This window comes from Pedobacter borealis DSM 19626 (genome assembly GCF_000708285.2).
Taxonomy (GTDB): Bacteria; Bacteroidota; Bacteroidia; order Sphingobacteriales; family Sphingobacteriaceae; genus Pedobacter; species Pedobacter borealis.
In genome coordinates, this window is the sequence record NZ_JAUG01000038.1 from 1 (window position 1) to 42,270 (window position 42,270).

Genomic DNA, 42,270 nt, shown 5'->3' on the forward strand with positions numbered 1-42,270 from the left:
CTGAAAATTATATCTTATTTACGCCTAATCCCGCTTTATCGTCCTGCTGAATTTATTTCAGCATCTTTTTAGCGTGAAAGACCCTGAAATAAATTCAGGGTGACGACCGTCTTAACAGAAAACTTGATTAAAACGCCACAAAATGAGATTTAATAATCGAACTCAGGTTGGAAAAAATTAATGAGAATGAGTTTTTGCTCCCTTTTAGGGGTTTGCTTTGACAAAAGTAATTAGATTAAAATAATTATTTTGCTGTAAATCAGTATTTATAAGGTAGGGACTATATGGTAATAAAGTTATTTTTGATGCCATATACCACTAATCCGGTGCGCGATTTAATATTCAGCTTCGCAAAAAGAGATTCCCGGTAGTTATCTACTGTGCGTGGACTAACATTCATGAGGTCTGCAATTTCCTTATAAGTAAGTTCGGTACTGCAATATTGTAAAAATGTAAGTTCTCTTGCAGAGAATACTGGTTTTTGATCGCTGTCTTTTAGTGCCACCAAAAGCCTACCAGATACCAGTTCATTTACATAAAAACCTTTATCTACGATTACTTTAATTGCAGTTAGCAGATCGGATGGGGTTGATTCTTTAAGCATATACCCTCCGGCACCGGCTTTAAGCATCCCGATAATCGCTTTTTCATCTTCGAGCATACTTAATGCAAGCACATGTACGTTCGGATGATTCGTTTTAACCCATTTAGTTGCTGCAAAGCCATCCATTACCGGCATATTAATATCCATTAGTACCAGTTGAACGTGTTTGTGGCTGTTTATTTTAGACTGGAGATCTAATCCGTTTACAGCCTCAAACGTGACATTTATTTCGTCAAATTCTTCCAATAGGCTGGCCAATCCGGAACGGAAAAGCGTGTGGTCATCAACAATAGCGATAGAGATACTTTGTTCTTGCATACAATTAAGGGTATGGAACTTCTATTGAAATGGAAGTGCCTTCGCCTGGAGTCGAATTTAATATTAATTTTCCATTGATCATCTCAATTCTTTTATAAATAGAATTTAGTCCCATTCCCGATTTTTTTGATTTAGGTTCTTCAGGGTTAAAACCAATCCCATTTTCGGCAACCCTTAAATGTAAAATATGGTCTGCCAGATGCGAATCGATTTGAATATAGGTTGCCTGGGCATGCTTTATGATGTTATTGATGATTTCCTGCAATAAACGAAGAATGATTAAATCTTTGTTCGGCGATGTAATTTGCAGATCGATTAATTGGTTGTTGACTTTTAGTTTGTAAGAACCAGCCTTATTCAGCCAGTTAATTTCTTGATCTATAGCGTGGCCAATGCCATTTTCTACCAGTTGCTCGCCATGTAATAGTTTTGCCAGCTCCCTTAATTCTTTAATGGATTTGTTAACCAATGCTAATGAATTGTCGATTTTATTCCTGGCTTTTTCTCCATCGTTTAAATTTACAGAATTTAAGGTAAGTGTGGTAAGACTGAGCAACTGGCCAACATTATCATGTAATTCTGTGGCTATACTTTGCATCGTTTGATCTTGTACTTCAACACGGGTTTGAAGCATTTCGGATTCAAATTTCTGTTTTATAGCTGTCTTTTCGAGAATGTGATTTTTTCTATACTTTATACTAATCTTAATATAGAATATCAAAAACACGGGCATCAATAAAAAAATCAAAGTAGATATTCCTACTAAGATTGCAATTTGCGTTGTTTGGCTCTGCATATAAAAGAGTAAGCCCAAAGGCCATATAAAATCCAGTTTAACAGTATGTAGATAGCGTATGTTAGTGGGTAAGGACCAATTTTGATAGATTTAAATAAGCCAAAGAACAAATTACTGGTGGTACTGCCAAAATAGAAGAACAAAACAGCGGTTAGCCACCAAAATTCTGAGTGATATGTGATATCTAATAGGTGCTCGTCCCTAAGTAGTAAGTAATAATAGTAAAGGCAGTACAGCACAAAAATAACCGACATTACACTTACAGTAATCGAATTGAAAGCAAAAACCCCATTTTTTATAAAAACAGCAAAATATGTGGTGTAGATAATAATGCTGCTAATTAAAAAAATGGGTTTAGGGTTAATGTATTTTTTAAAACAATTATACAATCCATAAGAGATAAAACCTGCCTCAAAAAAAACAAATACATTATATACCCAAAGATTGTTTTTGTATTTAGCACCAATATACTGGCCGAAATACTCTGTACAACATACAAATGCAAGATACGCCAAGGTTATAGTCCAAAAACTTTGTTTATCCTTGCTTAGAAAAAATATAGCAATTATTAAACATACAAGTTCAACTGAGGTTACAGGATCTATAATCTTGATCATTCTTTATATTATAGACAAGTTCCATTACATACTTCAGGGCACATTTCTCCCCTGTTTTCGATATCATCCAGGTCATCTCTGTGTTCGTCATCATTGCTTATACTTGGCAGTGTAGGCACTAATAGTAAGGTATTTCGGCCTTCGTATGTTTTTGGCAAACCTTCAAGTGAGTCGGGGGTGTATTGTCCAAAATAAATTCTCAATCCATCATATTTCCCTTCGCTCATTGATTTTGCCATTTCTAAAATCTGTTCTGCCGGAAACCATACGGCTTTCGTGTAAGATTTTGGAAATTTCCTGGCTTCTTCTGTGTAGGCATTAACCATTGCCTGCGCAACCTTCTTATCGATAGGTTCCGAATTAAATTTTTTGATCATAAAAGTTAAAAGTTTGATTTTCTCTAAAAATCGATAATAATAAGGGTTTCGGCAAGAGCTATTTGCAATTAAAATACCGTAAAAATACCCTTTCATTTAAGGCGTTTTGCGCTAGCGCCGAATTGCGACGTACCACTACTTTTGGTATACAATAACAGCTGAATAATTTGTGATTGTAAAAAGATGAATGCCCTGGGCCTATTGAAACAAATATTTTGAACTTATTTTAAAATAAGTCTAATTTTTTAATAAAGCTTGATTATAGAAACATTAACCCTTTAATTCTTTCAAAAATGACAAATAATATCCTGCTACGGGAAAATCACAGTTCGATCAGCGAAAGGGAAGTTGAAATTGTACACCTGTTATCGATGGGTTACAACAGTAAAGAAATTGGCGAAATGCTTTTTATTAGCGAGCATACCGTTAATACGCACCGAAGAAATATGGTAAGAAAGCTCGATCTTAAAAATTCTTATCAATTAATTGTTTGGGCCTTTAAAGAAAGAATATTATCCTTTTAAGGATTAAAATACGCATAACCTCTCATTTCTAAACAGCAAAGCTTGCTATTTGATACTAAAGTCAAATCAGCAGGCTTTTGTTTTAGTGTCTTTTATGAAGTCGCACTAGCTATTTTATGCTCTTTTTGGTTACAATAAAATAGCCAATAATGAAAAGAACCAAAGCATAAATCAAGCTTGTCCATATTTCCTGCGTAAAAACCGGAAAATCCAGCGGATCGCCTCCTTTTTTTACCTTGGTCATCTTTAAAGACAGAGCAGGTAATGAATAAGGGATCAGGTAAGCATATTTCCACCCTACATTTGCGGTAATAATGCCCATAATGGTTCCAATAAAGCCAATGCCCATCGGCTTAAGAAAATCACTCCATAGCAAGCTTAATATGAACTGTAGCGATAAAATGCCTAAAGATGATAAGAATAATTTGCCGTAAGAGTTAACCAGGATATTTAGCGGGTTGTACTGATTAAAATTAAGCTTAGGCACCAATACCTGTAATAAGTGGCCAAAGGCGTAGGTAAGTGTAGCAAATAAGAATAAGCAGATAAATATTAACAACACAGCATACAGGTATTTTGCCGCATAAATCGAAAATTTATTTAAGGGTTGGGCAAATAACATTTTCCAGGTATCGTTCTTATGTTCGATGTTATTGACCGAAAAGGCCATGAATATAACATAGAAGGGCATTATTAAGAATCCCATTACGCCAAGTGCTGCACCACTGTAATGTGCCCATAATACCATTGGAGGATAATGGTTGGCGATGATTTTCTCAGCGTCGGAATAAAAACCAAAGCTGATCAACCCGCATATAATAACGGGTAATAATATAGCTGCCCAGAAAGCTAAGGTTTTTCTGGATTTGTAAAATTCTGATACTAAAGAAATATAAAGAGCGTACATGTTAGTTTGTTTTGGTAATATCAAGGAATAAATTTTCGAGGTCTTTTCTTTGCTGGTAAAGACTGCTCACCGTAAAGCCATTTTGGATAAGTAATGTATTTAGTTCTCCACTTTTTTGTGATGAAGTAAATGGTATAGTAATTATCTTTTCGGTTTTTGCTATAATTTCATAACCCGACTTTGTTAAAAGGGAACTTGCACTTTCGATCTTGTCGACTTCAATTTCGAGCACAGGTTTGCTCAGTAAATGAAGTTCGTTAATCGTACCCTGAAATAATAATTGACCTTTATTTATAATGCCAACATGGGTTGCTGTTCTTTCTATTTCTGCCAATAGGTGGCTTGAAACCAATATTGTTTTTTGGTGTTTTGTAGCTAAATCGATCATGAGGTTCCGGACCTCAATAATGCCATTTGGATCTAAGCCATTTGTAGGCTCATCCAGCAGGAGTAATTCGGGGTCTGAAATTAGTGCTTGCGCAATGCCTAGCCGTTGTTTCATACCTAACGAATATTTACTGGCTTTTTTATTTGCAGCTTCTGTCAAACCTACTAGCGACAGCATTTCATCAGCTTTCGTTTTTTTTATGCCTAACAGAATACAGCGGTTAATGAGGTTTTCTTTCCCTGTTAAATGGCCATAAATGGCTGGTTGTTCTACCAGGGCACCTATGCGTTTAAGGGTAGCTATGCGATTACTGTTTATTTCTTTACCGAATATAAAAACCTGATCGGATGGCGATTTGAGCAGGTTAAGCAAAATTTTTATAGTGGTTGTTTTTCCCGCTCCATTTGGACCTAAGAAGCCGTAAATACTGCCTTTTGGTACTTGTAATGAAAGATCTTTTACAATAACCTGGTTGCCGAAGTTAAAGTTTAAACCTACAGTTTCGATAGCGTAATTACCCATGTTTCTATTTGAAAATAGCAGTTACTTGTTTCACAATAGAACCGGATGTTTTTGTAGGTTTTACAACTATTTCTGCATCATTCTGATTGGTGCTAACGGTAAGTGTTAAAATAATCATCATAAATACAGGTAATAATAAAAGTAAAAATGGTGATGTGTTTGCTAACTTTTTCATGATCGATAGTTTTATTTGAGCGGTTGCGAAAATACCATCAGTAATTACTGTTTGATTTTTTAAGTTGATTGCTGATGATGTTTTCATTTTGTTTTCGTTTTGATGATTCAAAGAAACTCAAGAAAAACAACCTGCTAAAATCTATTATACCAAGTGTTCAAGATTCTAGATCAACAGACATTTTTGGCGTTTGTCGATAAAATTTGCCTATTGGGCCGTTGGTAGAAAAAAAATGCCCGTTGGTAGATTGTGTAAGTAAATCGATAAAACTTTATTTATTTTGGATGCATGAAGTTAATATGTGTCTATTAAACGGATATCAGCTTTCATAACCATTTAATATATTTCTAATGAAACAAAGTAAGGGGCCTTTAATATTACATGCTATTTTTTGGACAATTATTGTAATGCTAATTGTTGGGATGAATATTTTTGATACTTCAATACATACAGCTAAAGATTATTTTATCAGCTATGTGGTATATGGAATAATCAATATTTCAATTTTCTACATTAATTATATTTTCTTAATTCCTGAACTGATCAAGAAGAGGAAGAAATATTTTATATACGTATTAGCATTTCTATTATTAATTGCGGTATCTGTTGTTGCTAAAACAGCCATAGCGGTATTGTATCCGGATGATGTGTTAACTGCAGTAAATGCCAAAGGAAAACGTATGGACATACCTGTTCATAATTTTGTGATCATGGTTACTTTCCTTTCAGGTTTTTTCTTAATCTGCAGCTGTATTATCAAATTTACGATCGATTGGTTTGCAAGCGAAAGGATCCAACGTAACCTAGAAAGCGAACGCCGCGAAATGGAGCTTCAGTTTTTAAAATCGCAGTTAAACCCACACTTTCTTTTTAATTCGCTTAATAATATCTATTCATTGGCCTATCAAAAATCGGATAAAACAGCCGATGCCATTATGAAGCTTTCGGAAATTATGCGTTACATGATTTATGAGAGCAATACACCAACAGTAGCGCTTAGTAAGGAAGTAGATTATTTAACCAGTTATATCGAACTGCAAAAAATAAGGTTTAAAGATGGCGCCTATATCGAGCTTACTTTAAACGGTGAAATTGACAATCAAAAAATTGTTCCTTTAATGTTGATTTCATTTGTAGAAAATGCATTTAAACATGGTGTAGTAACCGATCCGGCCGAACCGGTAAAAATTAACATCATTGCCAACCAGAAGATTTTGCATTTTAGTGTAGTGAATAAAAAGAACCAACAGAATAAAGATGCGCAGGGAGGAGTTGGTTTAACCAATGTAGAACGACGGTTACAATTGGTTTACCCTGACAGATATAAATTAAATGTTGTAAATTCGGCTACTCATTATACCTGTGAACTGATGATTGACATATAATCCGATACCAAACATAAACCGGATAAAAATCATTAATTAAAATAATAACCTAAAATGAACTTAAACTGTATTGTTGTTGATGATGAGCCTTTAGCGCTTGATATTTTACAGGATTATATTTCGAAAGTGCCTTTTTTAACTATGGTTAAAAGGTGCGAAAACCCTATTGAAGCTTTGCAGATTGTTCAGGGCGGAGGGATTGATCTTGTGTTTTTAGATATTCAAATGCCTGAGCTGACCGGAATCCAGTTTTTAAAAATTGCTGGGAATAAATGCCACTACATATTAACTACCGCTTACCCACAATATGCTTTAGAAAGTTATGACCTAAATGTTTCGGATTACCTGTTAAAGCCAATTGCATTCGACCGTTTTTATAAAGCGGTAGAAAAAGTACATAATCAGGTAAAACCGGTTGAAGCTCCTGCAAGTGTAGCGCAGCCCATTGTTACGCCTGCACCGTTTTCTGGTTCGGCAAATCCTGTGCAAGATTATATTTTCGTTAAAACAGAACATAAGATTCAAAAAATCTATTTGCACAATATTTTATTCATCGAAGGCTTAAAAGATTATATCTCGATTTTTACAAAAGATGAGCGTGTAATTACGCTACAGAGTATGAAGAAGATGGAAGAAGCTTTGCCTCAAGGTCAGTTTATCAGGGTGCACAAATCTTATATTGTGGCTGTTGATAAAATTGAAAGTATTGAGCGTAGCCGCATTACCATTAATCAAAAGATTATCCCTGTTGGCGATACTTACCGCGATGAATTTTTCAGGGTGATCGGAAATAAGAACATTTAGAGCGTTAGGCGCTTAATCAGTTCAAACAATTAACCTTTTAATTGCCACGGAAGCACAGAAACCACGGAATGATCCTGCCGCGATTGTCATCCTGAGCGGAGTCGAAGGATCTTTAAAGAGGGGGTTGAGGTGAATAATGTTGTACAGCTTAATGGAGACTACACAGCAGGCTGCGCCATTGGCTGGCCTAAAACTTTCCTGATTTCGTTTTCTACTTCTAGCGTGATATCATTTGGCGTTTTTATGCCTGGTTCTATCGGTTTTAAAACGGTCCATTTTAGCGCATTGCCAGTGGTTAATGGAAACATGCCAAAGCGAACAATTTTCCACGAATTTTCTATAGCCACCGGAACGACCAAAGCATTGGGTACTACTTTTAATATGGTAGCAATACCTCCAAATTGGAATGTTTTCAGCTGACCATCTTTCGCCCGGGTTCCCTCCGGGAAAATAACAGTACTCCAGTTGTTTTCTTTCATTCTACGGCCAAGTTTAATGATTTCGGAAATGGCCTGTTTGTTATCTTTTCGGTTGATGTTTGCCCCACCGCCTAAACGCAGGTTAATGGATATGGATGGAATACCTTTGGTAAGCTCAATTTTAGAGATAAATTTTGCACTGTGTTTTCTTAAAAACCAAATTAACGATGGGATATCGTACATGCTTTGGTGGTTTGCGGCAAAAATAATTGGTCTATCTGTAGGTAAATCGTATTCATTCTTAAAACTGATTGAATTGAATAGAAAGATCTGGCAGTAGGTTAGGAAAAAGTTAAGGATATCTACCGAAACTTTATGCGCTTTATAACCAAAAAGCTTAAAGCAAATCCACTGTATAGGATGGAAGATACAAAGTGTTAATCCAAAGAAAATATAAAAAATAGGGCTTAAAATATATCCGAAAAGCTTGCTCATCTGGTTGATTTAATAGATGGCAAAGATAATAATAAATTATTTTGGTTCTTTGAAGATGTATTTTTCTTCGTATACAATCTCAAACATTTTTAAGAAACTGGCATACTCCTGTAAAAAGGTCTCCTTTTTATGGTGCTGTTCCTGGTTTTGAATGTATTGAATAACTTGTTGAACATGGCTTTTTGAATAAGAGAATGCGCCATAACCTTCTTGCCAGGCAAATTTAACTTTACAAAATCTCTGATCGTTAATCCATTTTGAACTTTCTGTTTTTACATTCTGGATCAGGCTGGAAATGGATTGGTGTGGCCGCATACCAATAAAGATGTGAATATGATCTGGCATACAATTGATCTGGATCATTTTATGGTTATTTGCCTGAAATATCCCTGTGATATATTTCAAAAGCCTTTCCTTCCAATCTTTATGAATTAATGAGGCCCGAAATTTAACGGCAAAAACAAATTGAATATGCAATTGGGTATAGGTATTCGGCATGGCATTTTAAATTTAAATCAACATTAAACGTTTCTACGGAACGAAAATCGCAAACCGCGATTTTTCCCACCGAGGACTTGTCCGATAAGGGACGTTAATAATTTTGGGATGATTTAATATTTAAGAATTGCTAGGCAATTTAAAACAAAAATCTTATTAAATAAGGGTTGATGCATTGTTTTGCAATCTTAAATTAGGTACAATTTTTTGAATTATAAAAAGATGTACAATTTTTATTGGCCACGAAACGTTCCTACGGAACGAAAATTGCAATTTGCATTATTTCTACCTAGGATTTGTTCCTACGGAACAGCTTATGGATTTAGAATAAAGGTGTACCATTTTTTTTTAAAAAGATTTTATAATTCACCAGATTGCCCTAATGTCCCATTGGGGCATATGCTGGGCAGGAAAAAATATGCAATATTTTTTATTGTATTATTTCTACCAGGATTTGTTCCTATGGAACAGCTTATGGATTTATTGACAAAATAATAAGCACTTGGAGTAAATAGAGGTGTGCCATTTTTTTAAAAAAATTTTATAATTCGCCAGGTTGCCCTAATGTCCCGTTGGGACATATGCTGGGCAGGAAAAAATATGCAATATTTTTTATTGTATATTTCTACCAGGATTTGTTCCTATGGAACAGCTTATGGATTTATTGACAAAATAATAAGCACTTGGAGTAAATAGAGGTGTGCCATTTTTTTAAAAAAATTTTATAATTCGCCAGGTTGCCCTAATGTCCCGTTGGGACATATGCTGGGTAGCAAAAAAATATGCAATATTTTTTATGTTCCGTTAGGAACATTTGGTGGTTGTCCGAGCTACAATTCGCCATTCATTATCATCAGCTTTGCTCTTAAAATTGCGGCAACGCTTATCGAATCGGTAATCTCTCCATTCAAAACCATTTGACAAGCCTCATCAAAGGGCAATTTTTTTACCACGAGCTGTTCCGTTTCTTCTGGCATCGCGATACCTTGAATTAAACCGGTGGCAACATAGATTATGCTCAGTTCATCGCTCACAGAGTTAGATAAATGTATTCTTTGGATCTCTTTCCAGTTTCTGGCGCTCATGCCCGTTTCTTCCAATAATTCCCTTCTGGCGCTTTCTAGCGATGCTTCGTGAAATGGGCCACCACCTTCGGGAATTTCCCAGCTGTAGGCGTTTAGGGCATACCGATATTGACCAACCAACCAGGTATTGTAATTTTCATCTAGTGGGAGGATTCCGATCGCCAGGTTTTTAAAATGAACGGTACCATATATTCCTTTTCCGCCAGAGGGGTTAATCACCTGATGTTCGGTTAAGCGGATCCAGTTGTTATCGTACTTTACCTCGCTCTCTAGTGTTTTCCAAGGGTTGATCTCTTCCATGATGCAAGATAAGCAATATGATTTTATCTTACTGTGGTTTTGCAGGCAGCGGCGGTGGTGGAATTTTATTTACGGTAATTTTAGTGAAACGATAATTTAGGCTAAAAGTGAAATTCTGCGTGTTATTGGTTGAATAATTCTCCAGCCTGAAATTCTGGCCTTCATTGTAAAAGGTATTGGTTCTGTTTCCTAAAATATCATTTATTGTTATGCGAAGGTTTAACCGGTTACCAAAAAAAACTTTTCTGGCCGAGAAATTAGAAGTAATGGAACCTTTGCTCCGGCCTTGTGCATTAGTATTGTTGGCATAATTTAAGTTCGATTCGAAAGCCGTTTTAAGCGGTAACTGCATCGATAGGCCAATTGCTCCTCTAAAACTCAAACCATCTCGGTTCAGCGAACTGTTTAATTGCGATTTATAATTACTTTGGATCACACTGAAATTTCCATTGGCCGATATCTTATTGGTAGGGCGATAATTTCCGATTAGGATAAGCGATAGCGAATTATTGGTGCCCACATTATCGTAAGTGCTTTCAGATCTGGCTGTATTGGAGCCTGGAATTAATGTTACCGTACGGTAGCGTTCTATAACTCCTTGACTGGTAGAATAAGAGAGCCGCGGGTTGAATGACCATTTCTGGCCAAAAGCCCCAAAATTAATATCAAACTGGTGGGTGTAAGCTGGCGATAGATTAGGATTCCCGTAGGAGATATTAAGTGTATCAACATTATTAACCTGTGGGTTCAAGGTATTTTCTCTTGGCCGGTTTACACGGATGCCATAGGTAGCACCAATATTGTACCGTTTGCGGTAAAATCGATTTAAAGATAAATTAGGAAAAACGCTCAAATAAGGTTTTACATTATAATTCTGCCCGGTAGATAAATCGAAAGCTACATCGGTAAGTTCGGCCCTAACTCCTGTTTTAACGCCCCAGCCAACCTTCCGGTAGTTGTAAGAGGCATAAGCAGCAGCTATGTTTTCATTGTATAAAAACTGGTTCGATAATTTGTTGTTACGCACAAACTGTTGAGCTGCAAAATTAAAATTTTCGATTAACAAGTCGTTATCGTTCTTTCTGTAGTTAAAAGCTAGCCCGGCTTCAATGCGGTCGCGTTTATTGAATATTGGTTTTTCGTAATCTAAGGTTACGTTTAGTCCCCTGTTTCCGGTGTTGTTATTATTTTGCTGTAAAGTTGGGGATGATGTATTGGGTTGGGCATAAGTGGTACTATAATCCCTAAAATCGATGCTCTTATTGGTGTTGAAATTTAAGCCTAAAGATATTTTACCTCCGCTGGTATCGGTCTGAAGATCGTAATCGGCATTAAAAACAAAGTTATTGCTATTGCCTTTACCCGTATTATGCTGGTTGCGGAGACGGTTTTCTATCCGTTCTTCGCTTAAGTAATGAAGATCGGTTGTCGCATTTGAATTTGAATTATTGAGGTTGTAATTGGTTGATAAGCGCAAACTTTGCTTTGGACTAATGGTCCAATCTAAACCTATTCTAAAATTTCCACCGTTGTTGTGGTTTCGATTGGCGCCATATTGGTCATAATAAAAAGTAGTATCAGGAAAAAAGTTTTCGCGGAAATTATGGCTGTCGCTTTTCCCAACATTATAACGATAAGCTGCGCTTCCATTTATAGCATAAGATTTTCCGCGGTAAGATGCATTGGCATTGGTATTACCATTACCTTGCAAACCACTCGAAATGCCTACATTGCCATTGAAACCAACCTTGAAGCCCTTTTTCATTACAATGTTGATGATGCCTTCGCCGTCTCCGCTATATTTAGATGGCGGATTGGTCAGCACTTCTATTTTATCAATGGCATCAGAAGGAAGTACATTTAGCAGGTCAGCGATGTTGGAGGTCATATAGTCTGAGGGCTTACCATCAATAAAAATCCTGGTATTTCTTTTCCCAGCTATGGTCGCATTACCATCAATATCTACCTGTACCATCGGTACGTTTTTTAATACATCTGTTGCGGTACTGCCTTCAGCCAGTAGTGTTGAGCCAACATTGTAAGTCACGCCATCTGCACCAAATTCGATAGGCGGCTTTTGGACAGTAATGGTTACCTCCTGTAAAGAATTTTGATCAGAAGTTAGTTTTAATGCGCCCAGGTTTTTATCAAAATCTTTTTCTGTTATGGCTATTCCATTTACTTTTAATGGGGCATAGCCAACAAAACTTACCCTAATGCTATAATTTCCTGTTTTTAGATTTTTAATATTAAAATGGCCATCCTCATCTGTGGCAGATGTAACTATGGGCTGTTCAGATCCATCGATATAAACAGATATTACTGCTGATGGAATAGATAATCCACCAACTTCTTCAATCACTTTTCCACTGATTAAACCTTTCTCTACAGCAAGCGCAGCAAAGGCGTTGAGTAAAATCAATAGGGTAAAGCAAAGCTTAGGTAAAAGTTTTCCCAATATCTGATTAGTAAAAAAGGTGCTTAGAAAAATTTTTCTAAGCACCTTAGGTTATTAAAATGATCCTTCATCAGGACGGTTGTCCTGCTGATCGTCTTTCTTCTTTTTGGCGCCCGTAAATGTTGTTTTTCCAAATCGGTAAGAGAACGTTAAGTTACCCATTGTTCCCTGCATTTGTCGTTCAAAATCAACAATTGTTGCTTTATCTTCGGTTGTCATGCTCCATCTTCTGGTGTTAAATACATCTCGAACATTGAAGCTTAAAGATGCTTTTTTGTTCGGGAAATCATATTTGGCTCCACCGTCAATTCCGTACATGGCATTACGTTTTCCCTGTGCCATCACTTCCGGTGCTCTGTAATCGCCGCGTATCTGTAACGATACATTTTTTGCAACAGTTAAATTTCCCGTTAGGTTGGCATTCCAACTAAATCCACTGCTCGATGGAATGTCAAATCGTGCATCTCCAGCAAACTTTGCTTGATATAAGTTTACGTTGGTGGTGAAGTTTAAAACTTTGATCAGATCGAAACGACCAATTAATTCTAAACCACTATTGATTTGATTCGTTAAATTTTGAGGGGTTGAAGTAATGATCCCATTAACTGGTGTACTCCTTACCCGTTGAATTACATCATTGGTTTGGCGGAAATATAAACTCGTGGTTAAGGTTACTTTTTTCCAGTATTTACTATATCCCAATTCAAAAGAGTGTGCATCTTCTGGCAATAAATTCGGGTTACCACCTCTATAGTTTAAAGGATCCGAAACATCCAAAAATGGATTGGTATCCCAAGGGCGAGGGCGGTTTACACGACGGGTATAACTCAATTGGAGCTGGTTGTCGCCTTTAAATTTTTGAGTTAAGAAAACACTAGGATAAATTCTTTTGTAGTGGATATTTCCTTCGGCCGTGGTTAATACATTACCCGTGTAACCTTCTAAATGCGTATTTAAACGCGCATCTTCTCCTCTTAATCCAATTTGGTAACCAAAATCTTTAATCTGGTTCTGGTAATTGAAATAAAGTGCGTGCACCTGATCTTTACTATCGAAACCGTTAATTAACTTATTATTGCTGACATAAATATTTGTATTTGTAGGGATCGAATCTGCGTATTGATCATTGTTTCCTAAGCGGATCTGGCTACGGTAACCAACCTCAATTTTACCAGCTTTACCTACAGGTAATGCATAATCAGTCTGGATGTTGTAGTTGGTATTGTTGCCGGTATTAAAAACACGTTGTAAACTTAAGGTTTCATCAATCGGGACACCATTGCGGTTAGTGGTGTTGGTACTGTAAGTTTGGTCGTTATTGTTTGTTCCGTTCGAATAACCAAAGTTGAAAGTTAATTCTTCTTTTGGCTTATTGAATTTCTGCACATAATCTAAATTCAGGTCATAACTTTTGCCATAGCCATCATTTTTATTGGTTCTGTTGCTCAATAAAACAGGCGACTGGTTTGAACTTAATTGTCTGATATCAAGCAATTCATTTCGCTCATTTTCTCTTGAGTTAAAACCACCTGATAAGCTGATTACGCTTTTTGGTGCCAGATAATAATCTAAACCAGCTTTAGCATTGTGCCCTCTATCGGAAGAATTAGAAACGGTATTCTGATTTGCGAAAGCTGTTGAACTGGTTGGTGTTTTGTAGGTAATGTCCTGAAAACCACCACCAAAACGGTTACCGTAGCGATAGCCATAGTTTCCATAAAGGTTTACTTTGCTGTTCTGAAAACTTAAGTTGGTGTTGGCATTATAGTTATCACGGTTACCTGCAGTTAATGCAACTGAACCGTTAAAGCCTAGTTTTGTGTTTTTCTTCAGTACAATGTTGATGATGCCTGATTGACCTTCTGCATCATATTTAGCCGATGGGTTGGTAATTACCTCAACGCTTTCGATTGAGCTTGCCGGGATTGATTGAAGAATCTGCGCTACATTACCGCCGGCAATTAAAGATGGTTTTCCATCAATTAATACTTTAACGCCTGTAGAACCACGTAAACTCACATTGCCATCCATATCAGTAGAAACAGAAGGAACATTCTGCAATAAATCGCCTGCTGAGCCGCCTTCGCTGATTACGCTCTGATCTACAGCAAAAATCTTTTTGTCGATCCCCATCTGCATGCCTTGTTTTTGGCCTGTTACGGTAATTTCGCTCAGCATATTTCCTTTTGAAGGATTCATTTTAATGTCGCCAAAGTTTAATGTACCCGTGGCGGCAGTAATTACCACGTTATCTCTAACCATGGTTTGGTAACCCACAAAACTTATTTTAAAGGTAAAAGTTCCGGCAGGGATATCGGTCATTACAAAAGCACCATTTACATCAGTTTGCACAATTTTTGCGTTTTTGGCCGTAGCCTTATCAATTAAAATAGCTGTAGCAAATGGAATGGTTTCCTGTGTTTTTGCATCTTTAAGTATTCCGGTAATTTTTGCTTTTCCGCTTGTTTGTGCGAAAAGACTAAATGATAAGCTTAAAAGTAAAAGGGTAATCTGTATTGTTCTCGATTGTAAAAGTCTCATTAAAAAATAAAATTTCGTGTGTTTTTATAAAGGGAGACAAAGTAACGGCAACTAAGTTTAATTAAGGAGCCGTAACTATTTTATTACAGCCATTTTATAGTAATATTTTTGTGGGTTAATCCATAGTAGACAGGTAACAATCAGCAGTTTTCAGTTTTGCTAAAACAATGACAGAATATTACAATCGAACAATTTGCAAAATGTTACTTTTGTTCATTATGAATAAGATATTAATTGTTGATGATTTACACCCTGCGTTTAAAGAGCAGGCTATTGCCATGGGCTATGAGGTTGATGATGAACCACAGATTACCCGTCAACAAACACTAGATAAAATAAAGGATTATATAGGCATAGCTGTTCGGACAAAATTTAGGATCGATGCTGAGATTTTTGCTGCTGCCCCAAATTTAAAATTTGTAGCCAGGGCAGGGGCAGGGTTGGATAATATTGATGATAAGATCGCTTTTGAAAGAAATATCGAACTGATTAATGCGCCCGAAGGCAATTGCGATGCTGTTGGCGAACATGCTACGGGTTTGCTGTTATCATTGATGAACAACTTCCGCAGGGCCGATATTGAGATTAGAAACGGGGTGTGGGATAGGGAAGGTAACCGTGGTTACGAATTGAAAGGCAAAAAGGTGGGAATTATTGGTTATGGCTTTATGGGGCAGAGTTTTGCGAAGAAACTGGCGGGTTTCGAGGTAGATGTAATGGCCTATGACAAATATAAAACTGGATTTTCGGATGCTTTTGCCCGCGAGGTAAGCATGGAAGAAATTGTGAAACACAGTGATGTACTGAGCTTGCATATTCCCCTAACTGCCGAAACCAGACAGATGGTTGATGATGAGTATTTCTTTCATTTTAAAAAGCCTATTTTCTTCATCAATACGGCAAGGGGTGAAATTGTTAACACGCAGGCAGTGCTGAATGCCATTAAAAGCGGAAAGATTTTAGGTGCCGGATTGGACGTGCTGCAGACGGAAAAATTCCCGGATTTGGGTGAACAGGTGTGGTATGAGGAACTTAAAAATAACGACAAAGTGATTTTAACGCCGCATGTTGGCGGCTGGACGTTTGATTCGTACCGTAAAATTTCGGAGGTTTTGGCTGAGAAGTTAAGCGGGCTTAGTTTCTAGTGAGCATAATCCTAACTTATTTAGGCTTTGGAAAGCAAGGGTACTGCTATTAGCTGAGGTTCTGCCCTGCTTTCCATTACAAGTCCTCGCTACGCTGCGGTCTTTCCATTCCAATCAGGTTTGTTTTTGAGGGCTTGTACAAAATACGCGGTTTTTATGATCTAATAGGCTTAAAAGCTGTAAATCTCAATTTTATTTTCTTAAATTGGCTATACAATCTAACCAATTTTATCATGCCGAAAGATCATTTATATTCAACTACAGTTACCTGGACGGGCAATAAAGGCTCAGGTACAATGGATTACCGTTCGTACGATCGCGATTATGTAATTTCAGTAAAAGGCAAAGCCGATATTTCAGGATCGTCTGATTCTGCTTTTTTGGGCGATAAATCTAAATATAATCCCGAAGATCTATTATTGGCATCTGTATCAAGTTGCCATATGCTTTGGTATTTACATTTATGCTCTAAAAACGAAATTGTAGTGATTGATTATAAGGATGAGGCCGTAGGGACTATGGAAGAATCGGCCGATGGTAGTGGTAGGTTTAAAGAAGTTACCCTGCACCCCCTGGTTTTAATAGCCGATAAGGCGCATTATGAGCTTGCAGCATCGCTACATCACGAAGCCAATAAAATGTGTTTTATTGCTAACTCATTAAATTTTCCGGTAAAGCATGAGCCTGTTTGTAAGGCAGAGAACGGTTAACAGTTTTCAGTTTGCAATTTTCAGTTGGCAGTTAACCACAAACTGTTACCTATCATCGTCCTCGTTTGTAACGAGGATGTAGGAGATAGGCGATTTTATCGCCATTTGTTTATTCCGCATTACAAATGCGGATCTCGATAATCCTCGTTACAAACGAGGACTATTTGACTTCTATAAATTTCAGTTGGCAGCTATTAACCGCCAACTGAAAATTGCCAACTGAAAACTACTTGTTTTCCCAAACATTATCTTTCGGCGTAGCATCCATGTAAATGCTGTTATCTAAACCAATCGATTTTACTTTTTTAGTAGTGTTAAGCACGATGTTCACCTCTTTTTGATTCGTTTTCCAAACCGCAGGTGTTTTGTGGATGGTGTCTGCTTTTCCATCGGTATAAGTAACCACCACATTAAATGGAATGGCGAAACCACCTACATTTTTAATGGTTACCGTCGATTTTCCTTTTGCAGGCGTTACTTTAGTAATGGCTAAATCAAGATAGTTGTTAGTGAAAAACCAGTTTTGGAAAAACCAGTTTAAATTTTGTCCTGATCCCGCATTCATCGAGTTAAAATAATCCCATGGAATAGGGTGTTTGCCATTCCAGTTGCCCATATAGGTATGCAACGCTTTTTTAAATAACTCATCACCAAGCATATCTTTTAACGCCAGGTAAGATAATGAAGCCTTTCCGTAGGAGTTATTCCCATAACCCGAACCCGAAACTTGATCGGACATGGAAATTACAGGCTGGTCTTCTTCTGTCGATTTATCATTAATATATTTATTTACCCGAAAGTTTTTGTAAAACTTATCAGCCGCCTCTTTGCCGTGTTCTGCAATACCGATTAAATATTCGAATGTTGTAGCCCAGCCTTCGTCCATATAGGCATAACGGGTTTCGTTAATGCCCATGTAAAAGGGGAAGTAAGTGTGTGCTACTTCATGGTCCTGAACCAATTGTGCAAAAACAGGATCGCCAAATTGAGAATCGTTAACCATCATCGGGTACTCCATATCGGCAAAACCTTGAAAAGCAATGGTTTTAGCATAGGGATAGGGGATGCCCGGCCAATTGTTAGAGAACCAATCTAAAGCATTAAGGTTGTATTTAACCGAGTTAGTAAAATCTGTTCCGGTAGTTGGATTGTAAGCCGCCTGTGCACTTGCACGGCGATTCGTCTTTTTATCTACAATTACACTTGCGCCATCCCATACATAATGATTGCTCAGGGCAAAAGTAACATCGGTAATGTGCTTTACCGCAAATTTCCAGGTGTTCCAATCTTTTTGCTGGGTTACTTTGCCGTCTTTCATTTCCTGTTCGGTAGCAATATGGATGACCTCATCTCCATTGTATGATTTTTTTAAACGTGCAGAAATTTCTGGTTGTAACACTTCATCAGGATTCAGGAAATCGCCGGTTGCATAAACCACGTAATTTTTTGGCGCTTTGATTGCGAATTCGTAATCATTAAAGTCGTTGTAAAACTCAGCTCTATCGGTATGTGGAATGCGGTCCCAGCCGTTATAATCATCAAATACAGAGATACGAGGATAGCTATAAGCCACAAAAAATGAGTTTGGATCAATCTGTCCCTCACGACCGCTTTCCTTTGATAATGGATAATCCCACTCTATTTTAACTGTAATTTTCGATTTTGGAAGCAACGGTTTGTTCAGTTTTACATTGCCAACTGTTCCCCAGTTTTTACTGTCTACTTTATACGTTTCGCCATCAACAGAGAAAGAACTGATATTTAAGCCTGTGCTCAAAAAATCTTCGCTCACGGCACCACCTCTCGGTGAGGTTGGTTTATGCAAGTTGTTTACAAAGCGAATGGCTAAAGTTTTTAAAGTATCAGTACTGTTGTTACTATACAAAATTTCTTCTTTACCGCTTACCACTTTGGTTTCGGCATCTACCTTAATATCCATGTTGTATTTTCCATGGTTTTGCCAATAATTTGGACCAGGTTTTCCGTTCATAGCACGTGTGCCCTTAGCATATGCTGCTTTAATGTTTCGGGGCATGTAAAGTTCCTGGGCAGAAACAGTATAGCCACCCAAACAAATGAGCAGGGCAATAGATAATAACTTTTTCATTTTTATGAATAATTTTAGCTAAAAATATGACTTATGATTGAATTTTGGATAAGTGTATAAATGAATGTTACCATTGTGGTGATTCTGGCATATAATAAGGAACGAAAGAGTTCGTCTTTATTTTAAGGTGTAAATACTGTTTCAAATTGACCTTGAGCGTCATAAAAGGTTAAAATATTGGTCACTTCTTAATTTTTTATTTGCTTTTGTAATTTCCACATTTTATCTTCGTTATAATTGAAGCAAGACTATGTAGGAAACCAACTATGTAGTCTTGTTTGTTTTTTATAGCGTTTGAATAAAATTAATAGAGCAATGACAGAGGTAACATACTACACCCAAGAGGGGTTAGATAAATTAAAAGAGGAAGTTCATTATTTAACAACCACCGGTCGTCAGCTAATATCTAAAGCAATTGCAGAGGCAAGGGATAAAGGTGATTTATCGGAGAATGCAGAATATGATGCTGCTAAAGAAGCGCAAGGTTTGCATGAAGCAAAAATTTCAAAATTAAAGAATACGTTGGCAAACGCACGTTTAATTGATGAGTCTAAATTAGACTTATCGAAAGTACTTGCTTTATCGATTGTTAAAATAAAGAATGTTAAAAACGGTGCTACCATGACTTACCAGTTGGTAGCTGAAACAGAAGCCGATTTAAAAACAGGAAAAATTTCTGTTAAATCGCCAATTGCACAAGGTTTGTTAGGTAAATCGGTAGGCGAATTCGCCGAAATCGAAGTGCCGGCAGGTAAAATGCAGTTCGAAGTGCTGGAAATATCGAGATAAGCGGATAGCGTTTGGCGATAAGCGTTTAATCGCCTCCCGCCAAACGCTTTGACCCTAACCGCCCAGCCCTTACACCTTTAACCATACACCTTAATGACTGTTTTTTCAAAAATTGTTGCAGGCGAAATCAGTGCACATGTTGTTGCTGAAACTGTAGAATATTTAGCATTTTTAGATGTTCAGCCTTTAACGGCGGGGCATGTTTTGGTTATTCCGAAAATTGAAACCGATTATATCTTCGATATGGAGGAAGATCTGTATGTTGGCCTTTGGATGTTTGCTAAAATTGTAGCGAAAGGCGTAAAAATAGCTTTCCCTTGCAAAAAAGTAGGCGTTTCGGTTATCGGCTTGGAAGTTCCGCATGCACATATTCATTTAATTCCGATGAATAATGTGAGCGATATGAATTTTAGCAAAGAAAAATTGAAACCAACCAGTGAAGAATTAGCTGAGGCAGCTGAAAAAATTAAACAAGCCTTATTAGAAGTATAAAAAAGGCCGGCTGTGAAAACACCAGCCGACCATTCTACCCGCCTAACCCAAATTATTTATGGTGCCGGAGCAACAGTTGCATTTAGCTGTAATACCGGCCAAGTTAAACCTGGTCCCTTTCCGATTACTATGCCATTGTTATCGCCTCTTTTTAGATCTGATACCCAGTAATACAAAGGCCATCCCTTATAGGTTAATTGTTTTTTGTTGATGGTGGCTACTGTAATTACACTAACATCAGCTTTTGCAACAGCCGAGGGCACATTAAGCACTTCAGATTCGTAAACCGGCCAAATACCTTCTTGTGTAGCGCTTTTTGTATAGGTATTTACACCATTTTTGTCTGGCGCAAAAGCATACAAAGTACGTCCTTTGCTATCGGTCAAGTAAATGGTTTTGCCATCGCCAACAGCATAGGTACTGGTGTAATTAATATTGTTCGCGGTCAGTTGTGCATTGGCCAGCATCAATGAATAATCGGGTTTAGCCACAAACCATATTCCACCAACACCATCGCCTTTAATATCTCCTTTTGTAACGTCGTTAGCAAAGTAATAAAGTGGATAACCACGGTAAGTGCTTTGTTTACGGCCATCAGCACGGGTAACCTCCCCAACTTCTGCTTTGTTCAGGTTTAAATCGGTACTGGCATCGGCTGAGAAGTAAAGTGGCCAGGTGGTTTCGCAACCGCCGATGCAGGTTGGCGTACCTGCGGCATCTGATGCAAAAAAGTATAAAGTTTTACCGTCTTTATCAGTTAATACCGTCCCGAACTTGGCATCTGTTGCCAATTGAATCCCCTTTTTGTTAGATTCAGGCGGAGTTGTAGGTTCGTCCGAACTACTTTTTTTACAGGCACTAAATACCACGGCTATATACAATACAGCCAATAGGTTTCTTTTTAAGTAGATTAGCATAAGATTTTTGTTTTTAGTTTTAACTTTAATCATTAATATGCTGCTATTACGCCGTCAGCTTGTAAATGGTTGCTTGTTGAAAAGAGAATTTTAGCATAACCGAACGAATGATAATTATTTTATAGAAAATGCTTTTTTGAGGCAACCTTTTGTAATTTCTTACCGTAATGTATTTTGAAAGGAGAACCTGTGACCGCCAGCCGCGATAGTGAAGATATTATACAAAAGTATATTCAAGGGTGCATTAGAAATGAAAGGGATAGTCAAAAAGCGCTATACAAACATTTCTATAGCTTTGCTATGGGGATTTGTTTGCGTTATGCAAACAATCGGCTGGATGCTGCAGGAATACTGAATGATGGCTTTTTTAAAGCCTTTAAGAACATAACTAAATATGAGCCCAGCAAGGCTTTTTTACCCTGGCTTGGTCGTATCATAACCAATACAGCTATCGATTATTATCGTGCTAATCTAAAATTTGCTGATCACGTAGATATTCTGGATCATGAAAATATTGCGCAGGTAAGTTCTGTCTATGATAAGTTGGCTTACCACGATTTATTAGCATTGGTTCAAAACCTAAGTCCGGCCTATCGAACGGTTTTTAACCTTTTCGCTATAGATGGCTATAGCCATGAGGAAATTGCCGAAATGCTGGGAATATCGATAGGAACATCAAAGTCGAACCTGTTTAAGGCACGACAGAAATTACAGGAAATGCTAAAAGCTACAGATGCGAAAACTTACCAGGTAAGGAGTTCGGAGGTAGATAGAAACCTTTTACAGGTAAGGTTAAATACAAACATGCAATGAGAGAGGGAAAAGATATAGATAAATTATTTAAGGATGGATTGGAAAATCCCGATCTTCCTTTTAATGATTTAGATTGGGATAATCTGGAGGAGAGATTGCATCCAACGCCTAAAAGGAGGATAGTGCCGTTAATTTGGTTAACTGCTGTGGCTGCAGTAGCCGCAATGTTGCTGGTGGTTTTTTTATTGGTTAGGCCGAATGGTGATCAGTCAAAAAACAATTCATTGGTGAAAACAGATTCAAATGCGCACAAAAAAGAGAACAACAAGCCTCTAGATAATAAGGCAGATTTAATCGAAAAGCCAACAGCGCAAAACCCTTCGACCGAGAATAGTGAAAAAAGTTTATTGGTTGGGAATAACGAGAATAATAAAGCTACAGATGATCATAAAGCGGTTATAACAAGCTCATTTAATAAAGATTTTCCTAAAGTTTTAGCGCGCGATTATATTAATCACAACCTTATAAATAATGTACTGTCTAATCCGCAAATAAGTGTAAAACCTAAACTTGTAGAATTTGAACAACCAGATTATGTTGCTACACTTGCCTCAAGAAAAACAGAGAAAATTCAACCTCCGGTTTTTAAGAAAAAATCAAGATTTGTTTTAAGTATTCTGGCTGCACCCGATTTAACCAGTGTGCAGAAATCAGGCAAAAGTAGTTTAAGTGGTGGTTTTGGGGTAGAGGCTACGCTTTTCTTAACAAAGAAATTGAGTGTTACTACCGGGGCAGGTTATGCTAAGAAAATCTACGACTCAGATTTTAGCCAATACAACCCTAACAGCAATTATGTTTTTAAGGTAAATCCAGCAAATATTCACGCCAATTGCGATGTAATTGATATTCCAATTAATGTGAACTATAAGGTTTTTGATGGGCGTAGAAATTCGATTTCAGTAAGTACAGGTTTATCTAGTTATTTAATGTTGAAAGAGAAATACAGCTATTCTTATAATGGAGCTTATCAAGGCCCTCAAAGCTACGAAGTCAGAAACCAGAATCAGCATTATTTAGGTATAGCCAATGTTGGTGTCGAGTTTCAGCACAAAATAAATAATAATTTAAGCATCAGCGCTAAACCATTTATGAAAATCCCATTAACCAATATTGGTTACGGAAATTCTAAATTATCATCAACAGGCGTGGCCGTTTCAGTAAATATGAATTTGTTTAAGAAAGGAAATTAAGTTTCTAATCTTAATTGATCCAAGGATTACTTTTTGCTGAGCGGATGCTGATCAGGCAAAGGCACGAAACCTGTTTCACCAGGAACGGGTTTAAAGCTTTGATCTAACCATTTTTGTTTGGCTTTTTCAATCAGTTCTTTGTCAGATGCAACAAAGTTCCAGTAAATAAAACGTTCTTCGGGAAAGGGTTCACCTCCGAAAATATAAACCGTGGTATTTTCGTGCATGGTAAATTCGCATAGTTTGGCGTCGTTGGCAATTAAAATTAAACGCGGCTCAAAAATATTCCCCTCACTTTCAATTGCACCCTCTAAAATATAAAGTGCACTTTCTCCAAACAGGTAATCGCCAATGTTTAGCTTTTGCTGCTTGGTACTTTTCAATTCTAAAAAATATAATGGACTATACACCGGAACTGGAGATTTGTAGCCAAAAGCTTCTCCAGCGATTAATTTAAAACTTACACCATCTTCTGTCCAGCTTGGAATGTCTGCTCCTTCTACATGGCAAAACTCAGGTTCCATTTGTTCTAAATCCTTAGGTAAGGCCACCCAGATCTGTAAGCCGTGGAGCATTTTATCGGTATGCCGAAGATATTCCGGGGTTCTTTCCGAATGTACAATGCCGCTGCCCGAGGTCATCCAGTTTACCTGCCCGGGTTTAATTACAATATCCGAACCCAAACTGTCTTTATGTGTAATTTCACCTTCGAACAAAAAAGTTAAGGTAGATAAACCGATATGTGGATGAGGTGGAACGTCGAGATTTTCATGATCGCTCATTGCAGCAGGGCCCATATGGTCGATAAAAGAAAAAGGCCCAACCATCCGTTTCTCTCTGAAAGGCAGTAACCTACCAACCATAAAATTTCCAATATTTGCTGGTCTTTCTTCGATAATGAGTTTAATATTCGACATGGATAATCAATTTTTTGATGACGTGAATTTAAGGAAAAATATCGCCAATGGCAGATTGGTTTGGTAATATCTGGTGCCATGAAAAGAGCTTAGTTTGTTTTTTGGAAAGCAATAACAGAAGCTTTTAGGTTGTTGTAGTCCCGCTCCCGCTTCTGCCAATTTTGAAGGAAATTTATGTGCAGTCAGATGTTACCATCTGACTGGCATAAACAGTTCATAAATACGATTAAAGACTGATTAGTAATTGAGATAAGTGTCAGATGGTAACATCTGACACCACAAAAATCAGGATTAAGCAAAGGGCGGGGCTGGAGCAGCCGAAGTATTGCCGGTATTGCTTTCCTAATCCTGTATGTGCAGTCAGATGTTACCATCTGACTGATTAATGGCATTTCGAAAGAAGGATTCTTTAAGAATTTAATTATGCTTGTATGTGCATCATATGATAACATCTGATTCCACATGAACAGGCATTGCTTTCCTTAAATTTATCGAAGAATTTTTTAGTGCCTTCTTTTAAAATCATTAATTCCCCAATAGATGTCAGATGGTAACATCTGACATCACTAGAAACATCTGACATCACAAGAAACAAAAAAAGCATCCCTTTCGAGATGCCTTTTTAAACTTAAAAAGAAAAAATATGGTTTTTATACCAATTCCATTAAAGCTTCTTTGCTAAAGCCTTTCAATTCTTCTGTAAGGTTGTTTTTAATTTTCTCTACCCAGTTCGGATCTGCTAAAAGCGGACGGCCAACTGCTACTAAATCGAAATCGCCGCGGTCCATTCTGCGTACCAGTTCATCTAGCGAGCTAGGTTGTGAACTTTGGCCTGCGAAAGCACCAAAGAAATCGCCATCCAAACCAACTGAGCCCACTGAGATCGTAGCTTTTCCGGTTACTTTTTTAGCCCAACCTGCAAAATTTAAGTCAGAACCTTCAAATTCAGGCTCCCAGAATCGGCGTTGCGAACAATGAAAAATATCAATTCCGGCTTCGGCCAATGGTGTTAACCACTGTTCCATTTCCTGCTCGTTTTTGGCCAGTTTAAAATCGTAGGCAGCAGGTTTAAATTGTGATAAGCGGATAATTAGTGCGAAATCTTCCCCAACCCTTTTACGTACTTCTTTAATTACCTCAACACCAAAACGGGTACGTTCAGCCAAGGTTTTACCGCCATAAATATCGGTACGGTTGTTTGTACCGTTCCAAAAAAACTGATCGATCAGGTATTGGTGCGCGCCATGTATTTCAACAGTATCAAAACCCAGCGCTTTGGCATCTGCTGCCGCCTGGCCAAAAGCCGCAATGGTATCTGCAATGGCTGCATCAGTCATCGGTACGCCGTTTTCGAAACCTGGCTTGTTTAAGCTTGATGGACCTTCGAAGGGTGTGCTTGGTAACCAGCCTGATGCATGGTTATCCATAATGCCCTGGTGCCAGATCTGTGGTCCCATTTTACCACCGGCCTGGTGTACACTTTTAATTACGTTCTCCCAACCTGCCAAAGCTTCTGTACCGTAAAAATGTGGAATGTTAGGATCGGCAGAAGAAGAAGGACGGTTAATTACGGTTCCTTCTGATAAAATTAAACCCACTTCGCCAGCGGCTCTTTTTGCGTAATAGCTAGCAACATCGGCTGTTGGCACGCCGCCGGGAGAAAAGGACCGCGTCATCGGCGCCATTACTATTCTATTTTTGATATTTAATGTTTTAAGGCTAAACGGCCTGAATAAACTATCTGTGTTCATATGTTTCTAAATTATAATTCGGTATTGATGATTTCGCTTAATTTTTCTAAGCCTTCTTTATTGCGTTTGTAATAAGTCCATTGGCCTAAGCGCGTTGAACTGATTAAATCGGCTCGCTGTAAAATAGAGAGGTATTCGGAAATGGTACTTTGTGATAAACCACTTTTAAGCTGAATCTGCCCAACGCAAACACCTACATTTTCAAAATCGGCATTGGGCTGTTCCGGAAAATGTAGCTCAGGCGCTTTTAACCAACCTAAAATCTGTAAACGTGTTTTGTTCGAAAGGGCTTTGAATATTTCTACCTGATCCATGGTACAAATGTATATCGACTTTTCCCGATATTCCAATTAAAAGAACAAAGTTTACAATTGGATGTAAATCATTGCTATTGTGGTGGAGGAAAGCGATCGATATTTATTGCAAATCTTGTGATAACGAATGATACATTTCAAAGTTGGCCGTCATTGCGAGAAGGAACGACGAAGCAATCTTTCCCATTTGCAAAGTTTGCAATAGAGATTGCTTCGGCCGATGAAAAATCATTCTCGCAATGACGATCTGGTAGGGATTTCGAGGTTGTTATGTATGCAAGGCTAATTCTAAGATTCTTCGCTTTGCTCAGAATGACAAAGATATATGCAAGGGCAAAAAACGGTCAAAAAAGAACGGGGATAAATCATACCGACCTATCCCCGTCATCTAAATTAACGCTCTCATATATATAAACAACCAAAAAGGTGATTTATTATATTTGATGTAAAATATTTTTTTATTTTTTTGCTGCTGCTTTTGCTTTCTTTTCAGTTACTGGAGCCTCTTCAACTGCTTCCGCTTTTTTCTTTGCAGGCGCCTTCGCTTTTTTAACTTCCACAGTTGGTTCTTCAATTGCTTCAGCTTTCTTTTTAGCAGGTACTTTTGCTTTTTTAACCTCAGCAGGTACTTCTTCAGCTACAGCTTCTTTCTTCTTAGCTGGGGCCTTCGCTTTTTTAACTTCGGTAACTGGTGCTTCAACAACAGGTTCTTCTTTAACCTCTACTGCTTTCGGCGCATGATCTTGTTGAAGATAGTTGGCCAGGATCTGTCGTAAATATACCTCTGGTTTCGGCATGTTGATGATGGTTCCAGGTTCTTTATCCTGAGATTGTTTAATATAAGCTGATTTAATTTTGCCCCAATCTTTAGAGTAAAGTCTGATAAACATCTCTACAAATTGTTCGTCTGTATATTTTTTAGGCAACCTACCCAGCACTGCCTGAATTTTTTCTTCTTTTTTATGTAATACCGCCATCGATTTTATTTTGTACAAAGATAGCCGAATTTTATCATTATCAGTTTTTTGCTTTTTTGAGCAAAATGAATGGTCTAGCAAATCAAATTTGGCGGCCTAAAGTGAGGTCGCCATTTATGCTTCAACCAATTCGCTTTTTCTGTTTTTAACCAACCGTTCGCGATGTTTTAATCCCCAATCCCTCAGTTCATCAATAACTCTTTCCAGCGATTCACTATAAGGGGTAAGCTCGTAAGTTACGGTAACCGGAGTGGTAGAAAATACTTTCCGGATCACAAATTCATTTAATTCTAAATCTTTAAGTTCTTTCGACAGTATTTTGGGTGTAATTTCTCCAAGTGATTTTTGGATCTCATTAAAACGCAGTGGTCCTTCTTGCAGAGAAATAATCAGCGGAAGCTTCCACTTCCCATTTAACACATAGAGCGCGTCTTTACCGCATTTAAACTTGCCGTACAGGTTTCTATATTACGGTGTTCTTTTCTTGGTCCCATAATACAAAGGTATAAGCTTTCGTAAAGGATAGCACTATCCTTTGGGATACTAGTGTCTTTTAGATAGTAAAGCTACATAAGTTTGCATCAAAAAAATATGAAAACAAAAACAATCAAAATTATTTACTGGATATCAACCGCTTTAGTTTAATGACGGCTTTCTTGGCCTATTCTTATCTCACATCAAAGATTGGTATTTAATTTATGCTGCTTTCAAAATATAAAAGCCCTGCTAAATGCGGGGCTTTAAAAAAAATAGTTATTAAACCTTTTTTGGAGGAAGATCGAAGGCTACTGCCTCATGCTCAAAATGGCCGCTATGTGAGCCATCGCAAAAAGGCTTGTTTTTTGATAAACCACAACGGCAGATCGAAAGTACTTCTCTGCCCTGTAAGCCATAAGTGTTTCCGTTTCTATCTACAATTTCGAAATCGCCCTCAATTTTAACAGAGCCGTTATTGTTAATGGTAAGTTTTGTTTTAGACATGTGTGTGTTAGTTATAGCGCAAAACTAAAGCATTGAAGTGGTAATTTCTGAACGGTTTTCTATTTAGAAACATTCTCTTCTTGGTCTAAGCCTCTTTTTTAATGACGTAGGCAATCATGTCTGTCCTGATCTCGAAACCCAATTTATGATAAAGTTTAATGGCGCCTTCATTATCATTTCTAACATGTAAAAATGGTATTTCCGAACGGTGCAATATTCTTTTGATCTGTTCTTGTAAAATCTTAAAAGCATAACCTTTGCCTAAATGATCGGGATGGGTGCAAACTGCACTTACTTCACGATAAGGGTTGGGATGGAACCGGTGTCCGGCCATAGCTGCCAATTTCCCATCAACAAATATGCCTGTGTAATTACTAAGCTCGATGGTTTTGGCTATAAAAGGCCCCGGTTTAGTTAATTCCACAAGATCGGTCATTTCTGTAACGTGTTCCAGATTAAGGTCTGTTATTCCAGTTGCCTCTGCAGTTGGTGTTTCTTTGCCGCGAAAAACAAATTGAAACATATCGATATGCGTTAACAACTTCCACTTCTGAGGTATTTCGACAGGTGTTTTTGAGAAAAATACAAAAAGGCTTTTCGTAGGGCTGATTTGATAAAGCGTGTCTAGATTCTCCTGCGAATTATCTTTTAAGCCGGCAAATGCTGTAATATCTCCGATATAATATTTTACCTCTTCAAGGCCTTTTGCAATATGGCTATGTCCGGACGTTAAAGCATAATAAATTGGATTATCCAATACGTGTTCCATCCGGCAAAGATATTAAATGCTAAATCAGGGGAGGGTGAATTTTATGTGGATTAAATCAATGGACTCATAGCTATTGGTTTAAAAAAGTTTCCACCAGGTGTGCAGTAATCTCAATTGTTTTGTCGCTAATATCCGGATTAAGGTTTTCGCCGATCATAGCGCCATGCACACCAGGTAAAATAACCAGTTGTGTATTTGCAATCAATCTCGACATTTTAACCACATGTTCTGGCTTGATCACATCTTTATCTGCCACCATTAAAAGCGTATCGGAAGTAATTCCCCTCAGATCTTCATCGCTGAGGTCGACAAAATCGAGCATGCGCTGTTTATCTTTTTCGAACATCGTTTGCAGCGCGTTTTGATCTGGGTTTACTGCTAAAAAAGCTGTTTTAAGCGGCTCGGGCATATGGTCGATGGTTGCATCTCCAAAGCCATTATAAAAGCCATCAATTAAACCTTCCCGCTGGTAATTGGCCGAAATGACAATGATTTTATTCACCACAGCCGGATGTTGTGCCGCAATATGCAAGGTTGTTGTTCCGCCGTTGCTGAAACCTAGAAAATTGGCTTTCGTAATTTTTAGCTGATTTAATAAAGTGGTCACATCCTTTGCATCCTGCTCAAAAGATTCTGCCTGGTCACGGTCGCTGGTACGTCCGTGGGCCTGAAGCTCAACAGCTATAACTCTGTAGGATTTTGCCAAAAGGGGAATGAATTTCCCGAATGTAGATTGAATGGTAGAACCGCCGCCATGTATCAATACCAGCGGAATTTCTCCTTCCCCATAACTTTCATAATACATGTTAATGCCATTTACCTTTTCATGTCCTGCTTTTTTATATGTTTCCATCGGTCTCGGTTTAAATTTGCTATACAAATCTAAATAAGCTATCGGAAAATAAGGTGCCAATAACAGACAAATTTAGGGTGGTTTGCGCCATTCGGAATATATTTGTCCTAGCCGAACAGGCCTTTTTCTTTTGGCACCAAAAGAAACAAAAGTGTCGGCTGAAAATTTTTGTATTGAAGTTTCTACATAGGCCTGGCCTGTGGATTCCCAAAAATTTGTTAGGCCGATTTAAGTAGAACGGGGATACGGTGCTGTGGCCTAGCTAGGTGGAAATTCGAAAGTCGTTAAAATGTTGATTTGCAAGATAACGTCAATGGTAGAGGTTAGAATTTTTCAAATACATCGGAGTGTTGATGACAGGTTTTGGCAGTTCGTCATTCCCAACTCGATTGGGAACCACGGAGTGCTCATGAATACCTCTGAAAAAAGGAAAACTTATGAATAATCGTAATGCAAGCGCTTTAAGATTCCCGCCTGCGCGGGAAAGACGACCACTCTTTTAATCTGTCATTGATAGCGGAGTCGATTGCTTTTAATGTATCGAAAAACGGGTCTTCGACTACGCTCTCCACAGGAGTCCTTTGGACAGACTGACATACTAATAACTTATAATAAAATTAAACAGGCTCTTACTTTTTAAGCTTTTTGACTTTTTTGATATAGGCGCCCAGAAATTGATCGATACCTGTTGCTGCATATCCTAATAACCTGGAGTTTTCGCCCAGCTCAGAAGAAACTATTGTTGTTTTTTCTCTAATTTGGGTCATACAATAGGTGTTTATTGCCTGTTGCATGGGTAATGTGATGTATTGTTTGGCTCCGGCAATTTTGCCGCTTAAAATAATCAGCTCGGGGTTGAATAACTGGATCAGAACAGCTATTCCTTTGCCCATATGAGTGCCAACATTGGAGAGCAGTTGAATAGCGTATTGATCACCTTTATTTGCTGCCTTAATAATCAAAGCAGGTTCAATTCTTTCCAGCTCTTCGTTCGAGAGGTTGGTAAGCATGGAGTTTTTGCCCAATAAAATACCTTCTTTTGCCATTTCTGACAGCGCGTTTCCAGATGCAACGGTTTCGAGGCAGCCGTGCTTTCCGCAGTAACAGAGTGCCCCATTCTCTACAAAAGGCATATGGCCCAATTCACCAGAGAAACCGCAGGTGCCTTGCCTCAATTTTCCGTCCATTATAATGCCTAAACCCACACCCCAATCCATTAACAATACGAGTACATTCTTTTTGCCCTTAGCCATTCCGTGGGTAAATTCTGCCATTGATGAACCATTCACATCGTTTTGGATCACTACAGGTATATTTAGCATTTTTTCAAATGCGGCGGTTAAAGGAATATTTTCATCATCGCTTAAGAAATAACTGTAATTTTCTCCCTTTTCAGCATCAATTAAGCCAGGCATGCCAACACTACAGCCAATAAACTGCCTATGCTGAATACCTGCCGATTTTAAGATATCCTGAAGGTGTGTACGTAAAATATTGAAAAAATCAGTCCTGCTTTTTGAAATGGGTACCATAACCGTTTTAATATCCAACACAAAATTATAATTGTTGTCAATAATGGCTATTCGGGTATGAAATAACTCGATGTCTATACAGAGAATCAGAATCTTTTTATCCTTTAAACGATAAAGGTCGGGTTTTCGCCCCCCAATAGATAAACCATAGCCCTTCTTTTCTATCCAGCCTTCATCAATCAGGCCAAGCAGAAGCTTCAGAATGCTCGGCGTACTCATTTCCATAATTTCACATAAAGTAGAAACTGAAGATGCCCCTAAATTAAAAAGGTATTTTATGAGCTTGTGTTTTTGGATCGACTGCTTATCGTTAATATCTGACGTTAGGTTATTTAATAGACTAAGATTCATGTTGTTAATTGCACTATTTCGATAAATATAGATAACTTCTATTAAAAATTTATCAAAGTTTTTTTAATACGTAAAGAAATCAACGATGTTTTGTCTTTACAATAATTTCTTATTAACATTAACCTTGTAATTTTAATCTAACCAGATTGGTAAACACTATGTTCCAGCACCCTAATGCTTTTGGAACCAAACTATCATATAAGTTTTTACAACACCAAGAAACAAATGAAAACTAAAGAAGAACCACAAAATGAACAAAACACCAGACGCGATTTTATCAAAAAATCTGCAATTGGCCTGGCAGCATTTACCATTGTCCCAAGATATGTATTGGGCGGACAAGGATATCTTGCCCCAAGCGACAAGTTAACCAAAGCCGTAATCGGTGTTGGAGGAATGGGCAGAGGCCATTTTGGCTACGAAGGTACCCAGGTAGTCGCCATATGTGATGTTGATCAAAACCACCTTAAACAAGCAGCATCAATGTTAGATAAAGGTGTAAAAACATTTAGTGATTATAGAGAACTTATACAATTACCTGAAGTAGATATTGTACACATTGCTACCCCGCCACACTGGCATGGTATAATGGCTGTAGATGCTGCCAATGCAGGAAAAGATATTTGGTGTGAAAAACCAATGACACATACCATAGGCGAGGGCAAAAGAGTGGTCGAAGCGGTAAAACAGCATGGTAGAATGTTTAGGCTAAATACCTGGTTTAGGTTTAAGGATACTTTTTACGGAATGGGTACAACTGTAAAACCCATTAAAAAACTGGTAGATAGCGGAATGTTGGGCTGGCCATTAAAAGTAACCGTAAGTAAACATACCGGTTACGACTGGAAATTTTACTGGGTGGGCAAAGATCATTTAGAGCCTCAGCCCGTACCGCCAGAATTAGATTATAATGCATGGTTAGGCCCTGCACCATATAAGCCTTACAATGCACACCGCGTTCACCAAACTTTTAGAGGTTATTGGGACTATGATGGTGGCGGATTAAGTGATATGGGACAACATTATATCGACCCGATTCAATACTTTTTAGGAAAGGATGATACCAACCCAATTTCTGTAGAGGTTGATGCTCCACAACAACATACTGATGCAGTAGGCATTTGGCGCAGGATTACTTATACCTACGCCGATGGCTGCCAGATTATTTTGGATGGTGAAGGTAAAGATACCAATGTACCTTATATAGAAGGTCCAAAAGGTAAACTGTATCCGGGTTTTAAATCTGATATTCCTGATCTGGAACGTAAACTGGCGCAATTCCCTGATCCTGATCCTGAAATTGTAGAATTTTCGGAATCGGTACGGACGAGGAAAAAATTCGCTTTAAATGAAGAGAACGGACACCGTTCATGCAACATTGTAAATATTGGTTTGGCTGCCTTAAGATTGGGAAGATCGTTAAAATTCGACCCAGTTAAGCAAGAATTCGTAGATGATGAGGCGGCTAACAGATTAATTAATCCCGTAATGCGTGCACCATTTTCTATTTAAAATATCCCAAAATACAAACCATCATGAACAAAAAAATATTATTGGTGCTGTTAGCCATTCTAATGCTTTCCAATGCATTATTTATGGTTAGAGCCCTGGCTCAAGATAAAAAAGACGAAAGAACCACAACCACACGTATTGCCGACCTGTTGGCACAATTACCTGCTAGAGATGCTGCGCAATTAGAACGCAATATGAAAGAAGTGGCCGATTTAGGTGAAGAAGGTTATGTAACCTTAATTAGTGGTTTAACCGCTTCTGAAAAAGGAAACAACGCCCTTATTGAGTATGCAGTAGGTGGTTTTACTGCTTATGCTACCAAAACTGGCCAACAGAATTTAAGGAGTATGGCCATTAGTGCCTATTGCAAAGCGTTGGCTAAACTAACCGATAAACAGAACAAAGCATTTATCATTAGTCAGTTCGATTTAGTAGGAAATGATGCTGCGGTATCTTGTTTAACAGATTACCTTACTGACGAACAATTGGCTGATGAAGCATCGAGAGCACTGGCCAAAATTGGTACTGCCTCTGCTACAAATGCATTGGTTAGTGGCTTGAGTAAAGCAAACGGCAAAGCAAAAATTGCCATTGTGGAAGCATTGGGCCATACTAACGCTAAAGCAGCAGCTACAGCTATTGCGCCTTTGGCTACTGGAACAGATAAAGCATTAACCAAGGTAAGTTTGTATGCCTTAGCCAATATTGGCGATGCATCTGCTAAAGAAATTTTGGTAAAAGCTGCTGAACAAGCAGGTTATAAATACGACCAAACCAATGCCGTTGCCGCTTTGTTGGTGTATGCGCAAAAAAACGTAGCAACAGATAAAGCTGGAGTAGAAACAATAGCGAAAACAATATTAGAAAAAGCAACAGCTGATGATCAGGTAAACGAACGTACTGCGGCCTTAAAATTACTCTCGGCAACACAAACCGATCAACAGGCCTTGTTAGCTGCCATGACCGATAAACAGTTCGAATTTCGAGCAGCTGCGGTTAAATTTGCTGCTGCAGGTGTAAATGATACCAATAGTGCAGCTTGGGTAAACCAGTTAAAAAAGGTTGATGCCCCAACTCAGGTTTCTATTTTAGACATGCTGGGTAATAGCAAAGCAAAATCTGCATTGCCAGCCGTACTCAAATTAATTAAAAGCGACGATGAGCAGGTAAAACTGGCGGCAATTAACACCGCTGTAAAACTTGGACAGGAAGCGGTTATAGACGACCTGTTGAAGTTAATGGGCAAAGGAAATACAGCAGATATTGCCGGCATTTCTAATGGTATTTTAAGAATAAAAGGCGAAAGTGTAGCCACTAAAGTTGGCGCTTATCTTCCGAAAGCTAAACCAGAAGTACAGGTTGCCTTGATTAATATTTTAGCTGCCCGCGCTGCAACAAGCCAAACGGAAGTTATTTATGCTGCATTAAACAGTAAAAAAGCTGAAGTACGAAAAGCAGCATTTCTTTCATTACAAGATGTTGCTGTAGCCGAAAATAAAGCGCAACTATTTGATCTTTTAAATAAAACCACCGATGCCGGCGAACTTACTGCTGTACAAGATGCCATTATTGCTTCGCTACAAGGAACAGCAGATAAAGAAGCTCAAACCAACGCTATTCTTCAGCAAATGGCTAATACACCTGCTGATAAGAAAGTGCTGTTTTATAAGGTGCTGGGCAGCATAGGTGGCCAGCAATCGTTAAAATCGGTATCAGAAGCGTATGCCACAGGCGATGATGCCACTAAGAAAGCAGCAATTGAAGCACTTTCTTCATGGTCGGATGCAGGCTCAACAGATGCATTGATCAGCATTGCGCGTACCACCACCAATCCAGACTTTTTGAACCAGGCGATTGCGGGTTACTTAACTTTAGTGAGAAATACAAAGTATCCGGCTGAGCAACGTTTATTACTATTGCGCAATGCGATGGCAGTGGCTAAAACACCGGTTCAACAACAGCAGATCCTTAAAGATACCGAACAGGCCAAATGTTTTAATGCGATTGTATTTGCAGGTCAGTATTTAGATAATGCTACTTTACAACAGGCTGCGGCAAACGCGGTGATGAATATTACCATGGCCGGAACTTACAATGGCGACATTGTAAAGGGCTTGTTAAATAAAACCATTGCCGTAATTACCGGAGGCGATGCCGGTTATCAGAAAGAAGGTATGCGGAAGTATATTTCTGAAATGAAAGCTGGCGAAGGCTTTGTTCAGGTTTTTAACGGGAAAGATTTATCTGGTTGGAAAGGGTTGGTGGCCGATCCGATCAAAAGATCAAAAATGGATGAAAAAACCTTAGCCGAAGCGCAAATCAAAGCTGATGCCGAAGCAAAGGAAAGCTGGAAAGTGATCAACGGCGAACTACAGTTTCAAAGTCATGGCAATAACCTGGCTACCGTTAAAAAATATGGCGATTTTGAAATGTTGGTAGACTGGAAAATCATCGATGATAAAAAAGGAGAAGGCGATGCGGGTATTTATCTGCGCGGTACGCCACAGGTACAGATCTGGGATCTGGCCCGTACAAAAGTGGGTGCCCAGGTTGGTTCTGGTGGTTTGTACAACAATCAAACAACCGAAAGTAAACCGCTTAAAGTAGCAGATAATAAGTTAGATGAATGGAATACATTCAGAATCGTAATGAAAGGCGACCGTGTTACTGTTTATCTGAACGGACAGTTGGTAACCGATAACGTGATTTTAGAAAATTATTGGGACAGAAGTTTGCCGATCTTTGCAGAAGAGCAGATTGAATTGCAGGCGCACGGATCGCCGGTAGCTTATCGCGATATCTATATCAAAGAAATCCCTCGCCCAAAACCTTTTGAGCTAAGTGCACAAGAGAAAAAAGAAGGTTATAAAGTATTGTTCGATGGAACTAATATGCACAGCTGGACAGGTAATACTACCGATTATGTTATCGAAGATGGAACCATCGCTATCCGACCAAAACCAGGTAAAGGATCAGGTGGTAACTTATTCACCAAAGAAGAATTCAGCGATTTTGTTTACCGTTTCGAATTTCAGCTCACTCCAGGTGCAAACAACGGTTTAGGAATTAGAGCTCCTTTAGAAGGTGATGCCGCTTATGTGGGTATGGAACTGCAGATACTGGATAATGATGCACCGATTTATAAAGACCTGAAAGCGTACCAGTACCATGGTTCAGTTTACGGCACTATTGCTGCAAAAAGAGGGTTTTTAAAACCTACCGGAGAGTGGAACTATGAAGAAGTAATTGCCAAAGGATCGAAGATTAAAGTGATCTTAAACGGCACCATAATTTTAGATGGCGATATCGAACCATTTAAGAAAAACGGCACACCTGATCATAAGGAACACCCGGGTTTATTACGTGAAAGTGGGCATATAGGCTTCTTAGGTCATGGTTCTCCTGTTCAGTTCCGCAACATCAGGATTAAAGATCTGAGCAAGAAAACGGCAGATCAGAAAGAAACTGATACAAAAGCTTCAGCTAAAAAGAAATAAGTTAAATTTAGCATTATAACAGGTTAAATAATGATAGAAGATAAGGCAAATTCGAAAACAGAAAATTCGAGAAGAAACTTTATTAAAACAACAGCACTTGCTGCCGCTGGATTTATGATTGTACCCCGCCATGTGTTGGGTGGGCCAGGTTTTCTGGCGCCAAGCGATCGTTTGCAATTGGCCGGAATAGGTGCCGGTGGAAAAGGAGAGGGCGATATTGCCAGTATTGTTAGGGGCGGAAAAACAGATGTTGCTTTTTTATGCGATGTAGATGATAGAAGAGCAGCAAATTCTCTAAAAAACTTCCCAAAGGCAAAATATTACAAAGATTATCGTGAGTTATTGGATAAAGAAGGCAAAAACATTGATGCCATAACGGTATCTACTCCTGATCATACCCATGCGCAAATTGCCATGGCAGCCATGCAATTGGGCAAACACGTGTATGTGCAAAAACCTTTAACGCACGACATTTACGAAGCCAGGATGTTAACCGAAGCCGCAAACCGCTATAAAGTGGTTACGCAAATGGGTAATCAGGGTGCTTCGGGCGATGGTGTAAGAAGACTTCAGGAATGGTACGATGCAGGCAGGATAGGTAAAGTTCATACCGTTTACTGTTGGACTAACCGGCCAGTATGGCCACAAGGAATTTCGTGGCCAAGTGGAAAAGCCGAAATACCGAAAGAACTCGATTGGGATTTGTGGTTAGGCAGTGCTCCATACAAAGAATATGTAAATAAACTGGTTCCCTTCAATTGGAGGGGATGGTGGGATTACGGCACCGGTGCCATTGGCGATATGGGCTGTCACTTAGTAGAGCCTCCTTTTAGGGTGTTAGGCCTGGATACCCCAATCAGTGTAGAATGCAGCGTAGGCAGTGTATATGTTGATGAATTTAAACGTGCCTATTTACCAGAAAGCTGTCCGCCATCAAGCCACGTCATTTTAACCTTTGCCAAAACCCCAAAAACCAGACACGAGGTTCAGGTGCATTGGATGGATGGAGGCATTAAGCCTGAACGTCCGGAAGAATTGGGGCCTAATGAAAGTTTCGGCGATAATGGCGTGCTTTTTATCGGCACAAAAGGCAAAATGATCTGCGAAACCTATGGCAAAAATCCAAAATTATTGCCACTCTCGCGCAACGAATCAGATAGAACGAAAATCACTATCCCGCGTATCGCTAATCAGGAAGAAGGCCATTATACTCAATTTGTCGAAGCTGCAATTGCCGGCTATGGAAAAATGGAACTAAGCTCACCATTTGAAATTGCCGGACCACTTACCGAAACTTTATTGATTGCCAATCTGGCTATTAGGGGAACAGATGTGCAGCGCAGAGATACCGCAGGTAAAATCAGTTATCCAGGCAGGGATATCAAAATGCTTTGGGATAAAGTAAATATGAAGGTGACCAATTTTGACGAGGTAAATCAATTTGTGAAACGCGAATACCGCAAAGGTTGGACGTTGGGCGTTTAAGATTTAGTATGTTGATAGAAAATGAGAATTTAAAGGTATTAGTAGTAGGCTGTGGCAATATGGGTGCTTCCCATGCGACAGCTTATCATACCCTACCCGGTTTTGAAATTTGCGGATTGGTTTCTACCGGTAAAAGCAAAGAAAAGCTTAACGAAAAATTAGGTGGGCAATATGATTTGTATACTGATTTTTACGAGGCCCTTGAAATAACCAAACCAGATGCCGTTTGCATTTCTACTTATCCCGATACACACGAAGCTTATGCCATAAAATCTTTCGAAAACGGTTGCCATGTGTTTATCGAAAAACCATTGGCCGATAGCGTAGAAGGCGCTATAAAGGTGGCAGAAGCTGCTAAAAAAGCGAATAAAAAGTTATTGGTGGGTTATATCCTCCGCTATCATCCCTCATGGGAGAAATTTACAGCGCTGGCTCAGGAAATGGGAAAACCTTTGGTGATGCGCATGAACCTGAACCAACAGAGCCATGGACCTAAATGGACGGTGCACCGTAACCTGATGAAAAGTTTAAGTCCCATCGTCGATTGTGCTGTGCATTATATCGATATTATGTGCCAAATGACCCGATCGAAGCCTGTACAGGTGAGTGCCATTGGTGCCAGGCTAACTAACGATATTCCAGAGTGGAATTACAATTATGGGCAGCTGCAGATCCGTTTCGAAGATGGTTCTGTCGGTTGGTACGAAGCTGGCTGGGGCCCGATGGTGAGCGATAATGCTTTTTTTATTAAAGATGTTTTTGGCCCAAAGGGATCAGTATCTATCACGGCTAAAAAAGCAGGTGCAGCCGGAAACTCTGATAATATTGATGCGCATACCAAAACCGAATCGATTAAAATACATCATGCCGATTTAGATGCCAATGATGAATTTAGCAAAGCTGATGAATGGGTAGACCTTACCGATGAGCCCGATCATCAGGAACTGTGCAACCGTGAACAAAGGTATTTCTTAAAAGCCATTGCCGAAGATATAGATTTAACTGATGCCACTGAAGATGCTGTAAACAGCTTAAGGATTGCTTTTGCCTGTGATGAATCGGTAAAAACCGGTGAAATGATCCGGTTGGATTAAAAATATTTCTTGTCATTTCGGTTGCTGCGGTCGTCCTGCTGAACTTGTTTCAGCATCTATGTAGTTCGAAAATTTAAGGTCTAAATATCAGGCCTCATTTCGAGCAAGTGCAGTGATGCCGGGAAATCTTAAATTAGTGTGCCAGATGGTAACATCTGACACCACAAAAAAAAAAAAATATTTCTCATCATTTCGATTGCAAAGCACTGGAATGCCTGTCCCTTAGGCCTATTGCACAAGTCTGCGTTTCTGTTTCGTTTTGCTTAAAGAACAGTCTTCAATAAACTGTTTTCCAAGTTCTGGTACTATTTCTTTATAAGTTTAACAACACATACAAAACTAAGTCGTTGCGATCACGTACGGATGTTAATATTCACATCATGCTCAACTGAAATCTTGCACTAAAACTGCATTAAATTTAACCTATTGCTTTACCTATCAAAAATTTTGACCGTAGTTATCATGCTTTGGCATTACCAATGATGAAAATCGATAGTCCTACTCAGACTAAAATCGGAAATCAATAGGCGTTAATAAATCGGAATTAGCGTTTTCACACGTTGATAGAGCTCAACTCCCGACGATAGTAATTTCTCTGCGGGAAGGTGTCTTTTTGATTCATTTGGTATTATTCAGACTCATAAGAGCTCATTCGAGGTTTAGTTTAACCCTATGTTACTTTCTAAACACTTTAAATTTCACACCAAACTCAAATGTATTGGCGGCATATACCCTCAACGGGCCTACATTATTGCTATATGCAACCATTATATCCATAGGTCGAAGGAGCACACCAAAATTCACCGTAATGCTTTTATTGCTATGGTACATACCTCCAACGTTAATATTATAGTCGGGCATCGTCATCAGGGCACCAACATCCAATATGTCGTCAAACCCTTTTACACCACGAAAGGCTACTTTAGGTTCGATGGTGAAATTGCTGATCCCGTTATCGGCATGGATCTTATAGCTTAATGCGGTAAAAAATGTAGCGCGGTCAACCTCAAGGTTGTTATCATTTTCATTACTAAAGAACAAGGTTTTTAAGTTTGGCAAAGTCGCCTGAACAGTAAACTTCTGGCCAGTGTACGATATACCAAAATCCCCGTCGACATACGCACTACGTTGGTTAAAATCCTGTACGGCCACATCGCCCTGGTCGCCGTTCACCTTGGTATAATCGATATAGGTGTCGTTAAGGCCTAATGAAAGGCCGAAATTCAGTTTATCGTCCTTGCCATTGAGGGGTAAATGGTATGCATAGGTGCCCATTACCCGGGTTCGGTTGATCAATCCGGCATTATCACTGCTCACGTTAAGCCCTAAACCAACATTGTTTCCCGAGTTGTAGTCGGCAGTAAAATTTTTCGATTTGGGGCTGCCAGGCATAGTTGTCCATTGTTGCTGGTAACCTAAATTAAGATTAAGCCCTTGCGCTAACCCTGCCATGGCAGGGTTAGCGATGTACTGATTCTGATAGTACATGCTTTGCAAGCTAACTAACTGGGCATCTGCGACTTTACTTGTTAGCATAGATAGCACATATACACATGCCACTATTATTCCTCTTGTATATTTGATCGAGTCTGACATATTCTTCGTTTTAATTTTAAACGTTTTAGTTACTTATCGCTTCCTGATAATAGTTATAAAACCTTTTATCGGGACATCTCCGGTGCCCAAGTCGATTACATAGTAATAGGTATCCTCGGCCAATGGCGATCCCTGGAACGTTCCGCTCCAATCGTTGGCATATCCATGTTTGGTATATATCACACGCCCCGCCTTGTCGTATACGGTTACGGTATTATTCGGGTATGATTGTATATCCTTCACTACCCAGGTGTCGTTCTTGCCATCTCCATTGGGAGACAGAATGTTGTTTGGCTTAATCGCCAAGGGTGCTGTTGCCCTGTGCACAGTAAGGGTATAGGTAAGCTTAGCTACACCATCTTGCGCTGTGGTAAACACGGTAATAATATTATCACCCACCAACAGGTTGATCAAACCACTCTGGGTGGCATTTGTGGCCGATTGCCCGTTGATCAGGAAGGTTGCTGTTGGATCGGCCAATGTTGGTGTTATAGCAAATTGATCCACGGTGTTGTCTGCCAAAGTGGTATAAACATACGTTGCGGGATCAAATGCAGGGCTCAGCGTCCCGTTACTGGTAGTCAAATTAGCCAAACTGGCATTGCTCGACGGTGCTCGGGTAACTGTGGTTGTATAAGTCACTGTCGTTATGTCATTCTGCGCGGCCACTACCGTAGTGATCACATTCGGGCCAACAACCAATGGAATGCTTTGTGATGCTGAACCACTGGTTACGCTTACACCATTCATTTTTATGGTCGATAATGGGTCAGCGGTAGTAGGTGTTAACGTTACCGAGGTAACCGAATTTGGAACCGAGGCTGTATACGCTGTGGTTGCCTGCGCGAATATCGGTGACAGTGTACCCGAACTGATGGTCAGGTTTGCCAGGTTTGCATTTAGTGAAGCGGCAACCGTTAAGGTACCGGCCACATAACTGATGCTATAATTCGGTGATGCCGCACCTGATACCGTGATCGGGTAGGTGCCAGCAGGTGATGCCAAAACCGCCGTGGTTGCCAATGTTGGCTGTGTAGTTAAGCTGGCATTCGTATCACCGTTCACAAAACCGGCATAGGTTACCGTTAATGTTGGGTTGTCGGCACCGTATACCTTGCTCGCGTCGTTCGCCGTGATGGTCAGCGCGGCCTGGGTGACCGTTAAGGTTCCTGTCGTATAGCTGATGCTGTAGTTGCTGCTCGCAGCGCCACTTGCCGTGATCGGATAGGTTCCAACCGAACTGCCCGTTACCGCCGTAGTGCCAA

Annotated in this window: 38 protein-coding genes; 13 read left to right on the forward strand and 25 right to left on the reverse strand. The window is 39.0% G+C overall.

Annotation, left to right across the window (positions count from 1 at the left end; genetic code table 11):
* Positions 1-280: 280 nt before the first annotated feature.
* The 4 genes from AW17_RS12045 to AW17_RS12060 form a co-directional block, all read right to left on the reverse strand.
* Complete coding sequence (locus AW17_RS12045) at positions 281-922, reverse strand: response regulator transcription factor (RefSeq protein ID WP_029276690.1); 642 nt, start codon at positions 920-922, stop codon at positions 281-283.
* A 4-nt stretch (positions 923-926) separates the two neighbouring features.
* Positions 927-1,556, reverse strand: coding sequence for a sensor histidine kinase (locus AW17_RS12050; RefSeq protein WP_167343672.1), 630 nt, complete (start codon positions 1,554-1,556; stop codon positions 927-929).
* 128 nt (positions 1,557-1,684) lie between these two features.
* A complete protein-coding gene (locus AW17_RS12055; protein ID WP_029276694.1) occupies positions 1,685-2,335 on the reverse strand; it encodes a hypothetical protein in 651 nt (216 codons plus the stop codon).
* Positions 2,336-2,343: 8 nt separating this feature from the next.
* Positions 2,344-2,808 carry a hypothetical protein gene (locus tag AW17_RS12060; protein ID WP_029276696.1) on the reverse strand — a complete coding sequence of 155 codons (465 nt, stop codon included), beginning with the start codon at positions 2,806-2,808 and terminating at the stop codon, positions 2,344-2,346.
* A 197-nt stretch (positions 2,809-3,005) separates the two neighbouring features.
* Here AW17_RS12060 and AW17_RS12065 point away from each other — a divergent pair, with 197 nt between their 5' ends.
* Positions 3,006-3,236, forward strand: coding sequence for a response regulator transcription factor (locus AW17_RS12065; RefSeq protein WP_029276698.1), 231 nt, complete (start codon positions 3,006-3,008; stop codon positions 3,234-3,236).
* Between the two features lie 109 nt (positions 3,237-3,345).
* Here the strand turns inward: AW17_RS12065 and AW17_RS12070 are convergent, their stop codons facing one another.
* From AW17_RS12070 to AW17_RS12080, 3 genes are read right to left on the reverse strand one after another with little or no spacing between them, the layout of a single operon-like run.
* Positions 3,346-4,143 (reverse strand): ABC transporter permease, encoded by a 798-nt coding sequence (locus tag AW17_RS12070; protein WP_029276700.1) that lies wholly within the window; start codon positions 4,141-4,143, stop codon positions 3,346-3,348.
* A gap of 1 nt (position 4,144) precedes the next feature.
* Positions 4,145-5,053, reverse strand: a complete 909-nt coding sequence (locus AW17_RS12075; RefSeq protein ID WP_029276702.1) for an ABC transporter ATP-binding protein — start codon at positions 5,051-5,053, stop codon at positions 4,145-4,147.
* Between the two features lie 4 nt (positions 5,054-5,057).
* On the reverse strand, positions 5,058-5,315 hold the full coding sequence (locus tag AW17_RS12080) for a hypothetical protein (RefSeq protein WP_029276704.1): 258 nt from the start codon (positions 5,313-5,315) through the stop codon (positions 5,058-5,060).
* Positions 5,316-5,578: 263 nt separating this feature from the next.
* On the opposite strand from AW17_RS12080, the gene AW17_RS12085 reads away from it, so the two are divergent.
* Together AW17_RS12085 and AW17_RS12090 are read left to right on the forward strand one after the other, a co-directional pair.
* Complete coding sequence (locus tag AW17_RS12085; protein WP_029276706.1) at positions 5,579-6,613, forward strand: sensor histidine kinase; 1,035 nt, start codon at positions 5,579-5,581, stop codon at positions 6,611-6,613.
* A 54-nt stretch (positions 6,614-6,667) separates the two neighbouring features.
* A complete protein-coding gene (locus AW17_RS12090) occupies positions 6,668-7,417 on the forward strand; it encodes a LytR/AlgR family response regulator transcription factor (protein ID WP_029276707.1) in 750 nt (249 codons plus the stop codon).
* A 158-nt stretch (positions 7,418-7,575) separates the two neighbouring features.
* Here the strand turns inward: AW17_RS12090 and AW17_RS12095 are convergent, their stop codons facing one another.
* From AW17_RS12095 to AW17_RS12120, 5 genes are all read right to left on the reverse strand, one after another.
* Positions 7,576-8,331, reverse strand: a complete 756-nt coding sequence (locus tag AW17_RS12095) for a lysophospholipid acyltransferase family protein (RefSeq protein ID WP_029276709.1) — start codon at positions 8,329-8,331, stop codon at positions 7,576-7,578.
* A gap of 36 nt (positions 8,332-8,367) precedes the next feature.
* Complete coding sequence (tnpA, locus tag AW17_RS12100) at positions 8,368-8,829, reverse strand: IS200/IS605 family transposase (protein ID WP_029276711.1); 462 nt, start codon at positions 8,827-8,829, stop codon at positions 8,368-8,370.
* A gap of 830 nt (positions 8,830-9,659) precedes the next feature.
* Complete coding sequence (locus AW17_RS12110) at positions 9,660-10,214, reverse strand: NUDIX domain-containing protein (RefSeq protein ID WP_029276715.1); 555 nt, start codon at positions 10,212-10,214, stop codon at positions 9,660-9,662.
* 28 nt (positions 10,215-10,242) lie between these two features.
* Positions 10,243-12,672 carry a TonB-dependent receptor gene (locus AW17_RS12115; protein WP_029276717.1) on the reverse strand — a complete coding sequence of 810 codons (2,430 nt, stop codon included), beginning with the start codon at positions 12,670-12,672 and terminating at the stop codon, positions 10,243-10,245.
* A gap of 54 nt (positions 12,673-12,726) precedes the next feature.
* Positions 12,727-15,213 carry a TonB-dependent receptor gene (locus AW17_RS12120; RefSeq protein WP_029276719.1) on the reverse strand — a complete coding sequence of 829 codons (2,487 nt, stop codon included), beginning with the start codon at positions 15,211-15,213 and terminating at the stop codon, positions 12,727-12,729.
* A 218-nt stretch (positions 15,214-15,431) separates the two neighbouring features.
* On the opposite strand from AW17_RS12120, the gene AW17_RS12125 reads away from it, so the two are divergent.
* Entirely contained in the window at positions 15,432-16,358 is a 927-nt protein-coding gene (locus AW17_RS12125) for an NAD(P)-dependent oxidoreductase (RefSeq protein ID WP_029276721.1), read from the forward strand.
* A 233-nt stretch (positions 16,359-16,591) separates the two neighbouring features.
* Complete coding sequence (locus AW17_RS12130) at positions 16,592-17,068, forward strand: OsmC family protein (RefSeq protein ID WP_029276722.1); 477 nt, start codon at positions 16,592-16,594, stop codon at positions 17,066-17,068.
* Positions 17,069-17,294: 226 nt separating this feature from the next.
* Here AW17_RS12130 and AW17_RS12135 read toward each other — a convergent pair whose 3' ends face one another.
* Positions 17,295-19,175 carry a M1 family metallopeptidase gene (locus AW17_RS12135; RefSeq protein ID WP_029276723.1) on the reverse strand — a complete coding sequence of 627 codons (1,881 nt, stop codon included), beginning with the start codon at positions 19,173-19,175 and terminating at the stop codon, positions 17,295-17,297.
* Between the two features lie 315 nt (positions 19,176-19,490).
* Here AW17_RS12135 and greA point away from each other — a divergent pair, with 315 nt between their 5' ends.
* Both greA and AW17_RS12145 read left to right on the forward strand, forming a co-directional pair.
* On the forward strand, positions 19,491-19,964 hold the full coding sequence (gene greA / locus AW17_RS12140; protein WP_029276724.1) for a transcription elongation factor GreA: 474 nt from the start codon (positions 19,491-19,493) through the stop codon (positions 19,962-19,964).
* Between the two features lie 93 nt (positions 19,965-20,057).
* The gene (locus AW17_RS12145; RefSeq protein ID WP_029276725.1) at positions 20,058-20,456 is read left to right on the forward strand and encodes an HIT family protein; all 399 of its coding nucleotides are present in this window, start codon (positions 20,058-20,060) and stop codon (positions 20,454-20,456) included.
* A 56-nt stretch (positions 20,457-20,512) separates the two neighbouring features.
* On the opposite strand, the gene AW17_RS12150 is transcribed toward AW17_RS12145, so the two are convergent.
* Complete coding sequence (locus tag AW17_RS12150; protein ID WP_029276726.1) at positions 20,513-21,373, reverse strand: hypothetical protein; 861 nt, start codon at positions 21,371-21,373, stop codon at positions 20,513-20,515.
* Positions 21,374-21,547: 174 nt separating this feature from the next.
* Here AW17_RS12150 and AW17_RS12155 point away from each other — a divergent pair, with 174 nt between their 5' ends.
* Together AW17_RS12155 and AW17_RS12160 are read left to right on the forward strand one after the other, a co-directional pair.
* Positions 21,548-22,186 (forward strand): RNA polymerase sigma factor, encoded by a 639-nt coding sequence (locus AW17_RS12155; protein ID WP_245235055.1) that lies wholly within the window; start codon positions 21,548-21,550, stop codon positions 22,184-22,186.
* On the forward strand, positions 22,183-23,376 hold the full coding sequence (locus AW17_RS12160) for a porin family protein (protein WP_029276730.1): 1,194 nt from the start codon (positions 22,183-22,185) through the stop codon (positions 23,374-23,376). The genes AW17_RS12155 and AW17_RS12160 overlap by 4 nt, the downstream gene beginning before the upstream one ends.
* Positions 23,377-23,402: 26 nt before the next feature.
* Here the strand turns inward: AW17_RS12160 and AW17_RS12165 are convergent, their stop codons facing one another.
* The 9 genes from AW17_RS12165 to AW17_RS12205 all read right to left on the reverse strand — a co-directional run bounded on the left by AW17_RS12165 (position 23,403) and on the right by AW17_RS12205 (position 31,821).
* Entirely contained in the window at positions 23,403-24,293 is an 891-nt protein-coding gene (locus AW17_RS12165) for a pirin family protein (RefSeq protein ID WP_029276731.1), read from the reverse strand.
* A 650-nt stretch (positions 24,294-24,943) separates the two neighbouring features.
* Entirely contained in the window at positions 24,944-26,044 is a 1,101-nt protein-coding gene (locus tag AW17_RS12170; RefSeq protein WP_029276733.1) for an NADH:flavin oxidoreductase, read from the reverse strand.
* Between the two features lie 11 nt (positions 26,045-26,055).
* Positions 26,056-26,358: an ArsR/SmtB family transcription factor gene (locus AW17_RS12175; RefSeq protein ID WP_029276735.1), complete on the reverse strand. Its 303-nt coding sequence runs from the start codon at positions 26,356-26,358 to the stop codon at positions 26,056-26,058.
* Between the two features lie 458 nt (positions 26,359-26,816).
* The gene (locus AW17_RS24650; RefSeq protein ID WP_209444246.1) at positions 26,817-27,335 is read right to left on the reverse strand and encodes a hypothetical protein; all 519 of its coding nucleotides are present in this window, start codon (positions 27,333-27,335) and stop codon (positions 26,817-26,819) included.
* 114 nt (positions 27,336-27,449) lie between these two features.
* A complete protein-coding gene (locus tag AW17_RS12185) occupies positions 27,450-27,755 on the reverse strand; it encodes a winged helix-turn-helix transcriptional regulator (RefSeq protein ID WP_245235056.1) in 306 nt (101 codons plus the stop codon).
* 336 nt (positions 27,756-28,091) lie between these two features.
* Positions 28,092-28,316, reverse strand: a complete 225-nt coding sequence (locus AW17_RS12190; protein ID WP_029276737.1) for a CDGSH iron-sulfur domain-containing protein — start codon at positions 28,314-28,316, stop codon at positions 28,092-28,094.
* Between the two features lie 85 nt (positions 28,317-28,401).
* Positions 28,402-29,085: a GNAT family N-acetyltransferase gene (locus AW17_RS12195; protein WP_029276739.1), complete on the reverse strand. Its 684-nt coding sequence runs from the start codon at positions 29,083-29,085 to the stop codon at positions 28,402-28,404.
* A gap of 70 nt (positions 29,086-29,155) precedes the next feature.
* Positions 29,156-29,938: an alpha/beta fold hydrolase gene (locus AW17_RS12200; protein WP_029276741.1), complete on the reverse strand. Its 783-nt coding sequence runs from the start codon at positions 29,936-29,938 to the stop codon at positions 29,156-29,158.
* Between the two features lie 629 nt (positions 29,939-30,567).
* The gene (locus AW17_RS12205; RefSeq protein WP_029276743.1) at positions 30,568-31,821 is read right to left on the reverse strand and encodes an ROK family protein; all 1,254 of its coding nucleotides are present in this window, start codon (positions 31,819-31,821) and stop codon (positions 30,568-30,570) included.
* Positions 31,822-32,046: 225 nt separating this feature from the next.
* On the opposite strand from AW17_RS12205, the gene AW17_RS12210 reads away from it, so the two are divergent.
* The 4 genes from AW17_RS12210 to AW17_RS12225 are packed head-to-tail and all read left to right on the forward strand — an operon-like array spanning position 32,047 to position 39,409.
* Complete coding sequence (locus tag AW17_RS12210; RefSeq protein WP_029276744.1) at positions 32,047-33,333, forward strand: Gfo/Idh/MocA family oxidoreductase; 1,287 nt, start codon at positions 32,047-32,049, stop codon at positions 33,331-33,333.
* Between the two features lie 23 nt (positions 33,334-33,356).
* Entirely contained in the window at positions 33,357-36,830 is a 3,474-nt protein-coding gene (locus AW17_RS12215; RefSeq protein ID WP_029276745.1) for a DUF1080 domain-containing protein, read from the forward strand.
* 30 nt (positions 36,831-36,860) lie between these two features.
* A complete protein-coding gene (locus AW17_RS12220; protein ID WP_029276747.1) occupies positions 36,861-38,315 on the forward strand; it encodes a Gfo/Idh/MocA family protein in 1,455 nt (484 codons plus the stop codon).
* A gap of 8 nt (positions 38,316-38,323) precedes the next feature.
* Positions 38,324-39,409 carry a Gfo/Idh/MocA family protein gene (locus AW17_RS12225; protein ID WP_029276748.1) on the forward strand — a complete coding sequence of 362 codons (1,086 nt, stop codon included), beginning with the start codon at positions 38,324-38,326 and terminating at the stop codon, positions 39,407-39,409.
* A gap of 675 nt (positions 39,410-40,084) precedes the next feature.
* Here AW17_RS12225 and AW17_RS12230 read toward each other — a convergent pair.
* Both AW17_RS12230 and AW17_RS12235 read right to left on the reverse strand, forming a co-directional pair.
* Positions 40,085-41,005 (reverse strand): PorP/SprF family type IX secretion system membrane protein, encoded by a 921-nt coding sequence (locus tag AW17_RS12230; protein WP_083488695.1) that lies wholly within the window; start codon positions 41,003-41,005, stop codon positions 40,085-40,087.
* 33 nt (positions 41,006-41,038) lie between these two features.
* The coding region (locus AW17_RS12235) for a T9SS C-terminal target domain-containing protein (RefSeq protein ID WP_029276752.1) at positions 41,039-42,270 on the reverse strand (1,232 nt) is incomplete at its 5' end.

Coding starts and splice junctions, on each gene's coding strand:
- AW17_RS12045 (WP_029276690.1), bottom strand. CDS start 922: ATGCAAGAACAAAGTATCTCTATCGCTATTGTTGATGACCACACGCTT.
- AW17_RS12050 (WP_167343672.1), bottom strand. CDS start 1,556: ATGCTTCAAACCCGTGTTGAAGTACAAGATCAAACGATGCAAAGTATA.
- AW17_RS12055 (WP_029276694.1), bottom strand. CDS start 2,335: ATGATCAAGATTATAGATCCTGTAACCTCAGTTGAACTTGTATGTTTA.
- AW17_RS12060 (WP_029276696.1), bottom strand. CDS start 2,808: ATGAAAGGGTATTTTTACGGTATTTTAATTGCAAATAGCTCTTGCCGA.
- AW17_RS12065 (WP_029276698.1), top strand. CDS start 3,006: ATGACAAATAATATCCTGCTACGGGAAAATCACAGTTCGATCAGCGAA.
- AW17_RS12070 (WP_029276700.1), bottom strand. CDS start 4,143: ATGTACGCTCTTTATATTTCTTTAGTATCAGAATTTTACAAATCCAGA.
- AW17_RS12075 (WP_029276702.1), bottom strand. CDS start 5,053: ATGGGTAATTACGCTATCGAAACTGTAGGTTTAAACTTTAACTTCGGC.
- AW17_RS12080 (WP_029276704.1), bottom strand. CDS start 5,315: ATGAAAACATCATCAGCAATCAACTTAAAAAATCAAACAGTAATTACT.
- AW17_RS12085 (WP_029276706.1), top strand. CDS start 5,579: ATGAAACAAAGTAAGGGGCCTTTAATATTACATGCTATTTTTTGGACA.
- AW17_RS12090 (WP_029276707.1), top strand. CDS start 6,668: ATGAACTTAAACTGTATTGTTGTTGATGATGAGCCTTTAGCGCTTGAT.
- AW17_RS12095 (WP_029276709.1), bottom strand. CDS start 8,331: ATGAGCAAGCTTTTCGGATATATTTTAAGCCCTATTTTTTATATTTTC.
- tnpA (WP_029276711.1), bottom strand. CDS start 8,829: ATGCCGAATACCTATACCCAATTGCATATTCAATTTGTTTTTGCCGTT.
- AW17_RS12110 (WP_029276715.1), bottom strand. CDS start 10,214: ATGGAAGAGATCAACCCTTGGAAAACACTAGAGAGCGAGGTAAAGTAC.
- AW17_RS12120 (WP_029276719.1), bottom strand. CDS start 15,213: ATGAGACTTTTACAATCGAGAACAATACAGATTACCCTTTTACTTTTA.
- AW17_RS12125 (WP_029276721.1), top strand. CDS start 15,432: ATGAATAAGATATTAATTGTTGATGATTTACACCCTGCGTTTAAAGAG.
- AW17_RS12130 (WP_029276722.1), top strand. CDS start 16,592: ATGCCGAAAGATCATTTATATTCAACTACAGTTACCTGGACGGGCAAT.
- AW17_RS12135 (WP_029276723.1), bottom strand. CDS start 19,175: ATGAAAAAGTTATTATCTATTGCCCTGCTCATTTGTTTGGGTGGCTAT.
- greA (WP_029276724.1), top strand. CDS start 19,491: ATGACAGAGGTAACATACTACACCCAAGAGGGGTTAGATAAATTAAAA.
- AW17_RS12145 (WP_029276725.1), top strand. CDS start 20,058: ATGACTGTTTTTTCAAAAATTGTTGCAGGCGAAATCAGTGCACATGTT.
- AW17_RS12150 (WP_029276726.1), bottom strand. CDS start 21,373: ATGCTAATCTACTTAAAAAGAAACCTATTGGCTGTATTGTATATAGCC.
- AW17_RS12160 (WP_029276730.1), top strand. CDS start 22,183: ATGAGAGAGGGAAAAGATATAGATAAATTATTTAAGGATGGATTGGAA.
- AW17_RS12165 (WP_029276731.1), bottom strand. CDS start 24,293: ATGTCGAATATTAAACTCATTATCGAAGAAAGACCAGCAAATATTGGA.
- AW17_RS12170 (WP_029276733.1), bottom strand. CDS start 26,044: ATGAACACAGATAGTTTATTCAGGCCGTTTAGCCTTAAAACATTAAAT.
- AW17_RS12175 (WP_029276735.1), bottom strand. CDS start 26,358: ATGGATCAGGTAGAAATATTCAAAGCCCTTTCGAACAAAACACGTTTA.
- AW17_RS24650 (WP_209444246.1), bottom strand. CDS start 27,335: ATGGCGGTATTACATAAAAAAGAAGAAAAAATTCAGGCAGTGCTGGGT.
- AW17_RS12190 (WP_029276737.1), bottom strand. CDS start 28,316: ATGTCTAAAACAAAACTTACCATTAACAATAACGGCTCTGTTAAAATT.
- AW17_RS12195 (WP_029276739.1), bottom strand. CDS start 29,085: ATGGAACACGTATTGGATAATCCAATTTATTATGCTTTAACGTCCGGA.
- AW17_RS12200 (WP_029276741.1), bottom strand. CDS start 29,938: ATGGAAACATATAAAAAAGCAGGACATGAAAAGGTAAATGGCATTAAC.
- AW17_RS12205 (WP_029276743.1), bottom strand. CDS start 31,821: ATGAATCTTAGTCTATTAAATAACCTAACGTCAGATATTAACGATAAG.
- AW17_RS12210 (WP_029276744.1), top strand. CDS start 32,047: ATGAAAACTAAAGAAGAACCACAAAATGAACAAAACACCAGACGCGAT.
- AW17_RS12215 (WP_029276745.1), top strand. CDS start 33,357: ATGAACAAAAAAATATTATTGGTGCTGTTAGCCATTCTAATGCTTTCC.
- AW17_RS12220 (WP_029276747.1), top strand. CDS start 36,861: ATGATAGAAGATAAGGCAAATTCGAAAACAGAAAATTCGAGAAGAAAC.
- AW17_RS12225 (WP_029276748.1), top strand. CDS start 38,324: ATGTTGATAGAAAATGAGAATTTAAAGGTATTAGTAGTAGGCTGTGGC.
- AW17_RS12230 (WP_083488695.1), bottom strand. CDS start 41,005: ATGTCAGACTCGATCAAATATACAAGAGGAATAATAGTGGCATGTGTA.